Here is a 56,516-nt window from a genome sequence, read left to right on the forward strand (position 1 = left end):
TTTACCGGAGAGCCGATTTCAGGAGTGGAAGCTGTACAATGGGGACTTGCCAACAAAGCGGTACCGCAGGAAGAGCTGTTGCCGAAAGCTTTGGAATTGGCGAAAAAGATTGCCAAAAAGAGCCCGGTATCATTGAAATCCGCCATTCATGCATTGCAGTTCAATAGAGCCTCTTTTGATGACGGCCTCAAAGCGGAGGCGGAACAATTCGGGGTTGTCTTCCAATCAGAAGACGCAAAAGAAGGCATTCAAGCATTCATTGAAAAACGCCAACCAACATTCAGTGGAAAATAATCGACTTATTAGGAGGTTTTATACATGAATATTTTCGTATTAATGAAACGCACTTTCGATACAGAAGAAAAAATCGTAATTCAGGATGGAAAAATCCAGGAAGATGGTGCTGAATTCATTATCAACCCATATGATGAATATGCCATTGAAGAAGCGATTCAAGTGAGAGATCAGCACGGCGGAAAAGTGACTGTGATTTCCATCGGCAATGAGGAAGCGGAAAAACAACTGCGTACAGCCCTTGCGATGGGAGCGGATGAAGCGGTTTTAATCAACACGGAGGATGATGTGGAAGAGCTGGACCATAGCGGTGCGGCTTATATTCTCGCAGAATATTTAAAAGATAAAGAGCCTGACTTGATTTTGGCCGGAAATGTGGCAATTGATGGCGGTTCCGGTCAAACAGGTCCGAGAGTTGCGGATTTGCTTGGCATCAATTACGTGACAACGATTACAAAATTGGAAATTGACGGAGAAAACGTGAAAATCGTCCGTGACGTTGAAGGGGATTCCGAAATCATTGAAACGAGCCTTCCTCTATTAGTGACGGCACAACAAGGGTTGAATGAACCAAGATATCCTTCTTTGCCTGGTATCATGAAAGCGAAGAAAAAACCGCTTGAAGAGTTGGAATTGGACGATTTGGACATTGATGAAGATGATGTGGAAACAAAAATCGAGACAGTGGAAGTATTCTTGCCTCCGCAAAAATCCGCCGGCCGCATTTTGCAGGGCGAACTAAAAGACCAAGTGAAAGAATTAGTAAACTTACTTCATTCAGAAGCAAAAGTGATTTAACAACTATTAAATGATCCGAAGAAATGAAGCGTCATAGAATAAATCGATTCGTACAGTAATGGAGGGAGTACAATGTCAAAGAAAATATTAGTATTAGGTGAAGTTCGTGACGGGGCACTGCGCAACGTTTCTTTTGAAGCAATCGCAGCAGCGAAACAAATTGCGGATGGCGGCGAAGTGGTTGGCGCCCTATTAGGCCACCAGGTGACAGATCTTGCAAATGAATTGATCGCATACGGTGCTGACCGGGTAATCGTTGTAGAGCATCCTCATTTGAAAACATACACTTCAGACGGTTTCAGCCAAGGATTGCTTGCCATTATTGAACAAGAAAAACCGGAAGGAATCGTCATCGGACACACGGCTTTAGGAAAAGACTTGGCGCCAAAAGTGGCTTCCCGCCTTCAATCAGCATTAATTTCCGATGTGACTGTAATTGAAGGGGCCGGCGATGATGCGCTGTTCGTCCGTCCGATTTACTCCGGAAAAGCCTTTGAAAAAGTAAAAATCAAAGAAGGACTTGTATTTGTCACAGTTCGTCCTAACAATATCGCGCCACTCGAAAAAGATGCGGGCCGCACAGGAAATGTTGAGTCCCTTTCTGTTGATATCAAAAACTTGCGCACAATCGTAAAAGAAGTTGTCCGCAATGCAACAACAGGAGTGGATTTGACTGAGGCGAAAGTCATCGTTTCAGGCGGCCGCGGTGTAAAATCTGCGGAAGGATTCAAACCATTGAAAGAACTTGCGGACTTGTTGGGCGGTGCTGTCGGAGCTTCCCGCGGTGCTTGTGACGCAGGATATTGCGATTACGCGATGCAAATTGGACAAACAGGTAAAGTGGTGACACCGGATTTATATATTGCTTGCGGTATTTCCGGCGCAATCCAGCACTTGGCTGGTATGTCCAACTCCAAAGTCATTGTTGCCATCAACAAAGATCCGGAAGCTAATATCTTCAAAGTGGCAGATTACGGAATTGTCGGAGACTTGTTTGAAGTGGTTCCTTTATTAATTGAAGAAGTGAAAGCATTGAAAGTGAATTCATAATCCCGGGAAACGGTAAGTTCCTGTATCGCCACATCTCAATTGTTTGAGATGTGGTTGTTTTTTGTTGTATGATAAAAATCATCAATGGACAACTTTGTTATGAAATTAAGAAAATTTGCATTTGCAACTAAGAGTTTCAAGTTCTTGAAACTCTTTACTACACTTTGAATTTTTGACATGCTATACTACATAAAGATGTTACATTAAGGAGGCATTTTAAATGGCAATTGTACATGCTACTGATCAAAACTTCGCACAAGAAATTTCTTCCGGCTTGGTATTGGTGGATTTCTGGGCAACTTGGTGCGGACCTTGCAAAATGATTGCTCCAGTTTTGGAAGAACTTGATGCTGAAATGGGCTCTGAAGTGAAAATCGTAAAAGTCGATGTGGACAATAATCCGGCAACAGCTGCAGAATACCAAATCATGTCCATTCCATCATTATTATTATTCAAAGATGGCCAATTGGTTGCTAAAACAGTTGGATTCCAGCCAAAAGAAGCTTTGGTTGAGTTCATCAATAACAATAAATAATGTTCTTAAAGAGCACATGGATATGTGCTCTTTTTTTAGTGCGCCTGGCATGGGTGTAATCTATAGGGTGTAAGTCCCGAACTGTGAAGGCAGAAGTAACAGTTAGCTTAACGCAAGGGTGTCCGTGGTGACGCGGAATCTGAAGGAAGCGAGCGGCAAACTTCCGGTCTGAGGAACACGAACTTCATATAAGGCTAGGTATCATTGGATGAGTTTGCTAAACAAAACAAAGTCCTTTCTGCCAAAGGTGGTACAGAGTAAATGAAGCAGATAGATGGAAGGAAAGATTACATTCTTACCCGGGGAGGTCTGGCGGATAGGTGAAATACTCTTCATAACCTACTTAGTGATCAGTAGCTGAACCGTCAGAAGTCAGCAGAGGTCATAGTATTAGTTGGTTTAGAACTACTAAGAAGGACCGAACAATGAAGAGAGAATAGCCCTTGGCATTCAGTGAGTCATGATGAACACAGAAAACGTAGTACCTCACTTGAGGAAGGAAGCGGTGAATCCCGTGGGAGACCTCTTGGAGGGTGGAGTGACCACTGGCATAAAGAGAACAGCTATTCACGGAAGTTATAAAAACTTGCGTCAATGATCTTAATTGAACCGCCGTATACGGAACCGTACGTACGGTGGTGTGAGAGGGCGGGAGTTAATCGCTCCCTCCTACTCGATTACTCACAGTTTCCGCAGAGAAAACTTCTCGCTTTTTGCATACATATATCCATATAATATAGTTAGTAAGCAGGTTGATAAAATGCAGGGTGATACTTCATGAATGAAACAATTCAAAATAAACTGGCGCTTTTGCCGGAGCTGCCCGGATGCTATTTGATGAAAGATAGGCAGGGAACGGTGATATATGTAGGAAAAGCAAAAATTTTAAAAAACAGGGTCCGTTCCTATTTTACCGGCTCCCACGACGGAAAAACGCAGCTTTTGGTAAGTGAAATAGAGGATTTTGAATATATCGTGACCTCCAGTGATTTGGAGGCTTTGATATTGGAACTCAACTTGATCAAACAATATGACCCGAAATATAACGTGATGCTGAAGGATGATAAAAGTTATCCTTACATAAAAATTACGAATGAAAAATATCCGCGAATCATTACGACGAGAAAAGTCAAAAAAGACAAAGCAAAATATTTTGGGCCATATCCAAATGTATCTGCGGCAAATGAAACAAAGAAACTGCTCAACCGCATCTATCCATTGAGAAAATGCAACCGCATGCCGGACCGGGTTTGCTTGTATTATCATATGGGACAATGTTTGGCTCCATGTGTAAAAGAGATTGATCCGAAAATTTATGAAGAGATGACCAATGAAATTGTGCGATTTTTGAATGGCGGCCATGAAGAAGTGAAAAAAGAATTGGAGAAAAAGATGGTGGAGGCTGCGGAAAAGCTTGAATTTGAACGGGCGAAAGAATATCGGGACCAAATCCAAAATATCGAAGCGGTCATGGAAAAACAGAAAATTGTGTCAGGCGATCAAACCAACCGCGACGTATTTGGTTATGCCGTCGATAAAGGCTGGATGTGCGTGCAAGTCTTTTTCGTCCGCCAAGGCAAGCTGATTGAGCGGGATGTATCGCTATTCCCGATATACCGGGATCCGGAAGAGGAATTTTTAACCTATGTCGGCCGTTTTTATGATACGGAACACATCAAGCCGAAGGAAATTTTAATACCGGATCATATTGATAAAGCGATTTTGGAAGAATTATTACATGTGAAAGTCATAGTGCCAAAACGGGGCCAAAAAAAAGAGTTGGTGGAGCTGGCAAACAAGAACGCGACACTTGCCATCCAGGAAAAATTCCAATTGATCGAGCGGCAGGAAGAACGTACCATCGGCGCCTGCCAACAATTGGGCGAAGCGCTCAATATTGCAACCCCATATCGCATCGAAGCTTTTGACAACAGTCATCTGCATGGTGCGGATCCGGTCAGCGCAATGGTCGTATTTATTGATGGAAAGCCGGCAAAGAAAGAATACCGCAAATATAAATTGAGGGAAGCTGCAAAACATGACGACTATGGCGCAATGCAGGAAGTCATCCGCAGGCGTTACACCCGTGTATTGAGGGATCATTTGCCGCTTCCGGATTTGATCATCATCGACGGTGGAAAAGGGCAGATGGAGGTTGCCCGGGAAGTGTTGGAAGATGAACTGGGATTGTCCATTCCCATCGCCGGTCTTGCAAAGGATGATAAGCATCGCACTTCAGAGCTCTTATTCGGGGATCCGCCCGTTTCCATTCCTTTGAAAAAAACGAGCGACGCCTTTTACTTGCTTCAGCGCATACAGGATGAAGTCCACCGCTTCGCCATCACGTTTTTAAGACAGCAGCATCAAACGAACGCTTTCCGCTCGGTTCTCGACGAAATCGAAGGCGTGGGTCCAAAGCGGAAAAAGCAATTATTGCATCATTTCGGCTCCGTGAAAAAAATCAAAGAAGCATCTGTTGAAGAATTGATGGAAGCAAAGATGCCCAAAGCGGTTGCGGAATCCATCTATCAACATTTCCATGGAGACACATTGTCAAAGCAATAACTGTATGATATTGTAAGTTTGAAAAGTTGAAATGTTCAGATAGTAATGGGAGCTTCATGGGCAACCGGCAGGAGAAGCGGGATTTCCGAGGTGCTATGGAATTGCACGTTCCGGTTGAATCTGTTTTTATCAAAGCAATATTTGACAGTCAGAATCCTGATGGTTCTGAGGAGCTATCTCAAAAAGGGGAATTGAGGCAGCTTTTCACCACCCTTGTGAAGAGTTGCTTTTTTCTTTCGTCATAGAAACATTGGAACTTCGCTTGGCTAGTGAAATTAAGGGGAGTGTAGCGATGATTAACATTGTAGTGAAATTGAAAGAAAAGAATTTGTCTACGCCTGAACAAATTGGAGAAACAGCAAAAAGGCTGATTGAAGAAAAAAAATTTGGCCGCAATGTGGTGGCGGTGGTCCCTTCAACGGAATTGATCAACGGCAGTTTGGAAAAAATCGCCTTTTCATTATCCGATTCCCCAACGGAAAGGGAATTGGATGCCATCCATTCCACAAATGCCCAAATCGCCGCCAGCTTGTTGTCCATCGCCATTCAAAAAAGGGGGTTTAGAGCCCATTCCCTCAATGGTTGGCAACTTGGGGTGCGAACAACGAAAAAAACGGCAGGTCATGCCCGAATCGAAGAACTTAACGGGGATGTCATCATCGAACGGTTCAAAAAAGGTGAAATTGTGGTTGTAGCAGGTGGACAAGGGGTCGATGAGGAAAATGACATCACCTTGCTTGGCGATGGAGGATCAGATACAACTGCGGTAGCGGTGGCAAAAAGCATCGGTGCAGATCGGGTTGAAATTTATACGGAACTTGACGGAGTGTATACAGGAGATCCAAGCACCATTCAGCGGGCACGCAAACTGAAAGACATCACATATGATGAGATGTTGGAACTGTCTTATTTGGGTTCCAAAGTCGTTCACCCGAGAGCAGTGGAGTTGGCAAAAAAATTTGAGATACCAATCGTTGTCCGCTCGAGTACAAAAAATGTCCGAGGTACATTGATTAAGGGAGAGATCGAAATGGAGAAAAATTTAATCGTTCGTGGCGTTGCATATGAGACTGACATCATCCGTTTTACAGTCGGCTATGAATCTTTGGAAAAATCTTCCCTTGCGAATTTGTTCAATACACTGGCGAAACATCATGTGAATGTGGACATAATCGTTCAGTCCGTTATGAGCGAAGTGAAGCCGACAATCTCTTTTTCAATTGCAAAAGAAGATTTGGCGAATGCGGTGAAAGTTCTTGAAGATCATAAAGAAGAACTCGGCTTCCAATTTGCGGATTTCGAAGTCGGTTTGGCAAAAGTGTCCATCGTCGGTTCGGGCATGGTTTCCAATCCGGGGGTGGCTGCAAGAATGTTTGCCCGTTTATGCAAAGAAAATATACCTGTGAAAATGGTTTCCACTTCCGAGATCAAAGTTTCCGTTGTTGTGCCTCAGGATGATATGATCCGCGCCGCCAACGCATTGCATGAAGAGTTCGGCCTTGCCGAGGAATTGGTGTGAAATAAAAAAGGGGGGCGAAATTGCCCCTCACTCTTTCGTTTTTTCTTTCAAATCCATTTTTACAGTAAAGAAAACTTGATGCTGGTTTTCCTTTTTTTCTTCAAAGCATTCCGTCAAAAAGCCTTTGAAATTTTGGATCTGTTCAGCGATAAAGCCGGCTTCCAAGCGGAAATTCCGCTCTTTGATCTTTAACTGCTCCGGATCATTCGTTAAGCGGAAAACGAATCCGTCTTTCGTTTCTTTTTCAAGGGTGAGGTCGCCCCATCCCGCATCTTTAAAGAAGGAAATGATCAAAGGGATATCGGTGCACGGGAATTTGCGGGCCAAATCTTTGCCTGCCCAATAAAGAATATCTTTTTCATGTTTTCCCAGGATGGATGGCAATAAATAATCCCTGATCAGTTCGTAACCGAAATAAGGGAATGTGTCTCTAGTTGCTGTCATATACCAAGAACCTCTTTCTTCACATTTTTTTCTTTTTTTGTGAGATTATTGAAATATCGAAAAATAGAGAAAAATGTCACTTTAGAGAAAAACAGTCAATTTTATAGAAAATTTTGAAAAATTTTTACTTAGATAAATATTCGCAACGAACCTTGACGGTAATAGTTCATGGGGGTACAATGAACTTGTCATAATATTGTACCATTATGAGTAATACAGTCAATGCATAAAGCGTTTACAATTTGTGACGACTTATTGACTACTTATTTTTATCATTTAAGGGGGTATCAGTCTTGGCAAAAAATGAGTTTTACTGGCGCCGACTACATTCTTTACTTGGTGTTATTCCTGTAGGGCTATTCTTGATCTTCCACTTAAGTGCAAACTTTACAGCAACAAGTGGAGCAGAAGCTTACAACAATTTCGTAGCAGGAATGGACAAAGTTCCTCTACTAATCGTTATTGAATGGATTGTGATTTACATTCCGATCTTATTCCATGGTTTATATGGAATTTTTATCGCCTTTACAGCAACACCAAACAACAAGCGCTTCAGTACATTCCGTAACTGGATGTTCTTATTGCAACGTATTACAGGCGTGTTCCTAGTGATTTTCATCGCTTGGCACGTATTCCAAACTCGCGTCCAAAAAGCTTTAGGTGCGGAAGTTGGATTTGACATGATGCATGATATCGTTGCAAATCCATGGATGTTAGGATTTTACATTGTGGGTATCCTTTCAGCTACATTGCACTTATCCAACGGTTTATGGGCATTCTGTGTAAGCTGGGGTATTACACAATCACCACATTCCCAAAAAGTATTCTCATGGCTATCTATGATATTCTTTGTAATCATCAGCATTATCGGTGTATCTGCAATTCTAGCATTCGCTTAATCACTAAATAGAACATCCAAACAGAAAAGAGGAGTGAGAAAAGATCATGGCTAAAAAGAAATTAATCGTTGTTGGAGGCGGCTTGGCTGGTCTAATGGCAACGATGAAAGCAGCCGAATTGGGTACTGAAGTAGAATTATTCTCATTAGTTCCTGTTAAACGTTCACACTCAGTATGTGCGCAAGGCGGAATTAATGGTGCAGTAAATACAAAAGGTGAAGGGGATTCTCCATGGATCCACTTTGACGATACAATTTACGGTGGGGACTTCTTAGCAAACCAACCACCAGTTAAAGCGATGTGTGAAGCAGCACCTGGTATCATTCACATGTTCGACCGTATGGGAGTTATGTTCAACCGTACTCCTGAAGGTTTACTTGACTTCCGTCGTTTCGGTGGTACATTGCATCACCGTACTGCATTCGCAGGTGCAACAACAGGTCAACAATTGCTTTACGCTCTTGATGAACAAGTTCGCCGCTACGAAGTGGAAGGTTTAGTAACAAAATATGAACACTGGGAATTCCTTGGTATCGTTCTTGACGATGAAGGAGTTTGCCGTGGTATCGTAGCGCAAGATTTGAAAACTTCCGAAATCAAATCATTCCGCTCTGATGCAGTAGTTATGGCAACAGGTGGTCCTGGTATCATCTTCGGTAAATCAACAAACTCTGTCATCAACACTGGTTCAGCAGCGTCTATCGTATATCAACAAGGTGCATCATATGCGAACGGTGAGTTCATCCAAATTCACCCAACTGCGATTCCTGGTGACGACAAAAACCGTCTAATGAGTGAATCTGCCCGCGGTGAAGGTGGACGTATCTGGACATATAAAGATGGTAAACCTTGGTACTTCTTAGAGGAAAAATATCCTAAATATGGTAACTTAGTACCTCGTGACATCGCAACTCGTGAAATTTTCGATGTTTGCGTAAACCAAAAATTAGGTATCAATGGTGAAAACATCGTATACCTTGACTTGTCTCACAAAGATCCGCATGAACTTGACGTTAAACTCGGCGGTATCATTGAAATTTACGAAAAATTCGTTGGTGACGACCCACGTAAAGTACCAATGAAAATCTTCCCTGCAGTTCACTACTCAATGGGTGGATTATGGGTTGACTACGATCAAATGACTGAAATTCCTGGTCTATTTGCTGCCGGAGAATGTGACTACAGTCAACACGGTGCAAACCGTTTAGGCGCGAACTCCTTGCTTTCTGCGATTTACGGCGGTATGGTTGCCGGACCTAACGCAGTTAAATACATGGAAGGCTTGAGAAGACATGCGGACGATCTGCCACAATCTCTATATGATCAATATGAAAAACAAGAGCAGCAAAAATGGGATAACATCCTAAATATGGATAAAGGAAATGAAAACGCATACTTGCTTCATAAAGAACTAGGCGAATTGATGACAGACAACGTAACAGTTGTACGTTATAATGACCGCCTACAAAAAACATATGACACACTTGGTGATATGTTGGAACGTTGGGAAAATATCAACATCCACGACACTCAAAAGTGGAGCAACCAAGGCGCACACTTCACTCGTCAATTGAAAAACATGTTGTATCTTGCACGAGTAATCACAAAAGGTGCTTTATTGCGTAACGAATCACGCGGTGCGCACTATAAACCGGAATTCCCAGAACGTGACGATGAAAACTTCTTGAAAACAACAATGGCGAAATTCGATCCATCTACTGGAGAGCCAATCATTACTTATCAAGATGTGGACGTATCATTAATTCCACCTCGTAAACGTGACTACTCTTCGAAAGGGGATAATTAATCATGAGTACACAACAAGTGGAAAGTGGAAAAAAAGTAAGATTTAAAATTTTACGTCAAGATAATCCAAATGGTGCGAGCCGCTGGGAAGAATTTGATGTACCATATCGCCCAGGCATGAACGTGATTTCGGCATTAATGTATATTCGTCAAAATCCAGTAACTGCTGATGGAAAACAAACAACACCAGTTACTTGGGATATGAACTGCCTCGAAGAAGTTTGTGGTGCATGTTCGATGGTGATTAATGGTCGTCCACGTCAATCCTGCTCTGCGTTGGTCGATCAACTTGAACAACCAATTCGCCTTGAACCAATGAAAACTTTCCCAGTTGTGCGTGACTTGCAAGTTGACCGTAGCCGTATGTTCAATGCGTTGAAAAAAGTTAAAGCGTGGATTCCAATTGACGGATCTTACGACTTGGGTGAAGGTCCACGTATGCCTGAACGTAAACGTCAATGGGCATATGAATTATCAAAATGCATGACTTGCGGTGTTTGTTTCGAAGCTTGTCCAAATGTTTCCGAGAAATCCAGCTTCATTGGTCCGGCTCCGCTTTCTCAAGTGCGTCTGTTCAACACACATCCAACAGGTGCGATGAACAAAGACGAACGTTTGGATGCAATCATGGGTGAAGGTGGACTAGCAAACTGCGGTAACTCTCAAAACTGTGTTGCTGCATGTCCTAAAGGTATTCCTTTAACAACATCCATTGCTTCTCTAAACAGAGCGACAACTGTTCACATGTTCCGCAAATTCTTCGGTTCCGACCACATGGTAGACTAATACAAAAAAACGCAGCCAATTCGATTTCGGATTGGCTGTTTTTTTTTGAAAAATGGATGACCAATTTTAAAGAGTTTGCATACTATAGTAAGCGATTTGATTGCAGAGGGGCTGCAATATCGAATTCCCCCCTACTTTTCCCCACCCCTTTCAACCTTTCAACACGGTTCGACATTTTCATTCATTTCGATGTTCAAACAACTATTGTATAATCATAATTGTTATATGAATAAAATAAGGGGATGGGAATATGAAAGAAGCTTATATTGACGATTTACAACAATGGGAGAAAGAATTTAAATTTTACACTGAAGAAATAGTCCGGTTTGGTGATGTAGACATGTATGGCCATTTGAACAATGTGGTGCCTTTTTCTTATTTTGAACATGCCCGCATTGAGTATTTCAAATGGCTGAACATCAAAAGCAATTGGGGTTCGCAAGATGAACAATTGATCCCCGTTGCAGCGGATTTGCAATGCGATTATTTGAAGCAGGTCTATTACGAAGAGAAATTGAGGGTTTATGTGAAAACAGCCCGTTTGGGGAATTCATCCATAGATCTTCATTATATGGTAAAAAATGAAAAAGATGAAATTGTATTAACGGGAAGAGGGGCTTTGGTGCAAATCAATAAGGAAACAGGAAGACCTGCCCCATGGACTGAGGAACAAAAGGCAATATTAATTGGGAAATAGTGAAAATGCCCTCACAGCATTACCCCTCCTGACATACTTTACATAGAGAGGAGATAGGAGGGTGTTGCCTTATGAGTAGCCCGCAGCATCGTTCGCTACTAACGAAAAGAGAGCGGGAAATATTCCAATTATTAATTTTGGATTATTCCACAAAAGAAATATCCCAGAAATTGGGTATCAGTGAAAAAACAGTGAGAAATCATATTTCGAACACAATCCAAAAGCTGGGAGTTTCCAGCAGGTCACAGGCACTGATCGAGTTGTTAAGGCTAGACGAATTATCATTGCACTAAAAAAATTTTGCGATTCAGTTCATCATATCTGTATTCCTTTTCAAAATAACAGCCGTTTTTGCATCCACATTCTTTTTTATGTTTAAGCTGTGCATGTTTCGGGCAAATTAGCATTGATGATCATGGCATTCAGTTGAAAAGATTGTCTCCTCCTATTTCTTTGTATATAATAAAGAATCGTTGAACGAAGTAAAGAATTAATCCAAAATAGAATAGATATGAATTGACATACAAATGAAATAGGATAGAGGCGGTAACAAGTGAATGCCCCGATAGGCGTTATTGATTCAGGAGTTGGCGGCTTAACGGTTGCAAAACAGATCATCAAAGCTTTACCTAATGAAACAATCTATTATATTGGAGATACTGCAAGGTGCCCTTATGGCCCACGAAGAAAGGAAGAGGTTCTCAAATTTACGCTGCAATTGGCAAGAGCATTGGAAAAGAAACATATTAAAATGCTCGTCGTCGCATGTAATACGGCAACAGCGGTTGCATTGGACGCGTTAAGGGAACAGCTTTCGATTCCGGTAGTGGGCGTCATCAATGCAGGAGCCCGGGCAGCGGTGAAAAAAACACGGCGCAATGAAATTGTCGTACTTGCAACGGAAGGAACCATAAAAAGCGGTGCATATGAACGTGCACTTCTTTCATTAAACACAAAGGCGAAAATCATTCCTCTTGCGTGTCCGACATTTGTGCCGCTTGTGGAAAGCGGAGAATATGAAGGACAGTTTGCATTCGACCTTGTAGCCAATGGATTAAAGCCGCTTGAAAATAAAAGTTTTGATACAGTCATTTTAGGTTGTACCCACTATCCGATGATCCAACATCATATCGAAAAGGTAGTGGGACCCAATGTGACCGTTTTATCTTCAGCGGAAGAAACGGCAAAAGAAGTAAAGGAACTTTTGAACTATCAACATTTGTTTCGAACAGAAAAAAGCAAACCGCATCATATTTTCTATGTGACCGGCTCTGTGCCCATTTTCCGTTCCATCGCTGAAAATTGGCTGGAAATGGAACATCTGGATATCCGAAAAATACATTTAAAATAAAAGCGATATTTTATCCAATCACTTTGAGTCTCATGCGATTCGGTACAGATGCGGCAATAGTATCGGTTGTACCGAATTGCATGAGACATGAAGAAAGCTCGAAAGGTACATTTCGAGCTTTTTTACTTGTAGGGCAGTGCTACAAGCTATAATGAGTGTATGCCTGAAAAGTTTTAAAAATGTGCAATGACTTTTTTCTAAAGGAAAAGTATGTTAATATATGGGCGATTATTTTTAGGAGGAAAGTGCATGAGAGTAGATGGAAGAGAAGTAAACGAATTAAGACCAGTCTCTATAGAAACGGATTATTTGATGCATCCTGAAGGTTCAGTATTGATTCAAGTTGGAAATACAAAAGTGATTTGCACAGCCACATTGGAAGACAAGGTGCCAAGTTTTCTTCGTGGACAAGGGAAAGGCTGGATCACTGCAGAATATTCCATGCTGCCAAGAGCCACACAAGAGCGGACAGTCCGTGAAGCATCCCGGGGGAAAATCGGCGGCCGTACGATGGAAATCCAGCGTTTAATTGGACGGGCACTGCGGGCAGTGGTCGATTTGGAAGCATTGGGGGAAAAAACGATTTGGATAGACTGCGATGTCATTCAAGCGGATGGAGGAACGCGTACGGCTTCCATTACAGGTGCATTTGTTGCCTTGACACAGGCCATTGCAAAACTTCATAAAGAAACCCCATTTGAAAAGTTCCCTGTGACAGATTTCTTGGCTGCGACAAGTGTAGGTTTCATCGAATCCATCGGTCCTGTGTTGGATTTGAATTATGCGGAAGATTTTGAAGCAATGGTGGATATGAATCTTGTCATGACAGGAAGCGGCCAGTTTGTTGAAATTCAGGGTACCGGGGAGGAAGCGACTTTTTCCCGCGATGAATTGAATGCATTGCTTGATTTGGGGGATAAAGGGATTCGCGAATTGATTGAAATACAAAAATCGGTTCTTGGCGAAGATGCGAAGCTCATTCAAACAGAGGAGTCGGAAGAATGAAACAAGTAGTGATTGCAACAAAAAACAAAGGAAAAGCCAAAGATTTTGAAGCCATTTTCAAACCGCTGAATTACGAGGTCATCACCATGTTGGATATCGCAAACGACATGGAAATAGAAGAGACGGGAACAACCTTTGAGGAAAACGCGGTATTGAAGGCGGAAACGCTCTCAAAAGCCCTTGGAAAACTTGTGATAGCGGATGATAGCGGATTGGAGGTAGACGCCCTGGGAGGCGAACCAGGGGTGTATTCCGCCCGTTACGCGGGGAATCATGACGATGAAGCGAACATTCAAAAAGTGCTCGTGAACTTGGAGGGAGTGCCCGATGAAAAACGCACCGCCCGCTTCGTCTGTGTCATCGCCATCAGCGGACCGGATATCAAAACCAAAACTTTCCGTGGCACTTGTGAAGGGACAATCTTGCACGAAAAACGTGGTTCAAACGGTTTTGGCTATGATCCGATCTTTTACGTACCGGAACTCGGCAAAACCATGGCGGAACTGACTCCGGAACAAAAAGGGGCCATTTCCCACCGCGGAAATGCCATTCGAAAGCTGACAGAGGAATTGCCGAATGTATTGAAATAAGAAACAGGCAGTTTGGTAATTTTTATAAACAATTGAATTCTCCATAAGGATTTATTATATTATTGGTAATGCTGTGAAAATGGAGGAAAAGGAAATGATACCAAACTGTCCAAAATGCAATTCGGAATATACCTATGAAGATGGAAATTTGTTTATTTGTCCTGAATGCGCCCATGAATGGAGCGGGGATGAACAAACAGAAGAAGATGGACTGATCGTAAAAGATGCTTACGGCAATATCTTGCAGGATGGCGATACGTTGACCATCATTAAAGATTTGAAGGTAAAGGGGAGTTCATCCACATTAAAAATCGGGACAAAGGTGAAAAACATCCGATTGGTGGAAGGCGACCACAACATCGACTGCAAAATTGACGGCTTTGGCGCCATGAAACTGAAATCCGAATTTGTGAAAAAAGCGTAAGAAAAGGGGCACAAGCGGCCTCTTTTTTGTTTGGGACAAGACGATGTATATTTCTTCAGGCATTTGCATAAATTTCAATCAGAACGGCTAAGAAATTTTGAATGAACCTTTTACATTTATAGAAAAATTTATTAATATTTTATGTAGTTAGAGGATTTTTTCGTGAAAAGCAACCAATAAGGGTGAATCCGATGAAAATATTAGTAATGAGCGATACCCACGGAGATGCAGAAATTATTCAAACGGTAAAAAGCCGCCATCCTGAGGCGGATGTGGTCATTCATTGCGGAGACAGCGAACTGGATTACGATCATCCGTATTTGGAAGGGATCAAACGGGTTCGCGGAAATTGCGACCGGGACAAACGCTTCCCGGATGAAGAGCTGTTTGAAGTGGAAGGGAAAAAGATTTTTGTGACTCACGGCCATTTATTCAATGTGAAGTCCACCGTGATGAATTTGTTTTATCGCGCAAAAGAAGTGGAAGCCGATGCGGTTTTTTTTGGCCATTCACACGTGCTGGGGGCAGAGCTGATAGACAATGCCTTGTTTGTAAACCCGGGCAGTTTGTTGAAGCCGCGGGGAATGGATAAAAAGAGTTACGCGGTGATTGATTGCAAGGAGAATGTTTGGAGAGTCACCGCTTATACAGATCAAGGCGAAGAAATTTTTCAACAGAAATTTCAGTTGGAATAATTGGAGAAAAATGTAGTGTGAAAATCAGGGAAAAAATAAAAAAATCCGTTGACATTTTCACACTACACTAATATAATAAGTATTGTCCTTTGGAAAACGAAATATGTCTCAGTAGCTCAGCTGGATAGAGCAACGGCCTTCTAAGCCGTCGGTCGGGGGTTCGAATCCCTCCTGGGACGCTAGAAAAAAGCTTGCAAATGTTGATTTATCAATGTTTGCAAGCTTTTTCTTTTTCAAAATGTCCTGTTGAAAAAATTTATTACACATATATTACACAAATAATAGCTTCTAACTACTTAATAAAAGCAGAAGGAGATCCTATTTCAACTTACCCGGTTTTAAACTGATTGTATAGCTCACTTGAATTAGCATTAATAATGCACCAATACCAATGATACCGACTAGCTGTGAGTTACCTGTAAACACAGAATAAAACATGAGACCAAATGCTAAAATCACAAGACCCCAAATGACCAATTGGTATAGATGAAATAAACCTTTTAACATGACATATTTTTCACCATCATCAAATTGTTCAAAATATTCTTCATGATAATTTTTTGATTGAGGATCGGGAAACATAAAATTGGGATTTGTAATTTTCACAATCTTTTCACTTGGAATAAAGCTCGCAATTGAAACAACCATCAGTATAGCGCTTGCGAACACAATTACTGGTTGAGAATCTCTTAATAGTAAAAATCCTATCAGAAGAGCCGTAAAGGAAATGGACATTGCTATTTGAATATAAGTTGCAGCAGTATAAGCTTTCCTTTCCAATGACACTTGATGACTATCTTCCTCTTCCATGCTGACTTCCATCAAGCTCCCTTGTTCCGCTTTCCATATATTCAAACGTGCCAATATTAAACAGAAGATCACAGCCAAGTTGGAAACGATTAATATATTTCCCTCAAATGATTGCATCTTTAATCCGGACAACAACTCATATATTCCATATAAAAAAATCGCAATATACAGAATCAATAATTTCATGACAGTTCCTCCTCACTAAAAATAAATACATTTTCAATTGGTTCATTAAATACCTTTGCAATTCTGACAGCAATCAATAATGAAGGCATATATTCATTTCTTTCGATTAAACTTACTGTTTGTCTGGAGATTCTGGCCCTTTTCGCTAACTCCGTTTGAGTGAGGCCATCTCTTGCCCGTAATTCTTTGAGACGGGTTTTCATTTTATCACCTCGAATCAATTGTAAATGATATTTGTCGTCTTGACAAATATATTAGTCAAAATGAAAAACATCCATTGCAAAAAACATTAGAATTTCATTTGGATTTTTCTGTTTTTTCATTTGTCCTCCATTTAATAAATGTGGCCTGCTCCATTGAAGTAACCGAGGGGAATGTGTGTTTTATTTTATTGGCCGGGTCGTCAAAATCATTATATGATTAGTGCAGTATGATCAAGTGCCAAAGCTCAGTTTTCTCCCGGAACGCTAGAAAAAGCCCTACAACCACAACAGTTGTAAGGCTTTTTGCTGTACCCATAGTGAAACTTCAACATTTTTCCCCGAAATCATTCCTTGATTATTTCTGACGCTTAAAGACAAAAGTGTAGTAATCTACATAAATGCTGTCCACTTGATTTTGGTCATTTGTCGTGTTGGTATATTCTGGGACGATGTTGACCAATTCCCAACCTTCACCTCCATATTCATTTAGCATGGTTTCAACATTGCTTTCTCCCTCCAAGCTCATAGGACGGGTTTCCACTTTGTATTCCCAATTTGCCATATCCAACACCTCCAATTTTTTATATTCGACAAACGCCGACAATCCCCTACAAAAAAATATGACAAAAAAATAAACATAATGGGCATACTTCACGATCAGGAATCTTCGACTGAGTCCCCTCAAGCTCCGGTCGGGGGAATTGAATTCACAAAAAAGAGGCTGGGACAAAAGATAAAAAACACCATTTTCTCCCGGGAGAAAATGGTGTTTTTTTGATAATTGAAGAAAATTGATTTCCGTTCCGGGGACGCTTTCCGCGGGCCCGGCTCGAGCCTCCTCGGAGCTCAATCCTTCGCTCCTGCGGGGTCTCGAGAGGGCTCGTCGCAGGAAAGCTTTTGCTTTGCGACTAAGCGTGCGCGACAGAAACTCGCCCCGTCACTCCAATCAATTTATTACAAAAAATCTTTTTGCAGCTCGTTCACTTTATTAGTTATGTCCCAGCCTCATTAAAAAAGGAAGAATGCATCCTTTGCAATCTCTTAAAATATAAACAGGATGAGCACGGTAGCAGCTATGCCTGCATAAAACCAGAATGAATTCTCCTTCATGCAATCAGTAAATTTTTTCATTTCATCCCCTCCCTTTAGCATAATCGTATTGTCAAAAATTACTTAATAAAACTTACGTTTTTGTTGATATAACTAGTTTTATATAAAAAAAACTTGCCACCCCCTTAAAATTAGGGTATTTATGAGGTAACCACACACTCAAAAATCCCTAATAAAGGAAGTGACAAGTTGTTACCTCAATTATTAACCTATTTGCTTGAATATATCAAGTACCAAGATCAAATGATTCGAACATTACTTACCCTTCTGATTGGAAAAAACATGTTTGATAAGCCAACTGAAAAGCCTGTCAATAAGCCTTATCAAAAACTCCAGGTGGATGAGCTGCCAATCATTGAAACTCTACAAAAGCTCGATTATCAAATTCTTCTCAAAGAATATTTGGAGAAGAACGGGAAACCTCTCAAACCTGTTCAGAGGCGTTCCAATTCAAAAGGTAAAGTACCTTCATCCATGAAATGTCCAAGGTGTGGTGCTCCGTCAGATTATCTTTATGCCAATAACGGAGGTAAAGGACAGTATCAATGCAAGGTGTGTGCGTGTCTGTTTAATAAAAAGAATCAATATGCCAAGGAGGCTATACTAAAATGTCCACACTGTTCGAAAACACTCGAGAAGATCAAGGAAAGAAAAGATTTTCTCGTATTTAAGTGCAAAAACAATGACTGTCCGTATTACAAAAAGAAACTGCAAGGAATGTCTAAAAAAGAGAAAAAGCAGTTCGAAAAGGATTCTCCGTCTTTTAAAGTTCGATACATATTTCGTCAGTTTCAAATTGATTATCAGCCGTTAGCCAAACATTCACCTAAGAAGCCAAAAGTGGATTTGTCCAGGCTTCATGTGTCACCGCACACATTGGGGCTCATTTTAACCTACCATGTAAACTATGGCTTATCGGCTCGGAAAACAGCTGCACTGATGAAGGATGTTCATGGCGTACCCATCTCTCACCAGAGTATATTGAATTACGAAAACAGCGTAGCACTTCTTCTCAAACCTTATGTGGATCATTATCCTTACGAGCTTTCTGATCAATTCTGCGGAGACGAAACATACATTAAGGTGAATGGTCGTTGGCATTATCTTTTTTTCTTTTTTGATGCGGTAAAGAAAATTATTCTGTCCTACCCTGTTTCTCCAAATCGTGATACGGTATCAGCCATTCGTGCGATTGATGAGGCCTTATGGAAGATGAAAGAGATCCCGGAAGACCTCACCTTTGTCGTAGATGGCAATCCGATTTACCTTTTAGCACAACACTTTTTTGCCCAGCACGGTATTACGTTTGATGTGAAGCAGGTCATTGGACTAACCAACGAAGACCAGGTTTCAACGGAATACAGACCGCTAAAACAAATTATTGAAAGACTGAATCGAACATTTAAGGGCAATTACAGATCGACACACGGATTTGGATCCGATCACGGATCCGTTTCTTATGTGACTTTGTTTGTGGCTTATTTTAATTTCTTGCGGCCACATTCAGCCCTGGAAGGCAAAGTGCCTGTAGTTATTCCAGAGCTAAAAGGACTGCCGAATATGCCTGCACGTTGGACAAAACTGATTGGTTTAGCTCAACAATGGCTAGTAGAGCAAACTGCCTAACTTTTTGTTTAGCAGAGCCCTTACCAGCATCGGCGAAGCGAACTCTTGACAAACCGAACCAGTCAATGGTTTAAAATGGGAATTGGCAAGGGCTTCTTTGGTGTGCCTTCTTTTTGTTCCCTTCGCCCTTGTTGGTTCGAAATCAAACCATTGACGTGTTTGTCAAGAGCGATTGCGGCGGCATTTCCTCTAGTTTCGCTAGATCACATCCCTCCAAAACTAAGTTTTCATAGATTTTTTGACACTACCAGCATAATTATATTCAAGAGTTAATATTATTTCATAATAGAGCCCTGTCCTTTTTCAATCTGATATGAATATATAAAAATTCGGGGTGATTCTTGTAAGATTCGAGAGGGAGAGATAATTTTTTCATAGTATATGGGGAATCGAAATATAAAACCCATCCAATTCAAAATTGGATGGGGGCATTTTTAGCCTTCCAATAACTTAATAAATTCTCTCATCAACCCTGGCAAATCAGGCCAAGCGTGACCGCTTACGAGATTTTGATCTACATGGAGGTTTTTATCGACATACGTACCGCCCGCCGCTTTCACTTCCGGTTTACATGCGATATAAGCTGTCAATTCGCGGCCTTTAATCACTTCCGGAATGGTCGCGAAAATTTGTGCGGCATGGCAAACAGCGGCAATCGGTTTTCCGGCTTCAAAGAAATGTTTGACAATGGATGGCACAGATTCGTTCAATCGGATGTACTCCGGTGCGCGGCCGCCTGGAATAATAAGGCCATCATATTCTTCCGGTTTGATGTTTTCAAATGCCTCATGCGCTTCCAAACCATATGCGGGACGTTCAATGTACGTATCGACACCATCGACAAAATCATGGACAACCGTTTGCAGTTTTTTTGCGGAAGGTGCCGCAATGGTTACATCAAAGCCCGCTTCAAGACAACGATAATAAGGATAATACACCTCAAGCGCTTCTACAGCATCACCAGCAAGAATCAACACTTTTTTGCTCAACATTACCGCCTCCTATCAAACTATGGAATTATTTATAAAATTCACTATCAAACTTAAAAATCCTTCTATCCATAAAAAAATGGGCCGACTTTTTCCCCGTTTGGCAAATTGCCATGTCCACATCCTGTTGGAAGGGCAGGAAAAACATGTGCAGATGGCAAAGAAATTAATGATGAATCAATAGCCGCAGGTATTCTTTTTAAAAAAAGTGCCAATTATATTATGGAAACACTAAAGGAGGTCATATCCATGATAAAAAAATTAATGATGGCAGGGCTTACCCTCATGTTGCTGTCTGCTTGCGGCACAGACACATCAAATGAAAATGATAATGCGATGAATGAAACAGACACAACAACCAATGTCCAAACCAGCACAACGGCGGACACGAATGCAAACGGAGACGTAGATGTGACGAATCCGGCTGTTTCGATGAAAGAGGCAATTGACACATTCTTGGCGAAATATCCGGATGCGAAAATCGAATCCATTGAATTGGATGCCGATTTTGGAAATTTGCGTTATGAGATCGACGGTTTTGATTCTGCAAAAGATTACGATGTAGTAATTGATGCGTCCACAAAAGAAATGAAAGTGGAAGAAGTTGAAGCAAATCATGACAGAGATGAAGCTCTGGATCTTTCAAATATTATTGAGCCGGGAGAAGCCATCGAAAAAGCTTCTGCAAAAGAGGAAGTCAATGGTTTTACCCCTGTCGGTTGGTCTCTTGAGGTGGATGATGGCAGAACACGCTATTCCATCGAATTTAAAAAGGGCCTTTCTGAAATCGATATAAAAGTTGATGCGAAGACGGGTGAAATTATAGAAGTGGATGCAGATTAGCGAGATGAGAGCAGCACCTTCCCGGATATTGAAGGTGCTGCTTTTCTTTGTGCGCCCGGCATGTACATGAACTATAGGGTGTAAGTCCCGAACCCCGAAGACAGAAGTAGAGGTTAGCCAAGAGCAAGGGTGTCCGTGGTGACGCGGAATCTGAAGGAAGCTGGAGGCAAAACACCGGTCCGAGGAACACGAACCTCATATAAGGCTAGGTATGATTGAGTGAGTTTGCGAAACAAAACAAAGCTCTTTCTGTCGAAGGTCATATCGAGTAAATGAGGCGGATAGATGGTGTGAAAGTGCATGTACTTACCCGGGGAGGTCTGGCGGATAGGTGAAGTACGCTTCATAACCTACTTAGTGATCAGTAGCTGAACCGTCAGAAGTCAGCAGAGGTCATAGTATTAGTTGGTCTAGAACAACTGAGAAGGACCGAACAATTAAGAGAGAATAGCCCTTGGCATTCAGTGAGTCATGATGAACACAGAAAACGTAGTACCTCACTTGAGGGAGGAAGCGGTGAATCCCGTGGGAGACCTCTTGGAGGGTGGAGTGACCACTGGCATAAGAAGACAAGCTATTCACGGAAGGAGAATAACGATGCTTTTGAATCAAATCCTGTCACGGGAGAACATGCTTCAAGCACTAAAACGTGTAGAACAGAATAAAGGAAGCCACGGAGTAGATATGATGCCCGTACAAAACCTACGACAGCACATAGTTGAAAACTGGCTATCGATTAAAGAAGCAATTCTCAAGGGAACTTATGAACCGATGCCAGTCCGCAGAGTCGAAATCCCGAAACCTGATGGCGGTGCTCGTTTACTAGGAATCCCTACCGTAACAGACCGTTTGATTCAACAAGCAATCGCCCAAGTACTTTCAAAAGTGTATGACCCTACATTCTCTGAAAACAGCTACGGATTTCGACCAAACCGAAGTGCTCATGATGCGGTGAGGAAAGCGAAAGAATATATAAGAGATGGATATCGATGGGTTGTAGATATGGACTTGGAGAAATTCTTTGATAAGGTCAACCATGACAGATTAATGGGTACACTCGCGAAGAGAATCCAAGATAAACCATTACTGAAATTGATTCGTAAGTATTTACAATCGGGAGTCATGATAAATGGTGTGGTGTCAAGCACATTAGAAGGAACTCCACAAGGAGGACCATTAAGTCCGCTACTGTCTAATATTGTACTAGATGAACTAGATAAAGAATTGGAAAGAAGAGGACACAAATTCGTTCGATATGCGGATGACTGTAACATTTACGTGAAAAGTAAACGAGCAGGACTTCGCACAATGGCAAGCATTCAACGATTCATTGAAGGAAAACTACGACTGAAAGTAAATGAAAAGAAATCAGCGGTCGACCGTCCATGGAAACGTAAGTTTCTAGGATTTAGCTTTACCTATCATAAAGAGCCAAAGGTTCGTATCGCAAAAGAAAGCCTTAAACGAATGAAGAATAAAGTTCGTGAAATCACATCACGCAAGATGCCCTACCCGATGGAATACCGCATTCAGAAACTGAATCAATATCTAATGGGATGGTGTGGATATTTTGCGTTAGCAGACACCAAATCTACATTCCTTGAATTAGATAAATGGATTCGTAGAAGACTTCGAATGTGTCTATGGAAGAACTGGAAGAAACCGAAAACAAAGATGCGCAACCTTATTCAACTTGGCGTACCACAATGGCAAGCGTATGAATGGGGAAATACTCGGAAGAGTTATTGGCGTATTTCAAAAAGTCCAATATTACACAGAACCCTTGGTAACTCCTATTGGAGAAACCAAGGGCTGAAAAGTCTTGAAGCTCGTTATGAAAACTTGCGTCAATGATCTTAATTGAACCGCCGTATACGGAACCGTACGTACGGTGGTGTGAGAGGACGGGAGTTAATCGCTCCCTCCTACTCGATTTTGTGCGCCCGGCATGTACATGAACGATAGGGTGTAAGTCCCGAACCCCGAAGACAGAAGTAGAGGTTAGCTCAACACAATGGTGTCCGTGGTGACGCGGAATCTGAAGGAAGCAGGAGGCAAAACACCGGTCCGAGGAACACGAACCTCATATAAGGCTAGGTATGATTGAGTGAGTTTGCATAACAAAACAAAGCTCTTTCTGTCGAAGGTCATATCGAGTAAATGAGGCGGATAGATGGTGTGAAAGTGCATGTACTTACCCGGGGAGGTCTGGCGGATATGTGAAATACTCTTCGTAACCTACTTAGTGATAAGTAGCTGAACCGTCAGAAGTCAGCAGAGGTCATAGTATTAGTTGGTCTAGAACAACTAAGAAGGACCGAACAATGAAGAGAGAATAGCCCTTGGCATTCAGTGAGTCATGATGAACACAGAAAACGTAGTACCTCACTTGAGGAAGGAAGCGGTGAATCCCGTGGGGGACCTCTTGGAGGGTGGAGTGACCACTGGCATAAAAAGAACAGCTATTCACGGAAGTTATGAAAACTTGCGTCAATGATCTTAATTGAACCGCCGTATACGGAACCGTACGTACGGTGGTGTGAGAGGACGGGAGTTAATCGCTCCCTCCTACTCGATTTCCGTCCTGCGCATGATTTCATCTACCTACTAATCATAGTAACCATATATTTTTGAAATCTCTTTTGCTGTATCTTTAATGGCAACGATCAATTTCTCTTCAATCGTCGGGGTTATACAATCATTTTTTGAAATCACCGCAAGTGATAAAAAGATTTCACCGGTATAATCCCGGATTGGGGCGGCATAACCGGAATAACCAACTGCGTACGTATCCTTCATTATCGCAAAACCCTGGGAACGGACTTTGATGAGTTCATCCCGCAGTTCATCCGGATCGGTCAACGTGTAAGGGGTATGTTGTTTCAATGGTTTCGATAAAATATAGTCAATGATTTGCCGGTTTTTGTATGCCAAAATGGCCATTCCTTCCGCTGTACAGTGGATATCATTTTGCCGGCCGGTTCTGGTTATAAGCTTCATCGGAATGTTTCCCGTTTCTCTCATCAAATAGGTGACTTTTTGTTGCTCCATCATGCAAATGTGAATGGGCAAGTTGAATTTTTTTACAAATTGCTGCAGCAGCGGCCGCGCATCATCGAAAAAATCAATGTGATACTTCACAATTCCTCCAAGAGCTAAAATGGAAAATCCTAATTTATACTTTCCCGTTTTCCGGTCTTGGATCAAAAATCCTTCTTCCACCATTTCTTTTAACAGGCGATGAACAGAGGATTTCGGAAGCTCCATCAATTGGGAAATTTCAGTGACCGAAAGCTCTTGCCTCCGGTTTTTAAACAATTTTAAAATCTGTAACGCTTTTTTGACCGATTGAACAAAATATTTTTCATCCAATGTATGTTTCATGAATCAACGGCTCCTTCGAATGTTGGATCATGCATGATATTTCTTTGCTTGTTTCTTTCACCAGCTGGGTGATTTTCGAAAGTTGCGGCTTCATGCGTGCATGCAATCCCGCTATGCTGATGGAAGCCAAAACTTCCCCATCCTTGTTAAAAATAGGCGCACCAACAGCAAGGACGTCTTCCACCATTTCCCGTTCGCTGATAAAGTATCCTTTTGCCCGTCCATCTTCCAAGCGTTTCAACAATTGTTCGATGGAAGAGATGGAATACTTTGTGGGGCGTTCGAATCCGTCCGCATACCATTCACGGATGGTTTGTTCATCCACATAAGCAAGCAAAGCAAGCCCCGATGCCGTGCAATGGGCAGGATTCCGCTTTCCGATATGAGATTGCAAATGGATCCGGTATTGATTATCTTCTTTTTTTAAATAGATCACTTCTTTTCTTTGCAATACGGCAATATGGGAAGATTCCCCGGTTTCCTCCGTACATTTTTTCAAATACCTCGTCATTTCTTTCAATGGGTAAAACCCCTCTAACATGATATTGGCCAAATATAAAACGGAAAGTCCCAAATGGTATGTATTGGAACGGGTATTTTGCACGATAAATCCTTCGCTCTCCAATGTTTGAAGCAAACGGCAGGCGGTGCTTTTTGAAATGCCGTTATTGGCAGCGAATTCGTCAAGCGTCAGTTCGGTGTGATCAACGGAAAACGTTTTTAAAATCCGCAAAGCATTCTTCAAAGAACTGTTGGAAGTTCTCATCATTCATTTCCCCTTTATTCCGGTTTAATAAAAAATATGCATGAAACATTAAAATTTTTCAAATAAGAGAAATTTTAGCAATTATTTTTTTGCATGTTCCGCATAGCGGAATATGATTCTTCTATATTCAATATTTTCAAACTATTATCACTATTACAATAGTTTTTTTACTAAAGGGGGATCGCGATGGCAATCCATCAAGTCTATGAAACGAAAGTGGGTTTGAGAGATTATCAATTTCAACGGCTCAATGAATTGTTGTTATTTGTTGGCCGGTTTAATGGTTTTTATAAAGAGAAATTGGATGGCATTCATTTACCCATAAAAAATTTTGAAGATTTAAAGCGCTTACCATTTACAACGAAAAAGGAACTCGCGCAAGATCAAATCGATTATCCGCCATTTGGACGGAACCACACCTATCCAACGGAAAATTATATCCGTTACCATCAAACTTCCGGAACTACCGGAAGGCCTTTGAAAATATTGGATACCCGAAAAAGTTGGGAATGGTGGACGAACTGTTGGGTGGAAGTGTTAAAAAGTGCGGGAGTGACCCAGTTTGACCGATGCTATTTGGCCTTTTCCTTTGGACCGTTCATCGGCTTTTGGGCGGCTTATGATGGCATCCAGAAATTAGGTGCGCTCGCCATTCCCGGTGGTTCAATGTCTTCGGAGGAGCGCTTAAATAGCATGATCCAAAATCATGCAACCGTTTTATTATGTACACCAAGTTATGCGTTGCACCTTGCGGAAGTGGCGGAGAAGGTAGGGATCGATATGAAAAACTCCAGCATCCAAAAAATCATTTCCGCAGGGGAGCCGGGGGGATCCATTCCGTCCGTCCGTCAACAAATCGAAAATTTATTTGGCGCCAAATTATATGACCATGTGGGAATGACCGAGATGGGCGCATATGGGTATTCCTGTCAAAAACGAAATGGCATTCATGTAAATGAAAAAGAATTCATTGTTGAAATCATCAATCCTGACACATTGGAACATGTAAAGCCTGGAGAAAAAGGGGAACTTGTCCTGACAAATTTAGGGCGATACGGTTATCCGATGATTCGATACAGAACGGGAGATGTCGTGATCTATCAAAAGGAACCTTGTGTTTGCGGCAACCCGCATCTGTTTTTGCCTGGCGGTATTGTGGGCCGGGCCGATGATATGGTCGTCATTCGGGGAATGAATATTTATCCGACTTCGATTGAGGCAATAATTCGGGAATTCCCTGAAATTAAAGAATTCCGGATCGTTTACTATACAGAACGGGAAATGGACCAAGTGAAAGTGCTGATTGAAGGTCCGGAAAATGCCGTTGAGCCGCTCGCAAGACTGTTGCGCGTCAGAATTGGACTGAGAATTGAAGTGGAGCGGGTGGAAAATAATCATTTAACCCGCTTTGAAATGAAGGCAAAACGGGTGATTGACCAAAGGGAATCGAAAGTCAGGGGAAATGTCAATGGAATATCAATTTAAAATCCAGTTTGGTGATACGGATGCGGCCGGCATTGTTTACTATCCGAATTATTATCGGTATATGGACAATGCGACCCATGCATTTTTTGAACAAATCGGTTTTCCAACTCAAGAATTATTGGAAAAGCGTTACTCAATTCCACTGCTTGAAGCTCATTGCAATTTTTTTGCACCAGGCTATTTTCATCGGATCATTACCGTGACAACGAAAGTGGAGGAACTTCGGGAAAAGGTATTCAAATTGGCCCATCAATTTAAAGATGGGGAAACCGTCATCGCACAAGGTTATGAGGTGCGTGCCTGGGTTTCTCTGAAAGGGGAAAAGCCAAAAGCTCAACCGATACCGGAAGAGCTTAAACATAAATTACAGCAATATCAAATAGGAGGGTAAAAAATATGACAAATGAAAGAGATGTATTGGTGATCGGTGCAGGTCCGGTAGGGATGACTGCAGCTCTTGCATTGCACAACTTAGGGTTGAAGGCGACGATTTTGGAAGCGGAAAAGGAAGGAAGGGTGCGTCCGGGAAGCCGCGCGATTTATATTCATAAGGCAACCCTTGAATTTCTGGAACAAATTTCACCGGGGTTGGGCAAAAAGCTTGCGGACATAGGAATCGTATGGCAAGTGAAAAGGACTTTTTACAAAGGGGAAGAAGTGTATAAACGGGTGTACGAGCCACCTAAACCAAATACAATTCCCGCTTTTACAAGTTTGCATCAACACGAAATTGAAAAAGCGATGTATCAGGCATGTATTGAAGCGGGAGTGGAGTTTGTTTGGGATGAAAAAGTGACGAATGTGAAAACTTCCGAAGAGGGCGTAACCGTCGAAACGGAAAAGGGAGAATGGAAAACTAAATACGTCATCGCTTGTGATGGAGCCCGGTCGGTTGTGAGAAATTCGGTCGGCATCAAATTTGAAGGGCCGAGAAAGTCCGATGCATTCGTCGTGGTTGATGTGGCGGAAGATGAAAAAAATCCGTTGCCGATTGAACGGGTATTCCACTATCAACATCCAAATGTTGATGGAAGAAATGTGCTGTATGTTCCATTCAGAGGAGGTTGGCGAATCGATCTTCAATTATTTGAAGAAGATGACCGGGAATATTATGGTTCAGAAGCCGGAGTCCGCGAATGGCTTCCAAAAGTGATGGATCCAAAATATGCAGACCGTATTACGTGGATTTCAACATATACCTTCTATCAAGTAGTGGCGGAAACATATACCGATCAGCATAACCGGGTGATTTTGGCGGGTGAGGCGGCACATCTCTTTGCACCATTTGGGGCGCGCGGCTTGAATTCCGGGGTGCCGGATGCGATTGTCGCGGCGAAAGGCATCCAAAAAGCGCTTGAAGTGGAGTCCAATGAAGAGGAGCGCAAAAAACATATTCAAGCGGCAGCCGATGAGCGGTTAAAAGCAGGCCGTTGGAACCGGCATTGTTCCAACCTCGCCCTGGAACATATCCAAGGAACAAACGAAGACATCAAATTACGGAGAGAGATTGCCGCATTTTTGGCACCACATATTCCAAGTCTCGGAAGATGGCTGGATGAAGGTCCATTCGGGCCACGAACAGGGCATCCGGAGTTAGCGACAAAATATTAATTCGATGGTTGGAAGGAAGGGAATCGTGACCTTCCTTCCCATTTTCTTTTCAAACAAAGGGGGAAAATGATGTATACAAAACCGTATAAGCGAGTATGGGGAATGCTGTTTTTAGGTTGGGTCTTCGCATATTTTGATCGCACGATTACTGGTCCGGTCGTTTCTTGGATGATTGCCAATGATGCCGCTTTGATAGCGGAATCTTCAAATCCGTATGCTCTCGGCGGATTGCTCGGCAGTTTATTTTTTGCAGGGTATATGTTGACCCAATTTCCAGGCGGTTATTTTGGGGATCGATACGGCCACCGGAATATGGTCATCCTGAGTATACTGTGGGCTGGAATTACAACCTTTTTTACTGGCCTTTTAGAAGGATTGTTCGTATTTGTTGCATTGCGCATTTTGACAGGATTAGGTGAAGGGGCGTTTTATTCGAATGACCGTTCACTGATTGCCCAAGTGACTCCTCCAAAAAAGGTGGGGCTTGGCATGGGCATTGTCATGGGCGGCCTATCTGTAGGTTTGACCCTTGGATTGGTTGGAACGATTTATTTAATTGAATGGGCTGCACCGTTTTTGGGAACGGATGCTTGGAAATCACCATTCTTAATTTTAGGGGCCCTTACGATATTGTTTGGATTGATTATGCTGAAAGGGATTCCAAACAATATCGACGAAAAATCGAAACCGGGTGGATTGATAAAGTCGGTCAAAGGATTGGGAAGTTATTCCCTGCTCTTTTTGGCCATTATTTTAACGGTTTTTATTGTGACGAATAATCTGGGATTATCTGAAGGAATGATGGCGGCCATTTTTACGGTATTCTCCATTTTATTTGTGGTCTATATTTATCAGTCCAAGAAAGAAGTGCGTCCTGTACTAAAAAATCGGAATTTGTTTTTACTTTATCTTTCAGCGATTCCCATCATGTGGCATTTATGGTTTTACAGTTTCTGGTCCGTTTCCATCGTACAGGAATTTGGAGGAGGGACGCTCCTTACTGCTGCCCTCGTCGCATCATTTAATGCCATTGCCGGCTTAATCGGTTTCCCATTAGGCGGATTGATTTCGGATAGAGTGTCCCATTCGGAAAATGGGCGTCGCAATGTCTTACTGGTTTTAACTGTATTTTTTGCATTATCCGTTTTCCTGTTCGCTTTTTATTTAATGAGCGGTGCTTCCAATTTGGTCGTTATGTCCCTCATTTTGTTCATTTCAGGCATTTTGTTTTTTGCCGTACAATCGATTCAACATGCTTTTGTCTCCGATTTGGCGCCGGTTGAACATCGCGGATCCGCTTTTGGTTTGTGGAATTTAATTGCGGAATTTGGCGCATTACTTTCCCCGGTTGTGTCAGGGGTGTTGAGAGATTCTACGAATGGCTGGAGCGCGCCGCTGTTGTTGGACGGCACTTTAGTCGCTGCAAGCTGTGTTTGTATTTTATTCATCGTCCAAAAAACAGGCAGCAAAGAAAAAATGGAAAAGCCGAGGACCAAAGAAGTAAGTATGACCCCATAAAATTTTTTACTTAATCGCAAAAGATTTTATTATTTTAAAATAATGAGGCTGGGACAAAAGATAAAAAACACCATTTTCTCACGGGAGAAAAATGGTGTTTTTTTGATAATTGAAGAAAATTGATTTCCGTTCCGGGGACGCTTTCCGCGGGCCCGGCTCGAGCCTCCTCGGAGCTCAATCCTTCGCTCCTGCGGGGTCTCGAGAGGGCTCGTCGCAGGAAAGCTTTTGCTTTGCGACTAAGCGTGCGCGACAGAAACTCGCCCCGTCACTCCAATCAATTTATTACAAAAAACCTTTTTGCAGCTCGTTCACTTTATTAGTTATGTCCCAGCCTCATTTTTGTTTATTGTAAATATTTGCAGTTATGTGATTTATATCATATAAATGGTAGATTGTTTGTACTATAATAAAAAAATATATATCATTATTGATAATTTAAAAATTAAATAAAGGACGAATGTATGTGGATATCATGAAGCAGGATATAAGCAGAGAACTTTTCATGGAGATTGATCAACTTCACACCATCACAAACATTAGTGAAAATTGTTCCGACTTATTAGGGTATGAACAAGATGAAATGATTGGTTCCAACTTTTATCAATATACAGTCGATTTTCATGAAAACCTTCTTCAATTCAGAGGAATAATTGAAATCCAACTGCGTGGGAAAAAGGGAAATGTCCGCACCTTTGATGTATTCGTTGTTCCTGATGCAATTGGAGGGGCTAAAATGTCACTCATTGACATTACGAAATATAAACAGATTGAAGAATCAGAAAAACGGTTTCGAATGATATTGGAAAATACGGATGATGTCGTTTATATGTATCAAATCCTTCCGGAAAGAAAATTTTTATATGTCAACAGTGCCATGGAGCGGGAAACAGGATATTCTTTGGAAGATTTTTACCACGATCCTGACCTTCCATTTAAAATCGTGCACCCTGAAGACCTGCATGTCCAATTAAAAAAAATAACCGGCACCACCAATTTCAGTGAACCGTTTCAAGCAAGATATATGAAAAAAAACGGCCAATATATTTGGTGTGAAGACCGGGTCATCCCTTTTTATAATCATAAGGGGAAGTTGGAAAAGATTGCCGGATTTAGCCGGGATGTTTCCGATCGGATAGCGCTTGAAAAGAAGCTGAAGGAACTCAGTTTTTACGATAGTTTAACCAGTCTCTTTAACCGGAATTATTATGAAAAACAGGAGGAAAAATTAAATACGAGGGATGACAGGCCCATCGGTATTATTATTTGCGATTTGGATAATTTGAAACATATTAATGATTCGCTTGGTCATACATATGGTGATAAATTGTTGATACAAATGGGGAATTTATTGAAAAATTCGCTTCAATCCGAAACCGTTGCCAGATACGGCGGGGACGAGTTTGTCATTTTAATCGAAAATACAACCGAGAGCAATGTGAAAACCATATTTACAAAAATCCGGAAAACCATTGATGAATATAACCGGACCCATGTGAATTTGCCGATTGAATTGTCGATGGGATGGGCGTTTTCACCCCATTCAATTGGTTACATGAAAAAAACTTTCAAAGAAGCCGACAGAATGATGTATGCTGAAAAATATAAAAAGAAAAAGATTTAATGGCCCGTATGGATAACAATCGAAAGTAATCAAAGCATGCATTTTATGAAGGTTGAAGCGGCGATTCCCCATTCTTTTTTTGTCAATTAATGAAGATGTGCCTAGATAGTGGCATTAGCATTTTCACTGAAGTTGTACAAACTAAGACAACGGAGGTGAAAATGATGAAAAGAAAACATAAAATGAACTTTAACAAAGGAAGCCAAAAGGAAAATCGTAGAAAAAGGGCGGAAGAATTGGCGAGAGAATTTGACCACCATGTCGCCAATATCCGAAACCGTAAAACCAATGACAAATCATAAAATTTGATGAAAGATCCAATTGAATGATGCTCCCCATCAGGAAAGGGAACATGTTCCTGAATGGGGATTTCCCCATTTTTTGCACTATGATAGACAGGCTGTGGAAAAAAACTGGTTGAGATAAAAACGATCGAATAGTCAATTGCCGGTTGGAACCGGATGCGCGGGTGATGCAATTGACGCCATTGGTGGGGATAGGAAAATTGGAAGGGCTGAAAGTAATAATAAATGGGCTTTGATTGAATGAATCAGTGATTATTTTACTATAAGATACTTGTGGATAAAATATTGCGAAAATTTCTTACTAAGTCCTTAGTATGAGAAGGTTTTGTCAGAAAAATCGTTAATTATGTTTTCAGTATTTTCATTATCAAAAAATTGATAGATAATTTAGGTATAGCGTAAAGAATATTTTTTTCAGCAACAATTGTTCCGGATGACTTCATTAATTACTATACCAACGTTGACAATGTTTTCTAAAAAACTTGATTAAATAATAACTCGTATTCGCCATCTAATATTTTTGAAGGGCAACAATCCGGTTGCCACTTTTCTTTCCGGTATTTCTTAAACGATGAATGTAATCATTGTTTGCTGAAGGAAGTATTCTTTACCTATTGACCTCTACCTTAATTGTAAAAAATAACTTTTTCAGTAGAGAGAAAGGGGACTGTCCGGAAAGTAATAATTTTCATGGCAGCCCTCACTTCTGATATTTTTTTAAGATTTTTGCTCCCGCGGTGGCCGCATCAAAGGCTCCACCCATGTCCAATGCATTTTCAGCGATTGCAATAGCTATGATTTATCTGTGGCTAACCGCGCGCAACAGCCACAAGGGGGCGGGTCGACCCAAATGTTTTTTTCAGACGCCCCCTTGAGATGACACGTCAAAAAAACAAAGACAGCTGTTCTTCCTCTTGATTGGCCTCATCATTTTCTTCCATTTCCAATTCGATGTTGAATAGATCATCATTCGGTTTGAATATGCAATCGGTCACACCCAATTTTTCAACTAAAATTAAATGGCCTTTTTCCGTTTGTTCGAGAAAATACTGAAGAATAGATGGCAAAATTCTTGGTCTTTTATGTATGCCTGCGGATAGGGTGCCATCTTGGCCGAAGTAATCGATTAATATATGGCAGATTTCAACGGTGCTGTGGATTCCATTTAGCACCAGCTGATAAGCGATCATTTCTTTCGTTGCATTGGGCGGAAGTGAACGGCGCACCCGCTCCACTATTTCTTCCAATTTTTTTCTTTCTTGTTCCAATTGTTCAAGCATATGATTTTTTTCTTCGATGAAAGCCTTCATTAACGCCTCTTCTTGCGCTTTCCGCATCTCTTTTTCCATTTTTCTCAGTTTCCGATATAAACGCTCGATTTGCCGATCCAACAAAGGAACATTTGCATGAATGTGCGCCTGGATATCTTCAGGCAAATCCATCCCATGGAAGGTGGTTTCCAGTAATTCATAACCATAGCGGTTTTCTTTTATTTTGATCAGCAATTCATCCATTTCCAAATTGATGAGAGAAAAATCTTTAATAAGATCTCTTAAAATGTCTTTGTCGATGCTTAAAAACTGCATGAAATGTTCTTCGCCATAATCGATGGTTTTTCCGGTGATTTCATGTTTCACTGTAAAAATGCGTCTCAATTTTCTATTGCAGGCGCATCTTCCAAGGTAGTTGCCTTTGCCGTGATCAATGTAATGATCGAGAATCCAATGGCTGGCGTCTTTTTCAATTTCCTCCAGTGAAATATCTTGTGAACGGACGAGCGTCACTTTTTTCTCTGCCATCAGATTAAAAAACTTTGTGCGAAAGCCTTGTTTGACATGTTTCATTAGGAAATCAAGCTGTTCTTGGGTTGCATAGGGGTATAGGGATTCGCGTTCTTCTTTCGTCAATGGTGGTTTCATTTGTACCGTCACCTTTCTGATCATCTAAATCGATCATATAGAGTCCATCGGATTGTGTCAAATTGCGGCGGAAAGGTTTACGTACAGATGAAGAGTAAATATTTGTTTTATTGGGATACTGAGAATGAAATGAATCGTTGATATTAAAAAAATTTTACAAATAAAAGGAAATTAATCTTTACACGAGAAACATATATAACAATATCATGATGGAAAGTTCAATTGCAGGAGAGGGTGTTGAAAATTGAAAAAGAAAATGATTGCATTAATCGTTTCGATGTTGCTTTTTCTCATTCTTTTTTTTGCAGGGTATCTTTATTACATGCTCCATTCGGATATGGAGGTCCGCACGGAAATCAGGCCGATCGATGACGAAACTTACCAAACATTGGGGGCATTGGAATATGTGGACCATCCGGAACAAAAAAATTTCCGGAACCTGCTTTTTACATTTAAATTTAAATATTCGGACGGGGTAGAAAATATTCAAACGGAATTGACCGAGCCGTTCAGCCAACTGTTGACTACGGATGTATATTGGTCGGGCGAAGGTTTTGAATATGATGATACAAAGCGAAAGGAATATACGGCAAAACAGGAAATCGTCCTTTATATGGGGGAAATTTCTGAAGATGAACTGATTGATTTGTTGAATGAAGGCATGTTTATTGTGACATGGACGGAAGATGGAAAGGAGAAACGCAAAGAATTTAAGATTGGAGAAACGGCCATATTCATCCAATGAGTTGAAAAGATCGGCGCATCTGAACCAACCTAATGAGTTTTCACAGAGTTTTAACTTTTCCATTCTACAATTTTGTTTGAAGGTGGTATAAACTAAAATAGGCATGATCAGTACGATAATTACTACAAAAGGATGATCGCATTGAAAAAATTACTGCTTGTTGCGCTAATATTTGTGGTTTTGGCGGGAGGATTCTTCATCTATTTGAAGTCGGCGCCCCCTTTGACTACCGGTGACATTGAAATCGGCGAAAATCATGATTCGGTTGTTATCGAATTAGGGAATAAGGGCTTTAGAGATTTAAAAGTGGACAGTGTACAAATAAATAATCATGCAGTTCCGAAAGATGCGAAAATTCAAGTGGGCAAATCTTTGAAAGATTTTGCAGCGGCCGTAGATGAAGATCCAGAAGCGGGGGAAGATGCCGAATTAAAAGAGATTGATGAGGTTTCCATTCCAAAAGGTACAAATCCAGGGGAATCATCAACCAAATACAGCCTTAAAGTAAGCCATGATGAAGATATTCACAATGTACATATCCGATATCGATATTTTGGCATTTTGTTCAGCGAAACAGTTGTTTTAAATTAATCAGAGGCTGTGAAAATTTAAAAGGGGCTGGGACGTGACCTGGCTTCAAGATGGAAAAAGAGGCTGGGACAAAAGATAAAAAACACCATTTTCTCACGGGAGAAAAATGGTGTTTTTTTGATAATTGAAGAAAATTGATTTCCGTTCCGGGGACGCTTTCCGCGGGCCCGGCTCGAGCCCAATGTCATCAACTTAATGTTACATTTAATGGAAAATAATATTTAATTTAACTTTTATAAAATTAGGTAATAAGCCTCTTGTAATTTTAAAAAGGACACCAAAATCGTTTTAGAAGCCAATTTTTGGTTAATAAAACGAGGATGGTGGTTTTTTTGAAAACAAAAAGTACTTTTTTAGGGGCAATTGAGATTACTCGAAAGTTGCTGAATGATGTGATGTTTATGCTTGAATCTCGGACAAAAGAAACGTATTTTACACGAAAAGAAAAGAAGTTAAATTTTAAAAATACTATTCTATTTAGCTTAAACTTTGTTAAAAAGAGCCTCCAAATTGAACTTGACGACTTTTTCGACAAATTTAATTTATCAGAAATTAGTATTTCCAAACAAGGCTATTCAGCCGCACGAAAAAAGATTTCTCCTCTCGCTTTTGTAAAACTTACAAAAGCGATTGTGAATTGGTATTATGAAGAAAATTCCTTTAAAACTTATCGTGGATTTAGACTTTGCGCAATCGATGGAAGTGTGCTCCAAATTCCTGATACTGAGGAGCTTCGAAATTATTTTGGGTATGGAAAAAATCATAAGACAAGTTATGCAAGAGCTAGTGCCTCTTGTATTTACGATCTTGAGAATGGAATCATTATTACTTCTAGAATCAATCCATATAAGGTAGCTGAGCGAGATAGTGCAAAGGATATGATTGAAGAACTCGTACAAATTGGATTAAAAAATGATCTTTTTTTATTTGATCGAGGGTATCCATCGAGAGATTTTATTGCCTATTTAGATGCCCTTGGTATCAAATATGTGATGCGATGTCAAAAAAATACGATAAAGGAAATTGTCGAAGCGAAAGATGCTGATCAAAACATTCATATAATACATAGGAAACAAGTGATTACTGCTCGTGTAGTTAGATTCCCACTGGATTCTGGCACGGAAGAAATACTTGTCACAAATTTAACCGAGGAAGAGTTTGATATCTCTGAGTTTAAATCTCTTTATTTTAAACGCTGGGGAATTGAAACAGAATATAATGATGTGAAAAATAAAATCGAAATAGAAAATTTCACGGGTAGTTCGAAAATCGCAATTGAACAAGATTTCTATGCATCAATATATTTATCGAATATGGTCAGTTTATTGAGAAATGATGCCAATGAAACAATTAATGAGGAGAGTAAGAAAAAAAGACGAAAACATGATTATCAAGTAAACACAAATATCTTAATAGGAAAATTAAAGGATAGGATGGTTCACTTATTATTAGAAGATTGTCCAATCAAAAGAGAGAGAATGTTTACAAAAATCATGAAAGTGATTATAAGAAATAAGACACCTATTCGGTCTGGGAGAAGCTACCCACGAAGGAATGGTCTGTTCTCAACAAAGTATCCCCTAAACCAAAAAAGGTGTCTATAAACAAAACATAGGATAAATATAACCTATTTGTTTATTAAATGTAAATAAATTAGGGGCTTAAAAAAATAAAAATTTAAGCCCCGGGCATCCTATTGCCTTTTTTAGCCGATTTTAGAAAATTATCAACACTTTGTAGGTTGAATAGTATTTTTAAAAGTAGACAGCCAGATGGTTGCCTACTAACTGTAAATTATTGGTTGAATAAGTTTCTGACATTGGGCTCGAGCCTCCTCGGAGCTCAAACCTTCGCTCCTGCGGGGTCTCGAGACTCGGGCTGTTCCCGCAGGAGTCGCCCCGTCACTCCAATCATTTTTCTGTGATATCAATTTTTTACAAAAAATTTTTTTGCAGCTCGTTCACTTTATTAGTTATGTCCCAGCCTCTTTTTCTATGTCTATCCAGTATTATTTGTAGTTCCCATTTTTCATTCACCATGGCTTTTCAATTGTTGCTTTTCTATGGCTGAACGAAACGGACAGACTGAACAGTTTCCACAATCATAGGTTTTTCATTAGAAACCTGTTTGATCTGTATGTATTTTTCATATGCTATAAATTGAAAATCAAGAACAGCCCATGAAATTTTATTTTGAAATTTCATGGGCTGTTTATATTTTTGAAGATGGTTTTGTCCCATTCTTTTTGGATATATGATACCGCTACCTCTTTTATTTTTCTTACGTTCCGGTCCTCCGATTATTTCCAGTTTTTATGCAAGAACGATTTTGTGCGTTCATGTTGAGGTTGTAGGAAGAATTGTTCCGGTTCATTTTCTTCGATAATTTCACCGCCATCCATAAATATGACGCGATTTGCCACTTCCCGTGCAAAGCCCATCTCATGGGTGACAACAATCATTGTCATATGTTCCTCCGCCAAATCTTTCATGACCTTCAATACTTCCCCTGTCAGTTCCGGGTCAAGGGCCGAAGTCGGCTCATCAAAAAGCAGGATCTGCGGGTTTAACATCAGTGCCCGGGCGATGGCAACACGCTGTTTTTGACCGCCGGAAAGATTGCTTGGATAGGCATCCGCTTTATCGGCTAAACCAACTTTCTGCAGCAAGTCGATACAACGTTTTTCGATTTCCGCCATGGACTCCGTTTTTCGAAGTTTCGGCGCCAACATCAGATTTTCTTTCACCGTCAAATGGGGGAACAAGTTAAAATGTTGAAACACCATGCCCATTTTTCCGGTTATTTTTCGGATTTCTGCCAGTTTTGCATATTGGCCGTTTTTCACTAAAAAGTCTCCGTCGATACAAATACTTCCGTCATCGATTTCTTCCAAATGAATCAAGCTCCGCAACAACGTGCTTTTTCCTGATCCGGATGGCCCGATGATCGCGACCACTTCCTTTTTATCCACGGAAAATGTGATGGATTTTAACACTTCCTGATTTCCAAAGGATTTTTTTAAGTTTGATACTTCAATCAACGCCATGATTTTCACCTCTATTCGTATTTATATCGACGTTCCAGCCATTTAAAGAATACGGTCAATACGAGCGTCATCGCCAAGTAGATGAGCCCGGCAATAAAGTAAGGGACAATGGTGAATTCCCGGTTCACCGCTGTTTGGGCAAAGTGCAAGAGTTCCGGCACCGCAACGGCGTAAAGCAAAGCCGTATCTTTAATGAGCGTAATGGATTCATTGGCGACTGCCGGCAGTGCGACACGGAACATTTGGGGCAGAATGACGCGAGTTGTCGTTTGCCATTTTGTCAAGCCGAGCACTTTCGCCGCTTCATATTGTCCTTTATCGATGGATAGTAGTCCCCCACGGAAGATTTCTGCAAAATATGCGGCATAGTTTAATACAAATCCAATACATGCCGCAACGAATCGGTCAAAGACTAAATATTCCCCTATCACCGGAATCATCGGCAGGCCAAAGCAGATTAACAGCAATTGTAAAAGAAGGGGAGTGCCGCGCATAACCGTAATATAGAGTTGGGCAAGCCAGGAGAGGGGCTTAAAGCGGCTGCGCACAGCCAGAGTGAGCAAAAAGCCCAATGGAATTGATATGAGTATGGCGATGAAGAAGAGCAAAACGGTCATTTGAGCTCCTTCCAACATCGGCCAAATAATCCTGTTCCAATAATCAACCATGATGTTTCCTCCCAAAAAATAAGAGTTCCATATCCTATGGAAACTCTTATCGAAATATTGGACCTCTTATTCTATCATAACATTATTTTAATACTCTATCTTCACCGAACCATTTTTCGGAAATTTCAGCGGCAGTGCCATCTTCATTCATTTCATCCAAAGCGGCTTGTAATTTTTCAAGCAATGCTTCGTTTCCTTTTTTCACACCTACACCATATTGTTCTGGAGCAAGTTCTTCATCCAAGATTTTGAATGTATCCGGTTCTTGTGTCATGTAATATTCAATGACGACTTTGTCAATTACAACCGCATCCACACGGCCATTTTTCAAATCTTGTAATGCAAGCACATTGTCTTTATATTCGTTCAGTTTCACTTCTTTGCTGATTGGATGTTCATTTAATGCATCCAAGGCGGAGGATAATGCTTGTACCCCCACTTGTTTGCCGGCAAGTTCATCGATTTTCTTGATAGGGGAATCAGCCAAAGTTACAACCACTTGGGCGTTTTCCAAATAAGGTTTTGTGAACAAGACTTTTTCTTTACGTTCATCAGTAATTGTGTAACCGTTCCAAATCAAGTCGATGCGGCCGCTGGATAATTCGCTTTCTTTTGTTGACCAATCGATTGGTTGGAATTCCACTTCCACACCCATTTTTTCAGCTGCGGCACGGGCCATGTCGATATCAAAACCGACGATTTCATTATTTTCATCACGGAATCCCATTGGTGCAAAATGGTCATCAATACCGATGATTAATTTTTCTTTATCCGCTGGTTCTTCTTTTGATCCATTCTTTTCATCATCTGAAGCTGAACCACATGCAGCTAAAACCATTACTGTCATTGCCATTAGGAATAATAAAGTGAATATACGCTTCATATCATACTCTCCTTAATATTAGTAATCTAACGATTTAGTAAACTAAAGTGCATTAGCAAAAAAAATGCAACACGAACGTTCGTGTTAAAAACTAATACAAAACTTCAGTTTTTTTATAATACCTTCGTCTTATATAGTAACCGCCATTGGGAACTATGTCTAGCCAAAAAATTTGACATTCTAACAAAAATGGATTAGTTTAAATTTTCTAACAATGAGTTTCCAAAAACATGTAGCAATAAGTACAATAATAACTGACCGATAAGTCTTATGCAGGAACAATTGGAAATTTGAAGATGGATGAAAAGAAGGGAGAAAGGGATGAAATTATGATTGAAGCAATTCGGGTGACAACGGAAGAGGAATTGGAAAAAGCCTTTGCCATTCGCAAGGAAGTGTTTGTGGAAGAGCAGGGGGTCCCGGAGGAAAATGAAATCGATGAGTATGATTCTTTGGAAGCACCATGCGACCATCTTCTGATTCTGGTCGATCAGAAACCGGTTGGGGCAGGAAGAATACGGTTTACCAATGGTTTTGGGAAATTGGAAAGAATTTGTGTGTTGAAACCTTATCGCAAACTGGGGATTGGCAAGGTGATTGTGCAAGAATTGGAAAAGATTGCGAAAGAAAAAGGATATTCAAAGGTAAAACTCCATTCACAAACACATGCAAACGCATTTTATGAACAGCTGGGGTATCAGATTCAATCTGATGTGTTTTATGAAGAAGGGATTCCCCATAATTTGATGGTGAAAACCCTCAAGGGATGAATATTGATTCTAAAAAAGAAAATTTATGTATTGACCGGGAATTGAACGGTTCATTAAAATAAATGAAAAATATTCTGAAAAGTGATATTGTCATATCCATCTTATTGATTCCATCTATTAATCTGGCATGGATTTCATAAATATTCATTAATGGGAGGTTTGAATGGAGCACAATCCGAAAGAGATTGCCCAAATCGCCATTCAAAAAGGGGAAGAAAAGGCGGAAATGCCCTTTTTCCAAATGTTCATTTTAGGGTTTTTGGGAGGGGCATTTATCTCCATCGGTTATCTTGCCTATGTACGTATGACTGGTACGATGCCCGAGGAATGGGGCAGTTTTGTAAACTTCATGGGGGCAAGCGTCTTCCCGATTGGCCTGGTGTTAATTTTGCTTGCCGGCGGAGAATTGGTGACTGGAAATATGATGGCCGTTGCCATGGCCTGTTTTGCCAAACGTATAAAACTGACAAAACTGGTCCGCAATTGGTTTTGGATTACGATTTTCAATTTTTTTGGCGCTTTATTTGTCGCTTATTTTTTCGGACATGTTGCCGGTCTGACGGAAGGGGCCTTTTTGGAGAAAACGGTTGGCGCAGCCAATGGAAAGGTGAGCGCCAGTTTTGTGGAAGCTTTTGTATCAGCCATCGGGTGCAACTGGCTTGTCGCGTTGGCGGTCTGGTTGTGCTATGGCACGTCTTCCTTTTCCGGGAAAATTTTGTCCATATGGTTTCCGATTATGACGTTCGTATTGATCGGTTTTCAACATGTCGTGGCAAATATGTTTATCATCCCTGCCGCCATCTTTGCCGGAGAAATGACGTGGGGGCAATATGTTTCCAACTTTGTTCCGGTATTTTTAGGAAATGCGGTGGGAGGAGCAATATTTGTAAGCATGTTTTATTATTTGGCTTATCTAAAAAAGTAAGCAGTCTCCATCTTTTGTGCCATCGAATGAACAATCATTCATTTGACGGAAGGAATGCTTTTTTTGGCATTTGAGAATAATGTTGTTGAGGTGAAGAATCGATGGCACAATGTCCTCTTTGCAATTCATTGGATGAAATCGAGGTATATTGCCCAAATTGCCAAAAGCGATTGGAAGATTCGGGGAAAGTATCGGATTATCTTGATCCTTATGGTCACTACAATGATGAAGAAACGGTGAAGATGGGGGATGGATATCCAAATACGGCTAAAGAACAAATCTGTCCCCATTTGATGGTTTGTCCGGAATGCGGTTATGATGAAGTGCGCTTCATCCAGGAAATCTAAAGTGTGGTTTTTGCTCATTCAAAACTTTTTCATGGGCAAATGGGGGTGTTGACATGTTTCTGAAACAAAGTTTTGCTGAAACAAGCGTAGGGGATGTAAAACTTTTTGAAGGGAAAAATGCATTTTCAAAAGTTCATTTAAACGTATATTCCTTTTATCAGGATGGGGTGCTCATTGACTGTGGTGCCCATTCCATGAAAAAAGAATTCCTCAAATTTTTTGACCGCCTGTCCATAGACCGTGTGGTGATTACGCATGCCCATGAGGATCATGACGGATGCGCAAAATATTTAAGCGATAAAGGTTTGCCGGTTTATCTTCATCCAATGTCCGTGGAAAAAAGCAGGAAAAGGGCGGATTATAAATTATACCGAAAATTTTTCTGGGGGATTCGGCCGCCGTATCATGCCCTTCCCCACGAAGAAACATTTGAGTCCCGCAACTATCAATGGCGCGTCATAGAGACTCCCGGCCATGCGTGTGACCACGTATCATTCTTGAATGAGTCCACGGGCCAGCTCTTTTCAGGCGACTTATTCGTGACACCCAGAACAAAATTGATTTTGAGGGAAGAAAGCATCCCGCAAATCATTCGATCCATTGAAAACATTTTGCAGCTGGATTTTGGGGAAATGTTCTGTTGCCATGCAGGATATATAAAGGATGGAAAAAAGGCGTTTCAACAAAAACTGGAGTATTTATATGAATTGACGGATAAAGTGCAGACCTTATCAAAGCAGGGATTTTCCATCGATGAAATTCATCGGCAATTATTTCCTAGAAAATATCAAATATCAACGGTTTCCGGAGGCGAGTGGCATTCAAAGCATATTATCACATCGATCTTGTCCAGTTAAAAATTAATAGTATGTTCGGATGAAAAGAAAGTCACCATAAAAAAGATGGTGGCTTTTTCAAATTTTGAAACTTATAGGCCGGGCCGTTCGTATGTATGAGAAAAGAAATTATTGGAAAGCAGGGATGAACATGAAACAAAGTGGTTGCATCAAGTGCGGAAGCAGAAATGCGGGTACAAAGGAAGTGGCCATGACGGGCACAGGGTTGTCCAAAATGTTTGATATCCAACATAATCAATTTGTCGTAGTGTATTGCAAAAACTGCGGATACTCTGAATTTTATAACAAACAATCCTCCACCGCCTCCAATATATTGGACCTATTTTTTGGAGGATAAAAGCGGGGGTAAAATGGATGGAAAAAAACGGTCTGTCCATCGGTTCCTCGGCTGCTGAAATGAATATCCATGGGCACTACAATAAGTAAGGAAACATTTTTTAACAAGTTGTTCGGCAAAAAAAAAAAATCATCCTACACAAAAATAGGATGATTTTTTTTGCCAATCGTTGCACATTATCAACACAGATGTTCAAACGGTTTTATTCGCACAACAAAATATGGCGGATGAAATTGGATTTCTTTGCGACGGAGCGGTCTTTAATCACAAACCCGGCTTTTTGAACCAAATGTTCAATCGGCTTAATGGCCACAAATAAAACCCGGTCCGCAATACGCCGCGCATGCAGGATGATGTTATATTCCTCTTCCAGTGAAAGATGAGAATAAATATTATAAGGCAAGTCCACAATGGCCACGTCATAATGATCGGTTACATCCGTTATGGAGCCTTTGGTCACAGTCGTTTCATAACCAAAATGGGCAATATTTTTTCTTGCGCCAACGCAAACAAGCGGGCTGATATCTCTTCCGACAATATTAATGTTCATTGATAAAGCTTCTATTAAAACAGTTCCAATACCGCAGCAGGGATCGATTGCACGGATGCCTTCCGGTTCGGGAATTGCGATGTTGACAATGGCCCGTGCCACCCGGGTGCTCAATGCCGTAGAATAACTGCTTGGTTTATGTAAATGTTTGCGCCAAATCGATTCGGCTTTCGACGATTTTCCGAAGTACCATCGATCATTGATGTGAAGCAATCCAAAAACAAGATCCGGCTGGTTCAAATTTGGTTCCCCATTGATGGATAGACCGATTTGTTTTTCGATTTTTCTGCGTTCAGGATGAGGGATTTTTTTCGTTTTTCCGAGATCCATTCTATTCAGGCATACCACTTTATAAGTTGCATCTTCTATTTTCAACTCCTTGACGAGTTGTTGCAATTCCTCCATACGATCTGCCTCATACCATACTTCCAGCCGATCTTCCATAAAGGGGCTGCGGCTCGGATCGATGCAGCGTTCACTGATTATAAAATTTTCCTCCGTATCGAATCCGAAAAACGAGCGCATTTCCATTCGCCGAAGTTCATATTCATCGGGATGGTGGATGTAAGTATAAATATATTTTGATGGTTTCTTCAATTTCATCTTCCTTTATCCATAAATGTCCAGAACATAAAAAGAGACAGTCGTTTTGGACCGTCTAAACATGCCTCTAAATATATCACATTATTCGTAAAAAATAAAAAGTCAAGTTTGCCACTTCAAATCTATATCCATAATAAGCAAAAGTGCGCAGTAAAAACCTGCGCACTTTTTTGCAAGAAAAAGCGATTAATTTTCCAATAATTGTTCAACAGGCACTTCTTTTTCATTTTCAGGGTCATCTAACGGATAGATGCGTGCTGTCCCTTTCTGTTCGTCAACATTTTGAATATAAATGCGTTGGCCGTTAAATAAAACATTTGCGATTGCGCCGGATTCCACTATTTCTTTCGCGCGTTGAATATTCATGCAATAACCCTCCAATGTCAACGAAGTCATTATCATTATTGCCAAGTTGAAAATAATCATACTTTCACAGTTCCGGATATAATTTGATGAAAATTTGGGAATAGTGATGGAGAGATTAACACGTTGATTGGGGAGAACGATGGGCGAATCTTATGCATCAAACAAATATGTATTACCGGCGAAAATACCTTGGTTAATGAAACAAACCTGGAGTGACATCCTGTTTTTGCATTATCCGGTGAAAAAAGAAGTGCTGGAATTGCATTTGCCTCCCAATCTGGAACTTGATACTTATGAGGGAACCGGATGGGTGACAATTGTCCCGTATATGATGAAAGCTTCAGGATTTCGCGGCCTTCCTTCCATTCCGATGGGGGCCGGCATCCCGGGAATCAATGTGAGGACTTATGTGAAAGCGGGTGAAAAGCCGGGGATCTATTTTTTTAAGTTGGCAATCCGTAACAGATTAGCGGCAATCGCGGCAAAATCGTTCTTTCAATTGCCTTATCTTTATATGGATATATCCCTCAGGAGAACAGGAGAAACAGTTTGTTTTGAAAGCAGAGCACATCCCATCCCTTTGGTATGTGAATATCGTGTCCAATCGCCGGCTTCTCCTGTGGAAAAGGGTTCTTTAGGGGAATGGCTGTTGGAAAGATATTGTTTTTATACAACGGGCCCCAAAGGGAAGTTGCTGCGCGGAGATATTTTTCATGAGTCATGGATCATACAGAATATCGATTTGATAGGCATGGAAAACAATATTTTCTCGACATTCAGACTAAATCCCCAATCCTTCCGGCCGGTAATTCATTATTCAAAACAGTTGAATGTCCATTTTTGGCCGCTTGTTTCAATGGAATAAGTCCCAACCGTTGCGTTGGGACTTTGGATTTTGCGTAGTGTCGGTCAGGGTTTTGGGTGGTGAATGCCAACTTTTCTCTTTATCCAAATTAATAGAATCCTTTGGAGCCGAAGCTAGTTCCAACAATAATCAACAAAATAAAGAGCACTACAAGTAGTGCGAAGTTGTTGTTGAAACCGCAGCCGTAGCCGCCATAGCCGCCGCCGTAGCTGTTATTGTAGCCCATGCTTTTCACCCCCTTCCAGTATTAATGTATGGATGAAGGGGGAAAAGTGTCTGTACGTTTGTATAGCCGGTGGGAGATTTTATAACTTTGGAATCTATCCAACATGAAAAATATATAGAAGAATAATTACAGTGATTTCTACCAACTGTGCTTGAAGTGTTTATTTTGAAAATTTAAAATATAGATATAGATGAAAGAACTGGAGGGATTTCAATGAAATTACAAGACAAAGTTGCGATTGTAACAGGTGCCGCTTCAGGAATGGGGAAAGCGATTGCGGAGTTGTATGCGAAGGAAGGCGCAAAGGTCATTATTGCGGATTACAATTTGGAAGGTGCGAAAGCGGTTTCAGAAGAAATTGCGAAAAACGGCGGGACAAGCATGGCGGTTCAAGCGGATGTATCGAAGTTGGAAGACGTTGAAAATATGATCCAGACAGCCATCAACGAATACGGTACACTCGATATTCTTGTGAATAATGCAGGCATCATGGACGGCTTCGAACCGGTCGGCGAAATTACGGATGAAAAATGGGACCGCATCTTTGACATCAACTTAAAAGGTGTCATGCGTGCAATGCGCAAAGCGGTGAACTATTGGTTGGACAACAATAAACAAGGAATCATCATCAATACGATTTCAACGGGTGGATTGAACGGGGCTCATGCCGGCGCAGCTTATGTCGCATCCAAACATGCACTGGTCGGTTTAACGAAAAATACCGGTTTTATGTATGCACAAAAAGGGATCCGTGTAAATGGTATTGCTCCTGGAGCCGTTGAAACAAACATAGGCGCAAGCATTACGAACGTCAGCCAATTGGGTATGGAGCGTTCAGGAATGACCCATAAATTAACACCGCGTTCAGGTAAACCGGAAGAAATCGCAAAAGTTGCTTTATTCTTGGCATCCGATGACGCAAGTTTCGTCAACGGTACGGTTGTCGTTGCCGATGCCGGCTGGACTTCCGCATTCTAAAAATGATTTCATACCATTCATTTTGGAGATAGTAAGGATGAATCATCCCTACTATCTTTTTTGCCCTTTTTGTCAAATCCTTAATGAAGGCGCTTGAGAAAAGTTTTTCTATATTTTGGAACAACAAAATGCTCCTCCCCATTCGAAGGACAGTGATCCGAAAAATTCAAAAAATATTCTTTTGTTATTTTTAGATCTACACTTTACATTAAAATAGATGATTTTGTAATATTACTTTTGTTATTGTTTGGGAGGAGAAAACGATTTTGAAACTGACAGAGGGACAGATAGGGGCAAAATATAGAATTTGTAATCTATCAAACTTAAATAGAATTGTTCAGAAAAGACTTTTAGATCTAGGTGTCATAGAAGGGGTCGAAGTTACTTGCATCCGTAAAATGCCTTTTGGCGGTCCATATATATTGGAAGTATGCGGCCAGCAAATCAGTTTGCGGAAAAAAGACGTCAACTGTATTGAAGTGGAGGAAATGTAAAAATGGAGTTTGCACTTTTTGGAAATCCCAACACAGGAAAAACCTCCCTTTTTAATATATTAACGGATTCATATGCCTACGTCGGTAACTGGAGTGGCGTTACAGTCGAGAAAAAAGTGGGTGATTTATCAAATGAAAAGGGGCAATTGATCGATCTGCCCGGCATTTATACCATCAATCCACTTTCCAAAGATGAAGCCGTTGCAACCGAATATTTGATGAACGGCACCTTCCACGGAATTATTAATATAGTGGATGCTTCACAGTTGCTCCGGAATATGCAATTGACCATCCAGCTTCTTGAATTTGGGGCTCCACTCATCATCGGACTGAATATGACGGATGTAGCGAAATCAAAGGGGATTCTTGTCGATCCGGAAAAACTATCCGAAAAGTTGGGAGTGACGGTCGTCCCCATCATCGCCAGATCGGGTCATGGATGCGATAAATTATTAAAGCGTTTGGACGAGCAAAATTTACACAGGTCATCCATAAAAATTGATTATGGACCGGAGATTGAAAAGTTAATCGATGAAATCATAAAATTGCTACCCAGCTATAGCAAGATCAATCGACGCTGGCTGGCGATCCAATTGATTGACGGGAATTTTGTCGTCAGAAATAAATTGAGCGAAATGATGGATTTTGCATTAATTGATTATTTGATAAAAGATAGTGAAGAAAAAATAAAACGGCAATATGGGGTAAAATCCATCAGCCAATGGTTGTTCAAAAAGCGGCAGGACTTTATTCAATCTGTATTGGATTATTGTGTAACGGAACAAAAAAACAAGAAAAACAGTTTCACTGAATTGATTGATGCCATTGTGACCCACAGTGTGTGTGGTGTCATCATTTTCTTGGAATTGATGTTTCTGATCTTTAAATTGACTTTTGATTGGCTTGGTTCACCACTGTCCGACTTTTTGGACGGAATTTTATCCGGTCCATTTTCTGCGGCGGTTGAAAGAGCTTTGGAAGCATTGCAAGTATCGCCATTTATCCAAAGTTTGATCATTGAAGGGATTATTGGCGGTGTCGGTGGGGTTCTCGTTTTTGTTCCGCAAATTTTTATCCTGTTCTTCTTCATTTCATTGCTTGAAGATTCAGGATACATGTCCCGGATAGCCGTGATTATGGACCGCATATTGGAACTTGTCGGCTTGAACGGAAAAGCGTTCATCCCTTTGATTATCGGCTTTGGATGCAACGTTCCCGGCATTATGGGGGCCAGAACGATCGAACAGCCAAAAGAGAGATTATTGACCATTCTATTAACCCCTTTAATGTCATGTTCGGCACGGCTAACCGTTTACAGTTTATTTGTGAGTGTATTTTTTGAGGAACACAAGGCATTGATTGTGTTATCGTTATATGTACTCGGAATTGTTGTCGCCATTATTTTGGCAAAACTCTTTTCTTTCTTTATTAGAACCGAAGAATCGATTTTTGTCATCGAGTTGCCACCGTATCGGGTTCCTCAAGTGCGGACATTGTTGAGAAGCACTTGGGATAAAGGGAAAGGGTTTGTAAAAAAAGCCGGAACGTTTATATTGGGAGGAACGGTCATTATTTGGCTGCTCACTTATGTGGGGCCTGATGGAACAAATGTACAACCCGATGAAAGTTTCTTGGCGTTGATCAGCCAATGGATTGCTCCAATCTTTGCACCTTTAGGATTTGGCACTTGGCAGGCTGCGGCAAGCTTATTTACCGGATTCCTTGCCAAAGAAATCGTTGTGTCATCAATGAATGTCATCTATTTTGTACCGGATGGAGCAAGCTTGCAGCATCTATTATCAGGGGTATTCACGCCATTATCCGCATACAGTTTCATGGTGTTTATTTTGCTGTACGTGCCATGTTTAGCGACGGTTGCAACCATTAAAAAGGAAACAGGATCAAGAAAATGGATGTATTTCTCCATTATTTATGGACTGATAGTTGCATACACAATTTCTTTTATTATCTATCAGGGCGGATTGTTGTTAGGAATTGGTCAATAGAAAGGGCGGCTTTTAATGATTATCAGCATAATTCTTGGAATCGTTATTTTTGGCTATGCATTTTGGGCGTTATATCATTCTATTAAGAAAAGCAAAAAAGGTGTATGTGCAAGTTGCGAAATCGCAGACCATTGCAATGCAAGCTGCAACCCACCTTCCAAGAAATAATTTTTTTGATTTTAAATTGAGAATGCATCTTTTTCTCAATTGAGAGGGGGCGCCAAGTTGAAATGAAATACATCATTTTCGATTTTGATGGGACGCTTGCGAATTCGGCGGAAGTTTACGTAAATGCTTGGAATGCTTACGCAAAAAAATACAACTATTTGCCATTAACTTTAGAAGAGCTGCAGGAGATTCAACACCTCGATAATTATAGCAGGGCAAAAAAATATCATTTTCCGATGCACAAACTGTCCATCATTTTGCCAAAGATCCACCAATATTTTAATGAGCATATCCGGGAAGTGCCATTATTTGATGGAGTCAAAGAAATGCTGGAATCCCTGCATGCCGGAGGGTATGAAATTGCAATCATATCATCCAATAAAAAGGATAATATAGTGGAAATATTGAAGCGTGAAAACATCGATTCGGTTTCCGAAGTGATTTCCGCCCGCAGACTTTTCGGGAAAGATGCGGCGATACGGAAGTTTATGAAGCGCCATCAATTAGCCCCTCAAGAACTTTTGTATGTCGGGGATGAATTGCGGGATATCCAAGCATGCAACAAAGTTGGCGTGCCTTTCATGTGGGTGAGTTGGGGACTGGACAGTTTTGAATTGATTGAGAAAGAAAAGCCGGCCTATGTAGCCCATTCCCCAAAAGAAATTGCGGATCAGTTGAGGAACGTGGCCATCGTTGATAAATGAGCCTCCTGTAAAAAGGAGGCTCATTTATTTTCTTGGAGATGACCCAGCAAATTTTGCACAAAATCATAAGTCAAAGAGATTGCTTGTCCGATGGTCATATCTTCTTTAAAGCCTTCAATATAATCCAGCGGCAAATTGATTTCCCACAAGCCTTCATCAGCAGAAAAAAGGGCGCTGTAGTTTTTGATTGCATCTGTATGTAGATGTTCTTCCAAATAATTTTTTATGGCTTCCCCATGTTTCTTTTGTGCTCTTAATCCAAATAAAGCCATATATGTCCGGAACACATCGTCCACTTCAATGGAAAGGGCATCCACCTTGATTTCATTAAAAGTGGAAGACTCAATATAAAGAAATTCATTTAAATGCTTTTTGAAATAGGAAATCGATGTATCCAAGAATTTTGGAGATTCTATTTCAACCGTTTCTTCCGTTTCTTTATCACAGCGTTCAAGATAAATCTTTTCCAAATTCATCCAAAGTAACCTCCTTTATTCTTACTTTAGTATAACCCACTTGAAAGGAAATTTTATTATAATTCTTTGACAGGAGAAGCCGGTTTTGCATGGAAAATGATAATTTGCTAAGTTTTTCATAATATATAAACTAGCAGGTTTATAGAAAAGGGGAAGAAGCTGATGATGAAATTGTTGATCGCGCTCATTGCGGCTCTGGGCGGAGTGGCGGTGGCGGTGCAAAGTAAAGTGAATGGGGGATTGGGCCAAAAAATCGGTTTGATAGAAGGTTCCTTTATTTCTTTTCTGATCGGAACATTGGTGCTGTTCTTCTTTACCATCTTTTTCGGGAAAGGAAATATTTTGGCCGTCACAGAAGTGCCAAAATGGCAGTTGATCGGCGGGATTTTAGGAGCCATTTATGTATCCATTCTAATCTTTTCAGTCAATAAAATCGGTGTGACATCCACATTGATGGCAGTCGTATTGGGGCAAATCGCCGTGGGGGCCATCATTGATCATTTTGGCTTGTTTGGAGGAGAAAGATATCCAATCACCGGCACGAAAATGATTTCGATTCTGTTGCTGATCGTTTCGCTTTATTTATTCAATAAATAATTTCTCTATGAAGCGGATGGATCCACCCATTCTGCCAAGCCGTTTTAAATGAAAATTTCTCATATTACAGGTAATGTTGGAATAAATTATGTAAAATAGGATGCAGAAAGGGGAAATGGAGATGTCACAATTTAAAGCATTAGTCGTTGATAAACAAGGCGAAGATGTTGCCATTGAACTTCGGCAATTGTCATTTGACGATTTGCCAAAAGGGGAAGTATTGATACGTGTTCATTATTCCGGTGTAAACTATAAAGACAGTCTTGCAAGCATTCCGAACGGAAATATTGTAAGAAATTATCCTTTTGTGCCGGGAATCGATTTGGCCGGCGTCGTCGTTGCATCGGAAGATCCGCGTTTTCAGGAAGGCGATGAAGTGATTGCAACAAGTTATGAAATCGGCGTTTCCCACTTTGGGGGTTATAGCGAGTATGCGCGGATTCCAGCCGATTGGATTGTGCCGCTTCCGAAAGGGCTTTCCTTAAAAGAATCCATGGTGATTGGAACGGCAGGATTCACTGCAGCCTTATCCATTTATCGGCTTGAACAAAACGGGTTGAAACCTGACCAAGGTAAAGTGCTCGTAACGGGGGCAACAGGCGGCGTAGGCAGCTTTGCCGTGGCGATTTTATCAAAACTGGGATATGATGTCGAAGCAAGTACCGGAAAAGAATCGGAACATGAATTTCTTAAAAGTCTTGGAGCCAATTCGGTGATTTCCAGGGAAGAAGTGGTCAGTGCGGGAAGACCGAAGTCTTTGGCGAAACAACGATGGATTGCGGCGGTGGATCCTGTTGGCGGGGAATCCCTTGCATCCATTTTGAGCCAAATTAAGCTGGGCGGACAGGTGGCCGTAAGTGGATTGACAGGAGGGACAAGCTTGCCGACAACGGTGTATCCATTTATATTACGGGGTGTCGATCTACTCGGTATAGATTCCGCATATTGCAATTATGAAACAAGAAAAGAAGTTTGGAACCGTTTGGCTTCGGAGTACAAGCCAAATAATTTGGAAGATTTTATTAATAAAATAGTGACGTTGGAAGAGTTGCCTGATGCTTTTCCTATTCTCTTGAAAGGACAAGCAAAAGGTAGAATTATAGTGGATTTAAACGCTTAAGAATTAAAGGCTGCCTTGAAAGTTCTTCATGGCAGCCTATTTTTTGTATTCTATGAAACTTGTGTTATTCTTAATTGTGACAATTCTTTCAATGAAATTGGTTCAATCATGGCAAATTTTTTTATTCATTTAGTATAATTGCAATTGTATAGAAAAAGAGGGGTGGCTACATTGAATCGGATTCAATTTGTTAAACAGAAGATTCAATATATGGACGAAGTGGAAGCGAAAAGCATTTTATTATTGATTTATGCGAAATTGGACAGCGCCATTGATCAAGGTGATGAAGACATTATCAAAGAAACGGCTGAAGAAATTTTTGATATGTACCATAAACTGCCCGATCGGATGTTGAATTAGGGAGGAGCCATTTTGAACTTGTTTGTTCAAAATGGTTTTTTTTTTGACAGTGCATATCATCCAAAGAAAACGGCCCAAAGTCATGCTTTAGGCCGCAAAAAAAGGAAAAGAAGCCGGTAAAAGGAAGTCATGGCGGAAATTGAAAGGAAAGAGGGTTATAAGAATCAATAATAGTGATATCCACTGTAGTTTGAGCCTACAATGATGAGTAAGATAAAGAGAACCACCAGTAAAACGAAGTCATTTTTGCCTCCGAAGAATCCGGAATCATATTTTGACATAAAATTCACCCCCTCTTTTCGTATTTAATGTATGGCAAGTTGTTGGGGGTGTATGGTACAAAAGCGGAATTGCGGAGAGCACAGACAAAATTTCATGCTGGTTTTTTTGCAATGGCAGTTCAAATGGAAGAATAAACTTCATACAATAAAATAAATTGTTTTCGTTTGATTTTGTAAACGCTTACGTTTCTCAGGTTTATTCCGATTCGAAGGCAGGTGGAATGATTGAAAGAGGAAAAGCTTATTCACTTTCAACAATACAAATATGCCAAATTGATCGACGAACTGCGTGAATATCCGGACAGCATTGAATATATCCTTGTGCATGATTATGAAAACCGATTCGACTTCCAGCGTACGGAATGCGTCCAAATGGGGGACTGTTTTGCGCAGCTGATCAAAGTGGGGAAGTCTTACCAACTCGTTTCGTTGATATTTTTTAAAAGTGATTGGACAGTGAAGCAAATTTTGAAATTTCTATCAAGCCATCGAATTGAAATTTTCCAACGGGCATCTGGGCCCCTGTATATTCAGAATGCACATAAAATCATTGACAGCAAATTGTTTAGAGGACGTCCCCTCGTTTTATTTCAAATCGGGAAAAAGAGCATTGTTGTTGAACCGAATCTTTTACAAGAAGTGACAGAATTTTATGAGCAATATAATAAAATCAGTCATACCGGATTAGCGGAGAAAATGCTTAAAGATTTCAGTTTTGACTGAATCTTTTTTTGTTGGCCAGCAAATATGGGGGATGCGGAAAATAGATGAAATCTCTATAATCGATGGCAGTTTTTTGATAAAATGGGTTTAAGCGAAGGAGTGAATAAACGTGGGAATTTATAAAAAAATTGCTGTAGCAGTGGACTTTTCGGAAGGCTCAAAAAAAGCGCTGAAAAAAGCGGTTGAGTTGGCCAAGAAATTTCAATCCACTTTATTGATTGTCCATGTTGTAGATACAAAATCCTTTGGTTCCGTTGCAGCTTATGATTTAAAATATGCTGCCGAAATGAAAGAAAAGGCTAAGGCAGAACTGGAAAAATGGAAAGAAAAAGCGGAAAAAGAAGGGCTTGAAAAAGTGGAAACATTGGTGGAAGAAGGGGCGGCAAAAACGATTTTAACAAATCTTGATGTGGATTTGATGGTCTGCGGCGCCACAGGGCTGAATAAAATCGAAAAATGGATGCTTGGTTCAGTGGCTGAGCGCATCGTCCGACATTCAAAATGCGATGTATTTGTGGTTCGTTAACGGCGGGAAAAATGTAGGAATTTTCGAAAATCCTTTCATATCCGGAATGAATCAGGCATATATATAATTATATTGGTTTGATTGCGTAAAAAGGGGAGAAATAATGCTGAACAAGCCGTTTGAACAGTTTGAAGTGGGGGAAACGTGGACATCGCGCGGCCGTACAATCACGGAGAGCGATATTGTGAATTTCTCCGGAGTCAGCGGAGATTTTTTTCCGTTACATACAGATTCGGAATATGCCAAAAATACGATTTTCAAACAGCGGATCGCCCATGGGCTGCTTGTGCTGTCGATCGGGACTGGCCTTTTGGAAATGAGCCCGAAAGCGGTCGTCGCCTTTTATGGAATCGAAAAGCTGAGATTTTTAAAACCGACCTTTATAGGAGACACGATCCATCTGGAATTGAAAGTGACGGACTTGAAAGATAAGGGGAACGGTACGGGCGTAGTCACGTTCCAGCAGGAAATCATCAAACAGACGGGCGAAACGGTCGTTACTGCTGAATACAAGTTTTTAATCAATAAAAAAGAACGCTATCACGTTTGATGGGCGTTCTTTTTTTACGGCATTCATATGGGAATTTTCAGATGATCAAGTATCGCAAAATATTGGAGAACTGATTAAATTTCATGAAATTTTGTAACAATGTGGATATACGCATTTTTTTCAAAAGAGAGGGATGGACTCAATGGAATTTTGGTCGGAAGTGTTGGAGCGGATCCGCTGGAAAATTCCCAAAGCAAGTTACGATCTGTATTTCGCCAAAACGGAGGGGGAATGGAATGGCGAGGTGCTATGTATTTTTACAGAGAACCAGTTCTCTAAAGACGGTTTGAATCATCGTTATAAAAATATCATTTCATTGACGGTGGAAGAAATGACCGGCAAAAAAGCGCAAATCCGGATCGTGAACAAGAATGCCGGTGAGGAACAATTGCCGAATGAGAATTCAAACGCGCCATTCGAAGAAATCAAATCCTTCATCCTCCAACAAAATAGAATGATTAATAGATTGCAAAAAAGGGTCAGGGAACTGGAAAAGAAAGTGGTGTATTTGGAAGGGGAACGAATCATCAGGTAACTTTTATTAAATGTTGAAGGGGTGAAACTTGACAATGTTTCATCCCTTTCAATATGTTCTAATAAGGAAATAAATTTAGCCCATCACCAAAGAAAAAAGGTTCAAAAAATTAGAATTAATTTACTATAATAATTGTTGGATTTTTGGTTGAATTATTCCATAAATGGGGATTATATAAATAAAAGGAATTTTTGAATCGGGATCTTAGAAAATGGGTGAACAGCCAAACATATCTGCATTATCCATGGAGTGAAAAAGGTGAAAAACAAGAAATCTTCCTACGCGACTTTCCAAAATGTGATCGTTTTCCCCGGAACGGTGGAACGGCTCTTTTCAGAGGCGTTAAAATACATGAAAACCAATCAGTTTGAAAAGGCAAACCGATATTTTGAAGAAGCCCTCCAATATACTGAAGGCGACGAGCATTTGCTGAGCATATACGCATATTCTTTATATGAATCCAAATCCTATGAAAAGGCAAAGGAAGTCTGTGAAAAGCTGCTTAATCTCGGCCCGGCAATGTATTTCGAAATTATGGAATTGTATTTGACGGTTTGCATGCAATTAAAAGAATATAAAAAAGTAGAAAGAATCATTTCCTCATTGTTTGATGAAGGCGCAATACCCCAGGAAAAAATGGAACAGTTTAAAAGATTGAAAGAATTGAATGCCAATATCAGTGAGAGAATGGAAAAGCAAGATGACCACCCGGCGGCGGTCAAACAGTATGAGCCTGAAATGTTTGAATTGGATGCTTTTTTATCGCTGGAACCAAACGAACAAGTGAAAAAGTTGAATGAATTGGCCTTGATCAATATTCGCCCGATTCTGCCGCAGCTAAAAAGAATCGTGGAGCATGACCGCATCCATCCCTTTGTGAAAAGCCTTATTCTTATATTAATGAATGAACAGGCGGTTGACATGGAAATAAAAATCGGGAAATTTGATAGGATAATTGTGGTAAATCCATCGAAAATTGGGTTGCCAACTGAGTTGCCACAATATAAAATGATTTCAAATATAGTGAATGATCAACTGCAGCAAGAACCCTCGATTTTAGAAATGGTTGAATATTTAATTGCAAAACATTCAATAGTAACGTATCCTTTTGAGTGGTTGGATTTTCAACCGCAGGATGTGGCGCAATGTTATATTGATTTTGTACATCAAATGTTTGGCCAACAAAGAGGGGCAAATCAAGAAATTTTTCATTTCATACAAGAATTAGAAATGTTATCAGAACTACAATAAACATGAAAAATGTTGAAACTCGGGCTACTTATGATATACTAAAATGGTTGTCAAAGTCGTATAAACAAATGTTAAAAATTTTGTAATTTATTTTTGGAGGTATTAATATATGTCTGCAAAATGGGAAAAGAAAG

Annotated in this window: 66 protein-coding genes and 1 tRNA gene (2 of these 67 cut by a window edge); 51 read left to right on the forward strand and 16 right to left on the reverse strand. The window is 40.7% G+C overall.

What is annotated here, in order from left to right; all coding sequences use genetic code 11:
- The 7 genes from NSS77_RS12315 to NSS77_RS12345 all read left to right on the forward strand — a co-directional run.
- On the forward strand, positions 1–294 hold the 3' end of the coding sequence (locus tag NSS77_RS12315) for an enoyl-CoA hydratase (RefSeq protein ID WP_342468998.1). It extends 477 nt beyond the left edge of the window; 294 of the gene's 771 nt are visible here — the last part of the coding sequence; its start codon lies beyond the left edge, outside the window; the stop codon is at positions 292–294.
- A gap of 24 nt (positions 295–318) precedes the next feature.
- The gene (locus NSS77_RS12320; protein ID WP_342468999.1) at positions 319–1,092 is read left to right on the forward strand and encodes an electron transfer flavoprotein subunit beta/FixA family protein; all 774 of its coding nucleotides are present in this window, start codon (positions 319–321) and stop codon (positions 1,090–1,092) included.
- A gap of 72 nt (positions 1,093–1,164) precedes the next feature.
- Positions 1,165–2,142, forward strand: coding sequence for an electron transfer flavoprotein subunit alpha/FixB family protein (locus tag NSS77_RS12325; protein ID WP_342469000.1), 978 nt, complete (start codon positions 1,165–1,167; stop codon positions 2,140–2,142).
- Positions 2,143–2,362: 220 nt separating this feature from the next.
- The gene (gene trxA, locus NSS77_RS12330) at positions 2,363–2,677 is read left to right on the forward strand and encodes a thioredoxin (RefSeq protein ID WP_342469001.1); all 315 of its coding nucleotides are present in this window, start codon (positions 2,363–2,365) and stop codon (positions 2,675–2,677) included.
- Between the two features lie 460 nt (positions 2,678–3,137).
- A complete protein-coding gene (locus tag NSS77_RS12335) occupies positions 3,138–3,275 on the forward strand; it encodes a hypothetical protein (RefSeq protein ID WP_342468482.1) in 138 nt (45 codons plus the stop codon).
- 179 nt (positions 3,276–3,454) lie between these two features.
- The gene (gene uvrC, locus NSS77_RS12340) at positions 3,455–5,242 is read left to right on the forward strand and encodes an excinuclease ABC subunit UvrC (protein ID WP_342469002.1); all 1,788 of its coding nucleotides are present in this window, start codon (positions 3,455–3,457) and stop codon (positions 5,240–5,242) included.
- Between the two features lie 292 nt (positions 5,243–5,534).
- The gene (locus NSS77_RS12345; RefSeq protein ID WP_342469003.1) at positions 5,535–6,761 is read left to right on the forward strand and encodes an aspartate kinase; all 1,227 of its coding nucleotides are present in this window, start codon (positions 5,535–5,537) and stop codon (positions 6,759–6,761) included.
- A gap of 27 nt (positions 6,762–6,788) precedes the next feature.
- Here the strand turns inward: NSS77_RS12345 and NSS77_RS12350 are convergent, their stop codons facing one another.
- Entirely contained in the window at positions 6,789–7,205 is a 417-nt protein-coding gene (locus NSS77_RS12350) for a YslB family protein (protein ID WP_342469004.1), read from the reverse strand.
- Between the two features lie 293 nt (positions 7,206–7,498).
- Between NSS77_RS12350 and NSS77_RS12355 the strand changes: the two genes are divergently transcribed.
- From NSS77_RS12355 to NSS77_RS12405, 11 genes are all read left to right on the forward strand, one after another.
- The gene (locus NSS77_RS12355; protein WP_342469005.1) at positions 7,499–8,104 is read left to right on the forward strand and encodes a succinate dehydrogenase cytochrome b558 subunit; all 606 of its coding nucleotides are present in this window, start codon (positions 7,499–7,501) and stop codon (positions 8,102–8,104) included.
- Positions 8,105–8,150: 46 nt separating this feature from the next.
- Entirely contained in the window at positions 8,151–9,911 is a 1,761-nt protein-coding gene (sdhA, locus tag NSS77_RS12360; protein WP_342469006.1) for a succinate dehydrogenase flavoprotein subunit, read from the forward strand.
- 2 nt (positions 9,912–9,913) lie between these two features.
- Positions 9,914–10,696: a succinate dehydrogenase iron-sulfur subunit gene (sdhB, locus tag NSS77_RS12365; RefSeq protein ID WP_342469007.1), complete on the forward strand. Its 783-nt coding sequence runs from the start codon at positions 9,914–9,916 to the stop codon at positions 10,694–10,696.
- A gap of 250 nt (positions 10,697–10,946) precedes the next feature.
- On the forward strand, positions 10,947–11,393 hold the full coding sequence (locus NSS77_RS12370) for a thioesterase family protein (protein WP_342469008.1): 447 nt from the start codon (positions 10,947–10,949) through the stop codon (positions 11,391–11,393).
- 71 nt (positions 11,394–11,464) lie between these two features.
- Positions 11,465–11,686: a LuxR C-terminal-related transcriptional regulator gene (locus NSS77_RS12375; protein WP_016837203.1), complete on the forward strand. Its 222-nt coding sequence runs from the start codon at positions 11,465–11,467 to the stop codon at positions 11,684–11,686.
- 260 nt (positions 11,687–11,946) lie between these two features.
- Positions 11,947–12,744 (forward strand): glutamate racemase, encoded by a 798-nt coding sequence (gene racE, locus NSS77_RS12380; protein ID WP_342469009.1) that lies wholly within the window; start codon positions 11,947–11,949, stop codon positions 12,742–12,744.
- A 249-nt stretch (positions 12,745–12,993) separates the two neighbouring features.
- Entirely contained in the window at positions 12,994–13,749 is a 756-nt protein-coding gene (rph, locus tag NSS77_RS12385) for a ribonuclease PH (protein ID WP_342469010.1), read from the forward strand.
- Entirely contained in the window at positions 13,746–14,339 is a 594-nt protein-coding gene (locus tag NSS77_RS12390) for an XTP/dITP diphosphatase (RefSeq protein ID WP_342469011.1), read from the forward strand. Before rph ends, NSS77_RS12390 begins: the two co-directional genes overlap by 4 nt.
- 94 nt (positions 14,340–14,433) lie before the next feature.
- Positions 14,434–14,763 (forward strand): zinc ribbon domain-containing protein YjdM, encoded by a 330-nt coding sequence (locus tag NSS77_RS12395; protein WP_342469012.1) that lies wholly within the window; start codon positions 14,434–14,436, stop codon positions 14,761–14,763.
- Positions 14,764–14,954: 191 nt separating this feature from the next.
- Positions 14,955–15,458 (forward strand): metallophosphoesterase, encoded by a 504-nt coding sequence (locus NSS77_RS12400; RefSeq protein ID WP_342469013.1) that lies wholly within the window; start codon positions 14,955–14,957, stop codon positions 15,456–15,458.
- 105 nt (positions 15,459–15,563) lie between these two features.
- A tRNA-Arg gene (locus tag NSS77_RS12405) sits at positions 15,564–15,637 on the forward strand.
- A 139-nt stretch (positions 15,638–15,776) separates the two neighbouring features.
- On the opposite strand, the gene NSS77_RS12410 is transcribed toward NSS77_RS12405, so the two are convergent.
- The 3 genes from NSS77_RS12410 to NSS77_RS12420 all read right to left on the reverse strand — a co-directional run bounded on the left by NSS77_RS12410 (position 15,777) and on the right by NSS77_RS12420 (position 17,219).
- Complete coding sequence (locus NSS77_RS12410) at positions 15,777–16,454, reverse strand: DUF3169 family protein (protein ID WP_342469014.1); 678 nt, start codon at positions 16,452–16,454, stop codon at positions 15,777–15,779.
- Positions 16,451–16,657 (reverse strand): helix-turn-helix transcriptional regulator, encoded by a 207-nt coding sequence (locus tag NSS77_RS12415; protein WP_342469015.1) that lies wholly within the window; start codon positions 16,655–16,657, stop codon positions 16,451–16,453. The genes NSS77_RS12410 and NSS77_RS12415 overlap by 4 nt, the downstream gene beginning before the upstream one ends.
- Positions 16,658–17,012: 355 nt before the next feature.
- The gene (locus NSS77_RS12420) at positions 17,013–17,219 is read right to left on the reverse strand and encodes a DUF4177 domain-containing protein (protein WP_342469016.1); all 207 of its coding nucleotides are present in this window, start codon (positions 17,217–17,219) and stop codon (positions 17,013–17,015) included.
- A 737-nt stretch (positions 17,220–17,956) separates the two neighbouring features.
- On the opposite strand from NSS77_RS12420, the gene NSS77_RS12425 reads away from it, so the two are divergent.
- Entirely contained in the window at positions 17,957–19,393 is a 1,437-nt protein-coding gene (locus NSS77_RS12425) for a DDE-type integrase/transposase/recombinase (RefSeq protein ID WP_340714312.1), read from the forward strand.
- A 434-nt stretch (positions 19,394–19,827) separates the two neighbouring features.
- Here the strand turns inward: NSS77_RS12425 and NSS77_RS12430 are convergent, their stop codons facing one another.
- Positions 19,828–20,382: a DJ-1/PfpI family protein gene (locus tag NSS77_RS12430; RefSeq protein WP_342471275.1), complete on the reverse strand. Its 555-nt coding sequence runs from the start codon at positions 20,380–20,382 to the stop codon at positions 19,828–19,830.
- A gap of 249 nt (positions 20,383–20,631) precedes the next feature.
- Here NSS77_RS12430 and NSS77_RS12435 point away from each other — a divergent pair, with 249 nt between their 5' ends.
- The 3 genes from NSS77_RS12435 (at position 20,632) to NSS77_RS12445 (ending at position 23,722) form a co-directional block, all read left to right on the forward strand.
- Positions 20,632–21,225: a PepSY domain-containing protein gene (locus NSS77_RS12435; RefSeq protein ID WP_342469017.1), complete on the forward strand. Its 594-nt coding sequence runs from the start codon at positions 20,632–20,634 to the stop codon at positions 21,223–21,225.
- A gap of 597 nt (positions 21,226–21,822) precedes the next feature.
- A complete protein-coding gene (gene ltrA, locus NSS77_RS12440) occupies positions 21,823–23,079 on the forward strand; it encodes a group II intron reverse transcriptase/maturase (protein WP_342471184.1) in 1,257 nt (418 codons plus the stop codon).
- A gap of 505 nt (positions 23,080–23,584) precedes the next feature.
- Positions 23,585–23,722: a hypothetical protein gene (locus NSS77_RS12445; RefSeq protein WP_342469018.1), complete on the forward strand. Its 138-nt coding sequence runs from the start codon at positions 23,585–23,587 to the stop codon at positions 23,720–23,722.
- 110 nt (positions 23,723–23,832) lie between these two features.
- Here the strand turns inward: NSS77_RS12445 and NSS77_RS12450 are convergent, their stop codons facing one another.
- Together NSS77_RS12450 and NSS77_RS12455 are read right to left on the reverse strand one after the other, a co-directional pair.
- Positions 23,833–24,609: an IclR family transcriptional regulator gene (locus NSS77_RS12450; protein ID WP_342469019.1), complete on the reverse strand. Its 777-nt coding sequence runs from the start codon at positions 24,607–24,609 to the stop codon at positions 23,833–23,835.
- Complete coding sequence (locus tag NSS77_RS12455) at positions 24,590–25,378, reverse strand: IclR family transcriptional regulator (RefSeq protein ID WP_342469020.1); 789 nt, start codon at positions 25,376–25,378, stop codon at positions 24,590–24,592. The genes NSS77_RS12450 and NSS77_RS12455 overlap by 20 nt, the downstream gene beginning before the upstream one ends.
- A 183-nt stretch (positions 25,379–25,561) precedes the next feature.
- On the opposite strand from NSS77_RS12455, the gene NSS77_RS12460 reads away from it, so the two are divergent.
- The 6 genes from NSS77_RS12460 to NSS77_RS12485 all read left to right on the forward strand — a co-directional run bounded on the left by NSS77_RS12460 (position 25,562) and on the right by NSS77_RS12485 (position 31,912).
- A complete protein-coding gene (locus tag NSS77_RS12460; protein WP_342469021.1) occupies positions 25,562–26,860 on the forward strand; it encodes an AMP-binding protein in 1,299 nt (432 codons plus the stop codon).
- Positions 26,844–27,251, forward strand: a complete 408-nt coding sequence (locus NSS77_RS12465; protein WP_342469022.1) for a thioesterase family protein — start codon at positions 26,844–26,846, stop codon at positions 27,249–27,251. Before NSS77_RS12460 ends, NSS77_RS12465 begins: the two co-directional genes overlap by 17 nt.
- Positions 27,252–27,256: 5 nt before the next feature.
- On the forward strand, positions 27,257–28,471 hold the full coding sequence (locus tag NSS77_RS12470) for an FAD-dependent monooxygenase (protein WP_342469023.1): 1,215 nt from the start codon (positions 27,257–27,259) through the stop codon (positions 28,469–28,471).
- 69 nt (positions 28,472–28,540) lie between these two features.
- Positions 28,541–29,989 carry an MFS transporter gene (locus tag NSS77_RS12475; RefSeq protein ID WP_342469024.1) on the forward strand — a complete coding sequence of 483 codons (1,449 nt, stop codon included), beginning with the start codon at positions 28,541–28,543 and terminating at the stop codon, positions 29,987–29,989.
- A gap of 472 nt (positions 29,990–30,461) precedes the next feature.
- Complete coding sequence (locus NSS77_RS12480) at positions 30,462–31,610, forward strand: diguanylate cyclase (protein WP_342471276.1); 1,149 nt, start codon at positions 30,462–30,464, stop codon at positions 31,608–31,610.
- A 161-nt stretch (positions 31,611–31,771) separates the two neighbouring features.
- A complete protein-coding gene (locus NSS77_RS12485; RefSeq protein WP_342469025.1) occupies positions 31,772–31,912 on the forward strand; it encodes a hypothetical protein in 141 nt (46 codons plus the stop codon).
- Between the two features lie 887 nt (positions 31,913–32,799).
- Here NSS77_RS12485 and NSS77_RS12490 read toward each other — a convergent pair.
- Positions 32,800–33,834: a hypothetical protein gene (locus NSS77_RS12490; protein WP_342469026.1), complete on the reverse strand. Its 1,035-nt coding sequence runs from the start codon at positions 33,832–33,834 to the stop codon at positions 32,800–32,802.
- Positions 33,835–34,078: 244 nt separating this feature from the next.
- On the opposite strand from NSS77_RS12490, the gene NSS77_RS12495 reads away from it, so the two are divergent.
- From NSS77_RS12495 to NSS77_RS12505, 3 genes are all read left to right on the forward strand, one after another.
- Positions 34,079–34,579, forward strand: a complete 501-nt coding sequence (locus NSS77_RS12495; RefSeq protein ID WP_342469027.1) for a hypothetical protein — start codon at positions 34,079–34,081, stop codon at positions 34,577–34,579.
- 141 nt (positions 34,580–34,720) lie between these two features.
- Entirely contained in the window at positions 34,721–35,170 is a 450-nt protein-coding gene (locus NSS77_RS12500) for a hypothetical protein (protein ID WP_342469028.1), read from the forward strand.
- 323 nt (positions 35,171–35,493) lie between these two features.
- Positions 35,494–36,774 (forward strand): IS4 family transposase, encoded by a 1,281-nt coding sequence (locus NSS77_RS12505; RefSeq protein ID WP_342471212.1) that lies wholly within the window; start codon positions 35,494–35,496, stop codon positions 36,772–36,774.
- A gap of 695 nt (positions 36,775–37,469) precedes the next feature.
- Here NSS77_RS12505 and NSS77_RS12510 read toward each other — a convergent pair.
- The 3 genes from NSS77_RS12510 to NSS77_RS12520 all read right to left on the reverse strand — a co-directional run bounded on the left by NSS77_RS12510 (position 37,470) and on the right by NSS77_RS12520 (position 39,767).
- On the reverse strand, positions 37,470–38,216 hold the full coding sequence (locus NSS77_RS12510; protein WP_342469029.1) for an amino acid ABC transporter ATP-binding protein: 747 nt from the start codon (positions 38,214–38,216) through the stop codon (positions 37,470–37,472).
- 11 nt (positions 38,217–38,227) lie between these two features.
- On the reverse strand, positions 38,228–38,884 hold the full coding sequence (locus NSS77_RS12515; RefSeq protein ID WP_342469031.1) for an amino acid ABC transporter permease: 657 nt from the start codon (positions 38,882–38,884) through the stop codon (positions 38,228–38,230).
- An 82-nt stretch (positions 38,885–38,966) separates the two neighbouring features.
- Positions 38,967–39,767 (reverse strand): amino acid ABC transporter substrate-binding protein, encoded by an 801-nt coding sequence (locus NSS77_RS12520; RefSeq protein WP_342469032.1) that lies wholly within the window; start codon positions 39,765–39,767, stop codon positions 38,967–38,969.
- Between the two features lie 332 nt (positions 39,768–40,099).
- On the opposite strand from NSS77_RS12520, the gene NSS77_RS12525 reads away from it, so the two are divergent.
- The 5 genes from NSS77_RS12525 (at position 40,100) to NSS77_RS12545 (ending at position 43,003) form a co-directional block, all read left to right on the forward strand.
- Entirely contained in the window at positions 40,100–40,537 is a 438-nt protein-coding gene (locus NSS77_RS12525; protein ID WP_342471277.1) for a GNAT family N-acetyltransferase, read from the forward strand.
- Positions 40,538–40,700: 163 nt separating this feature from the next.
- A complete protein-coding gene (locus NSS77_RS12530) occupies positions 40,701–41,462 on the forward strand; it encodes a formate/nitrite transporter family protein (protein ID WP_342469033.1) in 762 nt (253 codons plus the stop codon).
- Between the two features lie 101 nt (positions 41,463–41,563).
- On the forward strand, positions 41,564–41,809 hold the full coding sequence (locus NSS77_RS12535; protein ID WP_342469034.1) for a hypothetical protein: 246 nt from the start codon (positions 41,564–41,566) through the stop codon (positions 41,807–41,809).
- A gap of 53 nt (positions 41,810–41,862) precedes the next feature.
- Positions 41,863–42,666, forward strand: a complete 804-nt coding sequence (locus NSS77_RS12540; protein ID WP_342469035.1) for an MBL fold metallo-hydrolase — start codon at positions 41,863–41,865, stop codon at positions 42,664–42,666.
- A gap of 130 nt (positions 42,667–42,796) precedes the next feature.
- Positions 42,797–43,003, forward strand: a complete 207-nt coding sequence (locus NSS77_RS12545) for a zinc ribbon domain-containing protein (protein ID WP_342469036.1) — start codon at positions 42,797–42,799, stop codon at positions 43,001–43,003.
- A gap of 202 nt (positions 43,004–43,205) precedes the next feature.
- Here the strand turns inward: NSS77_RS12545 and NSS77_RS12550 are convergent, their stop codons facing one another.
- Together NSS77_RS12550 and NSS77_RS12555 are read right to left on the reverse strand one after the other, a co-directional pair.
- Positions 43,206–44,156, reverse strand: a complete 951-nt coding sequence (locus NSS77_RS12550) for an RNA methyltransferase (protein WP_342469037.1) — start codon at positions 44,154–44,156, stop codon at positions 43,206–43,208.
- A 186-nt stretch (positions 44,157–44,342) separates the two neighbouring features.
- Entirely contained in the window at positions 44,343–44,522 is a 180-nt protein-coding gene (locus tag NSS77_RS12555; RefSeq protein ID WP_342469038.1) for a small acid-soluble spore protein H, read from the reverse strand.
- 139 nt (positions 44,523–44,661) lie between these two features.
- Between NSS77_RS12555 and NSS77_RS12560 the strand changes: the two genes are divergently transcribed.
- Positions 44,662–45,387, forward strand: coding sequence for a DUF2071 domain-containing protein (locus tag NSS77_RS12560; RefSeq protein ID WP_342469039.1), 726 nt, complete (start codon positions 44,662–44,664; stop codon positions 45,385–45,387).
- A gap of 88 nt (positions 45,388–45,475) precedes the next feature.
- On the opposite strand, the gene NSS77_RS12565 is transcribed toward NSS77_RS12560, so the two are convergent.
- Positions 45,476–45,613, reverse strand: a complete 138-nt coding sequence (locus NSS77_RS12565; RefSeq protein WP_342469040.1) for a YjcZ family sporulation protein — start codon at positions 45,611–45,613, stop codon at positions 45,476–45,478.
- Between the two features lie 213 nt (positions 45,614–45,826).
- On the opposite strand from NSS77_RS12565, the gene NSS77_RS12570 reads away from it, so the two are divergent.
- The 5 genes from NSS77_RS12570 to NSS77_RS12590 all read left to right on the forward strand — a co-directional run bounded on the left by NSS77_RS12570 (position 45,827) and on the right by NSS77_RS12590 (position 49,963).
- The gene (locus NSS77_RS12570) at positions 45,827–46,591 is read left to right on the forward strand and encodes an SDR family oxidoreductase (RefSeq protein WP_342469041.1); all 765 of its coding nucleotides are present in this window, start codon (positions 45,827–45,829) and stop codon (positions 46,589–46,591) included.
- Between the two features lie 266 nt (positions 46,592–46,857).
- A complete protein-coding gene (locus NSS77_RS12575; protein ID WP_342469042.1) occupies positions 46,858–47,085 on the forward strand; it encodes a FeoA family protein in 228 nt (75 codons plus the stop codon).
- Between the two features lie 2 nt (positions 47,086–47,087).
- Entirely contained in the window at positions 47,088–49,091 is a 2,004-nt protein-coding gene (gene feoB / locus NSS77_RS12580; RefSeq protein WP_342469043.1) for a ferrous iron transport protein B, read from the forward strand.
- A 15-nt stretch (positions 49,092–49,106) separates the two neighbouring features.
- Positions 49,107–49,259 carry a FeoB-associated Cys-rich membrane protein gene (locus NSS77_RS12585; protein ID WP_342469044.1) on the forward strand — a complete coding sequence of 51 codons (153 nt, stop codon included), beginning with the start codon at positions 49,107–49,109 and terminating at the stop codon, positions 49,257–49,259.
- Positions 49,260–49,321: 62 nt separating this feature from the next.
- On the forward strand, positions 49,322–49,963 hold the full coding sequence (locus tag NSS77_RS12590) for an HAD hydrolase-like protein (RefSeq protein WP_342469045.1): 642 nt from the start codon (positions 49,322–49,324) through the stop codon (positions 49,961–49,963).
- Between the two features lie 20 nt (positions 49,964–49,983).
- Here NSS77_RS12590 and NSS77_RS12595 read toward each other — a convergent pair whose 3' ends face one another.
- Positions 49,984–50,439: a hypothetical protein gene (locus NSS77_RS12595; protein WP_342469046.1), complete on the reverse strand. Its 456-nt coding sequence runs from the start codon at positions 50,437–50,439 to the stop codon at positions 49,984–49,986.
- A 165-nt stretch (positions 50,440–50,604) separates the two neighbouring features.
- Here NSS77_RS12595 and NSS77_RS12600 point away from each other — a divergent pair, with 165 nt between their 5' ends.
- The 3 genes from NSS77_RS12600 (at position 50,605) to NSS77_RS12610 (ending at position 52,516) form a co-directional block, all read left to right on the forward strand.
- A complete protein-coding gene (locus NSS77_RS12600) occupies positions 50,605–51,036 on the forward strand; it encodes a DMT family transporter (protein WP_342471278.1) in 432 nt (143 codons plus the stop codon).
- A 115-nt stretch (positions 51,037–51,151) separates the two neighbouring features.
- Positions 51,152–52,156: an acryloyl-CoA reductase gene (locus NSS77_RS12605; protein ID WP_342469047.1), complete on the forward strand. Its 1,005-nt coding sequence runs from the start codon at positions 51,152–51,154 to the stop codon at positions 52,154–52,156.
- 171 nt (positions 52,157–52,327) lie between these two features.
- Positions 52,328–52,516, forward strand: coding sequence for a hypothetical protein (locus tag NSS77_RS12610; protein WP_342469048.1), 189 nt, complete (start codon positions 52,328–52,330; stop codon positions 52,514–52,516).
- Positions 52,517–52,680: 164 nt separating this feature from the next.
- On the opposite strand, the gene NSS77_RS12615 is transcribed toward NSS77_RS12610, so the two are convergent.
- The gene (locus NSS77_RS12615) at positions 52,681–52,797 is read right to left on the reverse strand and encodes a YjcZ family sporulation protein (protein WP_342469049.1); all 117 of its coding nucleotides are present in this window, start codon (positions 52,795–52,797) and stop codon (positions 52,681–52,683) included.
- A 225-nt stretch (positions 52,798–53,022) separates the two neighbouring features.
- Here NSS77_RS12615 and NSS77_RS12620 point away from each other — a divergent pair, with 225 nt between their 5' ends.
- The 6 genes from NSS77_RS12620 to tig all read left to right on the forward strand — a co-directional run.
- Positions 53,023–53,520: a hypothetical protein gene (locus NSS77_RS12620; RefSeq protein WP_342469050.1), complete on the forward strand. Its 498-nt coding sequence runs from the start codon at positions 53,023–53,025 to the stop codon at positions 53,518–53,520.
- A 109-nt stretch (positions 53,521–53,629) separates the two neighbouring features.
- The gene (locus NSS77_RS12625) at positions 53,630–54,046 is read left to right on the forward strand and encodes a universal stress protein (RefSeq protein WP_342469051.1); all 417 of its coding nucleotides are present in this window, start codon (positions 53,630–53,632) and stop codon (positions 54,044–54,046) included.
- 103 nt (positions 54,047–54,149) lie between these two features.
- Positions 54,150–54,596 (forward strand): MaoC/PaaZ C-terminal domain-containing protein, encoded by a 447-nt coding sequence (locus NSS77_RS12630; RefSeq protein WP_342469052.1) that lies wholly within the window; start codon positions 54,150–54,152, stop codon positions 54,594–54,596.
- 142 nt (positions 54,597–54,738) lie between these two features.
- Positions 54,739–55,131: a DnaA N-terminal domain-containing protein gene (locus tag NSS77_RS12635; RefSeq protein ID WP_342469053.1), complete on the forward strand. Its 393-nt coding sequence runs from the start codon at positions 54,739–54,741 to the stop codon at positions 55,129–55,131.
- 258 nt (positions 55,132–55,389) lie between these two features.
- Positions 55,390–56,382, forward strand: coding sequence for a hypothetical protein (locus tag NSS77_RS12640; protein ID WP_342469054.1), 993 nt, complete (start codon positions 55,390–55,392; stop codon positions 56,380–56,382).
- 109 nt (positions 56,383–56,491) lie between these two features.
- Positions 56,492–56,516, forward strand: the start of a protein-coding gene (gene tig / locus NSS77_RS12645) for a trigger factor (RefSeq protein ID WP_342469055.1). It continues 1,268 nt past the right edge of the window; only the first 25 of its 1,293 coding nucleotides appear in the window; its start codon is at positions 56,492–56,494; its stop codon lies off the right edge, out of view.

Origin of the sequence: Ureibacillus sp. FSL K6-3587, from assembly GCF_038593165.1 — a bacterium.
GTDB classification, from domain to species: domain Bacteria; phylum Bacillota; class Bacilli; order Bacillales_A; family Planococcaceae; genus Ureibacillus; species Ureibacillus suwonensis.

Excerpts from the sequence above, each read along its gene's own strand:
- NSS77_RS12320 (WP_342468999.1), top strand. The coding sequence starts at position 319 with ATGAATATTTTCGTATTAATGAAACGCACTTTCGATACAGAAGAAAAA.
- NSS77_RS12325 (WP_342469000.1), top strand. The coding sequence starts at position 1,165 with ATGTCAAAGAAAATATTAGTATTAGGTGAAGTTCGTGACGGGGCACTG.
- trxA (WP_342469001.1), top strand. The coding sequence starts at position 2,363 with ATGGCAATTGTACATGCTACTGATCAAAACTTCGCACAAGAAATTTCT.
- NSS77_RS12335 (WP_342468482.1), top strand. The coding sequence starts at position 3,138 with ATGATGAACACAGAAAACGTAGTACCTCACTTGAGGAAGGAAGCGGTG.
- uvrC (WP_342469002.1), top strand. The coding sequence starts at position 3,455 with ATGAATGAAACAATTCAAAATAAACTGGCGCTTTTGCCGGAGCTGCCC.
- NSS77_RS12345 (WP_342469003.1), top strand. The coding sequence starts at position 5,535 with ATGATTAACATTGTAGTGAAATTGAAAGAAAAGAATTTGTCTACGCCT.
- NSS77_RS12350 (WP_342469004.1), bottom strand. The coding sequence starts at position 7,205 with ATGACAGCAACTAGAGACACATTCCCTTATTTCGGTTACGAACTGATC.
- sdhA (WP_342469006.1), top strand. The coding sequence starts at position 8,151 with ATGGCTAAAAAGAAATTAATCGTTGTTGGAGGCGGCTTGGCTGGTCTA.
- sdhB (WP_342469007.1), top strand. The coding sequence starts at position 9,914 with ATGAGTACACAACAAGTGGAAAGTGGAAAAAAAGTAAGATTTAAAATT.
- NSS77_RS12370 (WP_342469008.1), top strand. The coding sequence starts at position 10,947 with ATGAAAGAAGCTTATATTGACGATTTACAACAATGGGAGAAAGAATTT.
- NSS77_RS12375 (WP_016837203.1), top strand. The coding sequence starts at position 11,465 with ATGAGTAGCCCGCAGCATCGTTCGCTACTAACGAAAAGAGAGCGGGAA.
- rph (WP_342469010.1), top strand. The coding sequence starts at position 12,994 with ATGAGAGTAGATGGAAGAGAAGTAAACGAATTAAGACCAGTCTCTATA.
- NSS77_RS12390 (WP_342469011.1), top strand. The coding sequence starts at position 13,746 with ATGAAACAAGTAGTGATTGCAACAAAAAACAAAGGAAAAGCCAAAGAT.
- NSS77_RS12395 (WP_342469012.1), top strand. The coding sequence starts at position 14,434 with ATGATACCAAACTGTCCAAAATGCAATTCGGAATATACCTATGAAGAT.
- NSS77_RS12400 (WP_342469013.1), top strand. The coding sequence starts at position 14,955 with ATGAAAATATTAGTAATGAGCGATACCCACGGAGATGCAGAAATTATT.
- NSS77_RS12410 (WP_342469014.1), bottom strand. The coding sequence starts at position 16,454 with ATGAAATTATTGATTCTGTATATTGCGATTTTTTTATATGGAATATAT.
- NSS77_RS12415 (WP_342469015.1), bottom strand. The coding sequence starts at position 16,657 with ATGAAAACCCGTCTCAAAGAATTACGGGCAAGAGATGGCCTCACTCAA.
- NSS77_RS12420 (WP_342469016.1), bottom strand. The coding sequence starts at position 17,219 with ATGGCAAATTGGGAATACAAAGTGGAAACCCGTCCTATGAGCTTGGAG.
- NSS77_RS12435 (WP_342469017.1), top strand. The coding sequence starts at position 20,632 with ATGATAAAAAAATTAATGATGGCAGGGCTTACCCTCATGTTGCTGTCT.
- ltrA (WP_342471184.1), top strand. The coding sequence starts at position 21,823 with ATGCTTTTGAATCAAATCCTGTCACGGGAGAACATGCTTCAAGCACTA.
- NSS77_RS12445 (WP_342469018.1), top strand. The coding sequence starts at position 23,585 with ATGATGAACACAGAAAACGTAGTACCTCACTTGAGGAAGGAAGCGGTG.
- NSS77_RS12450 (WP_342469019.1), bottom strand. The coding sequence starts at position 24,609 with ATGAAACATACATTGGATGAAAAATATTTTGTTCAATCGGTCAAAAAA.
- NSS77_RS12455 (WP_342469020.1), bottom strand. The coding sequence starts at position 25,378 with ATGATGAGAACTTCCAACAGTTCTTTGAAGAATGCTTTGCGGATTTTA.
- NSS77_RS12460 (WP_342469021.1), top strand. The coding sequence starts at position 25,562 with ATGGCAATCCATCAAGTCTATGAAACGAAAGTGGGTTTGAGAGATTAT.
- NSS77_RS12465 (WP_342469022.1), top strand. The coding sequence starts at position 26,844 with ATGGAATATCAATTTAAAATCCAGTTTGGTGATACGGATGCGGCCGGC.
- NSS77_RS12470 (WP_342469023.1), top strand. The coding sequence starts at position 27,257 with ATGACAAATGAAAGAGATGTATTGGTGATCGGTGCAGGTCCGGTAGGG.
- NSS77_RS12475 (WP_342469024.1), top strand. The coding sequence starts at position 28,541 with ATGTATACAAAACCGTATAAGCGAGTATGGGGAATGCTGTTTTTAGGT.
- NSS77_RS12480 (WP_342471276.1), top strand. The coding sequence starts at position 30,462 with ATGAAGCAGGATATAAGCAGAGAACTTTTCATGGAGATTGATCAACTT.
- NSS77_RS12485 (WP_342469025.1), top strand. The coding sequence starts at position 31,772 with ATGATGAAAAGAAAACATAAAATGAACTTTAACAAAGGAAGCCAAAAG.
- NSS77_RS12490 (WP_342469026.1), bottom strand. The coding sequence starts at position 33,834 with ATGAAACCACCATTGACGAAAGAAGAACGCGAATCCCTATACCCCTAT.
- NSS77_RS12510 (WP_342469029.1), bottom strand. The coding sequence starts at position 38,216 with ATGGCGTTGATTGAAGTATCAAACTTAAAAAAATCCTTTGGAAATCAG.
- NSS77_RS12515 (WP_342469031.1), bottom strand. The coding sequence starts at position 38,884 with ATGGTTGATTATTGGAACAGGATTATTTGGCCGATGTTGGAAGGAGCT.
- NSS77_RS12520 (WP_342469032.1), bottom strand. The coding sequence starts at position 39,767 with ATGAAGCGTATATTCACTTTATTATTCCTAATGGCAATGACAGTAATG.
- NSS77_RS12530 (WP_342469033.1), top strand. The coding sequence starts at position 40,701 with ATGGAGCACAATCCGAAAGAGATTGCCCAAATCGCCATTCAAAAAGGG.
- NSS77_RS12535 (WP_342469034.1), top strand. The coding sequence starts at position 41,564 with ATGGCACAATGTCCTCTTTGCAATTCATTGGATGAAATCGAGGTATAT.
- NSS77_RS12540 (WP_342469035.1), top strand. The coding sequence starts at position 41,863 with ATGTTTCTGAAACAAAGTTTTGCTGAAACAAGCGTAGGGGATGTAAAA.
- NSS77_RS12545 (WP_342469036.1), top strand. The coding sequence starts at position 42,797 with ATGAAACAAAGTGGTTGCATCAAGTGCGGAAGCAGAAATGCGGGTACA.
- NSS77_RS12550 (WP_342469037.1), bottom strand. The coding sequence starts at position 44,156 with ATGAAATTGAAGAAACCATCAAAATATATTTATACTTACATCCACCAT.
- NSS77_RS12555 (WP_342469038.1), bottom strand. The coding sequence starts at position 44,522 with ATGAATATTCAACGCGCGAAAGAAATAGTGGAATCCGGCGCAATCGCA.
- NSS77_RS12560 (WP_342469039.1), top strand. The coding sequence starts at position 44,662 with ATGGGCGAATCTTATGCATCAAACAAATATGTATTACCGGCGAAAATA.
- NSS77_RS12565 (WP_342469040.1), bottom strand. The coding sequence starts at position 45,613 with ATGGGCTACAATAACAGCTACGGCGGCGGCTATGGCGGCTACGGCTGC.
- NSS77_RS12570 (WP_342469041.1), top strand. The coding sequence starts at position 45,827 with ATGAAATTACAAGACAAAGTTGCGATTGTAACAGGTGCCGCTTCAGGA.
- feoB (WP_342469043.1), top strand. The coding sequence starts at position 47,088 with ATGGAGTTTGCACTTTTTGGAAATCCCAACACAGGAAAAACCTCCCTT.
- NSS77_RS12585 (WP_342469044.1), top strand. The coding sequence starts at position 49,107 with ATGATTATCAGCATAATTCTTGGAATCGTTATTTTTGGCTATGCATTT.
- NSS77_RS12590 (WP_342469045.1), top strand. The coding sequence starts at position 49,322 with ATGAAATACATCATTTTCGATTTTGATGGGACGCTTGCGAATTCGGCG.
- NSS77_RS12595 (WP_342469046.1), bottom strand. The coding sequence starts at position 50,439 with ATGAATTTGGAAAAGATTTATCTTGAACGCTGTGATAAAGAAACGGAA.
- NSS77_RS12600 (WP_342471278.1), top strand. The coding sequence starts at position 50,605 with ATGAAATTGTTGATCGCGCTCATTGCGGCTCTGGGCGGAGTGGCGGTG.
- NSS77_RS12605 (WP_342469047.1), top strand. The coding sequence starts at position 51,152 with ATGGAGATGTCACAATTTAAAGCATTAGTCGTTGATAAACAAGGCGAA.
- NSS77_RS12615 (WP_342469049.1), bottom strand. The coding sequence starts at position 52,797 with ATGTCAAAATATGATTCCGGATTCTTCGGAGGCAAAAATGACTTCGTT.
- NSS77_RS12630 (WP_342469052.1), top strand. The coding sequence starts at position 54,150 with ATGCTGAACAAGCCGTTTGAACAGTTTGAAGTGGGGGAAACGTGGACA.
- NSS77_RS12635 (WP_342469053.1), top strand. The coding sequence starts at position 54,739 with ATGGAATTTTGGTCGGAAGTGTTGGAGCGGATCCGCTGGAAAATTCCC.